Below are 56884 nucleotides of genomic sequence, written 5' to 3'. Positions count from 1 at the left end.
CTCCTGGACGGTGAGGACCTCCTGGTCCTGCGCCGCCTTGGCCAGGGAGCCGGCCGCCTCGGCCTCGGCCTGCGCGCGGTCGGTGTCGGCGCGGAAGCCGGCCTGGCGCAGGGCCAGGTCGCGCTCGGCCTCGGCGACGAGCTGCTGGGCCGCGGCCTCGCGCTGGGAGGACTCGCGCTGGGCGTCGGCCTCGGCGATGGCGGCGTTGCGGGCGGCCGCGGCGGCCTCGGGCCGGCCCAGGTCGCGCAGGTAGTTGCTGTCGTCCGAGACGTCCTGGATCTGGAACGTGTCGAGGACCAGGCCCTGGTTGTTGAGCGAGGACACCGACTCGTCGGCGACCTGGCGGGCGAAGGCGGCGCGGTCGCGGATGATCTCGTCGACCGTCAGCGTGCCGACGATCGAGCGCAGCGAGCCGGCGAGCACCTCCTGGGTGAAGGCCTCGATCTCGTCCTGCTGGTGCAGGAAGCGCTGCGCCGCGGCGCGCACGTTGTTCTCGGTGCCGCCCACCTTGACGATCGCGACGGCATCCAGGTTGAGCCGGATGCCCTGCTGGGAGACCGCCCCGCGGATCTGCACCCGGATGGAGCGGGAGGCCAGCGACAGCGCGTAGGCCTGCTCGACGAAGGGCTTGACGAAGACGCCGCCGCCCATGACCACGCGCTGGCCGGACAGGTCCATGGAGGACTCGCCGGTCTCGGGGTTGAGCACCGGCTTGCCGCCCTTGCGCCCGACCACGACGAGCGCCTCGGAGGGGTTGGCGATCTTGTAGCGGCGCACCGCCATGAGGAGCAGCACGAGGAGGACGACGACCGCGACCCCCCCGAGCACCAGGGTGGCGAGCAGTCCTGCGGCGATCTCCATGGGTGTCCCGCTCCTTCGTCGCTCCGGCCGCGCCGCCCCCCGGGCGCCCGCGCCGCACGCCGCCGTCGGCGCGCGGGCCACAGCATGGCGCACGGGGGCCGGGCGTCCGTGCCGCCTGTGGACGACCGGCACCGGACGGGTGGTCGACCTCCCCCGGCCGAGGGTGCGCCCCCGCGCGGGCCCGGCCACGCTGGACCGGTGGCAGCGCAGAGCGGGTTGAGGAGCCGGGCGGCGTCCAGGGCGGACCGGGCGCGGCAGTGGGCGGTGCTCGCCGGCGCGGTGGTCGCGGCCGTCGTGGCCTTCGTGGGGTCGGGCGCGCTCGGAGGGACGCCGATCGACGAGGCGGCGGGCGGGGCGCTGTCGGCGACGTCGACGCTCGTCGCCCCGGCCGGGCCGGCCTTCTCGATCTGGGGCGTCGTCTACGCGGGCCTGCTGGCCTGCGCGGTGTGGCAGCTCGCCGTCGCCCCGCCGTCGGACCCGCGGCAGCGCCAGGTCGGGTGGTGGCTGATCGCGTCACTGCTGCTCAACGCGCTGTGGATCGTCGTCGTGCGGGCCGGCTCGGTGCTCGCCTCGGTGCTCGTCATCGGCGCGCTCGTCGCCGTGCTGGCCGTCGCGCTGGCGCGCCTGGCCCGCACCGGCGCAGGGAGCGCGCGGCGAGGGCCGGGGCGCTGGGTCGAGGCGCTGCTCGTCGACGGCGTCACGGGCCTCTACCTGGGCTGGGTGCTCGTCGCGACGGTCGCGAACGTCGCCTCCTGGCTGGTCCAGGCCGGCGCCGGCGGCCTGGTGCTGGGCGAGGTCGCCTGGGCCGTGGTCGTCCTCGCCCTCGCGGCCGGGCTCGCGTCGTGGGTGTGCTGGCGCACCGGCCGGCTCGCGCCCGCGCTCTCGGCGTCCTGGGGGCTGGCGTGGATCGGCGTGGGGCGGGCCTCGGGCGAGCTGACGTCCGGCGTCGTCGCGGTCGTGGCGGCCCTGGCGGCGCTCGTCGTGCTCGGCGCCGGGGTCACCGCCCGGGTGCGCGCCGGCCGGGCGACGCCGGCCTGACGTCGGGCGCCGGCGCACGTCCTGGGCAGGCGCTGCCGTCGTCGCCTCCGCTCGAGCACGGGCTCACCCGAGCACGAGCGTCTCCACCAGCAGCCAGAGCCCGAGGAGCACGAACAGGGCGCCCGCGCCGAGGCGCACCGCCCGCTCGGGCAGGCGGGTGCCGACGTAGGCGCCGACGACGATCGCCAGGGCGCTCGCGACCACCATGCCGATGGTCGCCCCCAGCCAGGTCCCGGCCACCTGGGCGAGGCCGGCGTCGCGGGCGGCGAGCGTGATGGTCGCGAGCATGGTCTTGTCGCCCAGCTCGGCGAGGAGGAAGGAGACCAGCACGGTCACGAAGGCCGAGCGGCCCGCCCGTGCCGGGCCGTCCTCCTCCTGCGCCCCGCCCTCCTCGGCGCCGGGACGCAGCGTCCACACGCCGAAGCCGACGAACAGCAGGCCCGCGACGACGCCGACGGCCGTGGTCGGCAGCGCGCTCCCGACCGCCGCGCCCAGCAGGACCGACGCCAGGTTGAGCAGGGCCGTCGCGACGGCGACCGCGGCGAGCACGACGGCCGGGCGGTAGCGGGTCGCGAAGGTCAGCGCCATCAGCTGGGACTTGTCGCCCAGCTCGGCGGCCACGACGACGCCGGTGGCGATGGCGGTCGCGACGAAGAAGTCGTCCACGGGTGCTCGGTCCCCTCGGGTGGGGCGCGCCCGACCGGCAGCGGGGACGCCTCCGGCCGCGCGCACGGGTGCGCTGGCCGAAGGTCTCGCCCACCCGGGCGGCGCGAGCGGGCGCCGGGGCCGGGTCCGCGGTACCGGGTGCGCCCGTCGGGACGGACGCGGCCAGTGTGTCGACACCGCGGTTGGGGGCTACTCCCCTTCGTGGAACGGGAGGGAACCTACCCCAGGGGGCGCCGGGGGAGCACGGGCGGCCCAGGGGTGGGCCGCGGCCGCGCAGGGGGGCCCGCCGCCCGGCCACCTACCCTCGACGGTGTGCTGCCTCCCCGTGCCCTCCTGACGCTGCTGGTCGCGGCGCTGCTGGGCGTGCTGACGGCCGCGCCGGCCGCGGCGGCAGGCGGGGGAGCCGGTGGCGCGACGGACGCCTCGTCCGGTGCGGCGGCCTCGTCCAGCATCGGCGCCGTCCCCGGCCCGGTCGTCCTCGTGGGCGTCCCCGGCCTGCGGTGGAGCGACGTCACCCCGGTCGACGCGGGCGGCGGGGCGCTCGTCGACGACGTGCCGGTCGTGCAGGGCCCCGACGGCCGTCCCCGGGCCGCGGCGAGCACCCCGACGCTCGGCGCGCTGCTGCGCGACGGCGGCGTGGGCGACGTCGCCGTCCGCGGGGTCACCTCGAGCGCCTGCCCGGCGGACGGCTGGCTCGCCCTCTCCTCGGGCTCCCGCTCGCTCGACCCGCGCCCGGGGATGCCCGTCGCGGCCGCCGACGGCGAGGGCGCCGAGCCGGCGCCCGAGGAGGTGCAGACCCGCTGCACCCGGCTCCTGGAGCCGCAGGACGGGGCCGTCGGCCGCTGGTCGGTCTACGCGACCGCCCTCGCGGAGCAGGAGTACGACGCCCGGCCCGGGCTGCTGGGGGACACGCTGGCCGCCGCCGGCGTCCCCACCGCCTCGGTGGGACCGGGCGCGGCGGTGGCGCTCGCGACCTCCGGCGGCACGCTGGTGGGCCCGCACGCCGACCGGCCGGGCGACCCGGCAGAGCTGGGCGCCGCGGTGGCCGAGGCGCTCGGGGGCGGGGCGCGGCTCGTCGTCGTGGACGCCGGCAGCGTGCTGGCCGACGCGCGGCCCGACGGCGAGGGGTCTGCCGAGGTCCCCGAGGCCGGGGCCACCGCCGTCGTCGAGACCCTCGACGCCCGCGTGGGCGCCGTCCTCGCCGCCGTGCCGGAGGGCGCCACGGTCTACGTGGCCTCCCTCGCCGACGCGACGTCGACCGCGCACCTGGGCGCCTTCGCCGCGACCGGTCCGGCGCCCGCGGGCGTCGCGGCGCGCTACGACGGCACCCTCGTGGGCGCGCGGTCGACCCGCCAGGACGGCCTGCTGCAGACCACCGACCTCACGCCCGCCGTGCTCGCGGCGCTCGGCGTCGACGCGCCCGGGCGGCTCGTCGGCTCGCCGGTGCTCCCGGTCGAGGCCGGGCTGGACGCCGAGGAGCGGCGCGCCGTCGTGCTGGACCTCTCCCGGGCCGCGGTGGAGGTTCGCCCGGTCGTCGGGCCCTTCTTCTACGCGTTGTACGGCTCCCAGCTGCTCGTCTACGGGCTCGGGGTGGTGGCGCTGCGACGACGGTGGGGCGGCGCCGGCGGCCGGCGTCGGGTGCTCGCGTGGCTGCGGCGGGTCTCCGTCGTGTCCGCGTCGGTGCCCGTCTCGACCTTCCTCGCGAACCTCGTGCCGTGGTGGCGCGCGGAGGCCTCCGCGCTCGTGCTCGTGGTCGCGGTCGCCGGCTGGACGGCCGTCGTCGCGGCGGTCGCGCTGCTCGGGCCGTGGCGGCGGGGGGTGCTGGGGCCGCTCGGCGCGGTCGCGGGGACGACGGCGGCGGTGCTGGCGGTCGACGTCGTGCTCGGCTCGACGCTGCAGCTGTCCAGCCTCATGGGACCCAACCCCATCGTCGCGGGGCGCTTCTACGGCCTCGGCAACCCGCCCTTCGCGCTCTTCGCGACCGGGTGCCTGCTGCTCGCGACGGCGCTCGCGAGCCGGCTGCTGCAGCGCGGCCGCGGGAAGTGGGCGGTGGCGGTCGTCGTCGCGCTCGGGGTGGGTGCCGCCGTCCTCGACGGGGCCCCCGGGCTCGGCAGCGACTTCGGCGGGCCGCCAGCCATCGTGCCGGCCTTCGCGATCCTCGCGCTGCTCGTGGCGGGGGTGGCCATCACCTGGCGCCGGGTCGTGGTGATCGGCGGCGGGACGGTCGTCGTCATGGCCGGGCTCGCGACGCTCGACTGGCTGCGCGCGCCCGCCGACCGCACCCACCTGGGGCGCTTCGTCGAGACCGTGCTCGACGGCGGCGCCGCCGAGGTCGTCGGCCGCAAGGTCGCCGCCAACCTCTCGGTGCTGACGGGCAACCCGCAGGGCCTGCTCGTGCCGATCGCGGCGCTGTTCGTCGCGCTCGTGCTGCTGCGGCCGGGGGCCGCGGGGCCGCCCGCGCTGCGCCGGGCCTTCGACCGCAGCCCCGCCCTGCGCGCCGGCTTCGGCGCCTGGCTGGTGCTCATCCTCATCGGCTTCGCCGTCAACGACTCGGGGACCTCGATCCCCGCCGTCGCCGCGACCCTCATGGTGCCGCTGCTCACCGCCGCCGGCGCCCGCGCGCTGGAGGACGACCTGACGCCGTCGTCGCCCCTCGTGACGGCCTCCGCCGACCCCGCCGGCGAGCCCGCCGTCCGCTAGGCGCCGCCGCCCTCGGCGGGACGGGCCGTCGTCCGCTCGTCCTTCGGGACGACGGCGCCGAGCTGCCCGCGGGCGGCCAGGGCGCGGACGACGTCGCGGTACTGCCTCCCCCGGTGCAGCTGGGCGCGCAACCCGCGGCCCGAGACCCGGTGCTGCAGGGCGCAGGGCACCTCGACGACGCGCTGGCCGGCGCGGAGCAGGTCGATCGTCATCGCCGTCTCGACGCCCCACCCCGGCGCCAGCGGCCGGGCGCTCTCGAAGGCGTCGCGCGTCAGGCACCGCATGCCCGACAGCGGCTGGGTCGGCGTCCACCCCGTCGCGGCGACGATCCCCCGCCGGGCCAGGCCGACGACGAGCCCGCGACCTCCCCCGGGGGAGGACTGCCGCGGCAGGACCGCGACCGCGACGTCGGCCTCGCCGGCCAGCACGGGCACCGCCAGGGCGGCCGTGGCCGCGGCGGTCTCGCCGAGGTCGGCGTCCACGAGCAGCAGCGCGCGCGGCTCGTCGGTGGCCAGCGCCCGGCCCTCGGCGTCGTGGACGACCCCGTCCGGCGGCCGCTCGAGGTCGCGCAGCAGCGCCGCTCCGCTCTCCAGGGCCGCGGCCTTGCCGCGGTTGCGGTGGTGGCGGACGACGCGGGCCCCGGCAACGCGCGCGGTCAGCGCCGTCCGGTCGGTGCTGCCGTCGTCGACGACCACGACGACGTCGACGCCCTCGATGGTCCGAGCGGCACGCACGGTGGCGGCGACGCGCTCCTCCTCGTCCTTGGCGGGGATGACGACGGCGAGGCGCACGGGCGCACGCTACCCAGGGCGGGTGCGCCGCTGCGGCAGGCGCTGTCAGCGGGCCCGGGCAGCGAGGCGCCGCTCCTGCCACCTGAGCACCGCCCAGGCGAGACGGTGGCCCAGGGGCGAGCGCGTCCGCTGCAGCCGCTGCAGGAGCGCGAAGAGCCTGCGGTCACCCGGGTCGTCCTGGTCGAAGGCCACCATCGGCACACGGGTACCCATGCGTGACGGTACGTCTGGCTCCCGGGCCGGCGCAGGGCCGGCGGCCGAGGTGCCGGTCAGCCGCAGCCGACGCCCCCGGCGCCCAGCAGCAGGGCCAGGAGGAAGCCGGCCCCCCCCCGAGCCGTCGTCCGGTGCGTGCGCGCGGCAGCGGCGGGGTCGGCCCGGACAGGAGGCAGAAAGCGGGGATCCCGACCAGCGGGACGAGGAGCACGAGCCAGCCCCAGCCCCACCCGGTCATCCGCCAGGTGCGGGGGGCGGTGCTGACGGCCACCACCGCCGTCAGCCACGCCATGCCGCTGGCCACGAGCAGCCATCCCGGGACCGAGACGTCGAAGAGGGAGTACGCGGTGGTCGAGGCAGGCCCGCGCTCGACCTCCACGTCGGGGGCGAGCGCCCGGAGCTCGTCGGCGACGTCGCCCGTCACCGCCACGGCGCCCTCGGGGACGTAGGCCGCCTCGTCCACGTCCGCGAGCGACGTGCCCGGTGGCAGCGAGGTCACCGGGGCGGAGCGCTCCACCAGCCCGGACCGCCACCGCACCTCCTGGGTGCTCCAGCCACCGCGGTCCGCGCGGGCGTCGACCCCTTCCCCGAGCACCTCCACCGACGACGTCCGGCCGGCGGCCAGGTCGGCGCGCAGCCGCTCGAGGGAGGAGGGGTGCACCCCGAGGAGGACCACGAGCAGGGCGAGGAGCAGGGACGCCGCGAGCAGCCCCAGCCGTACCCGGCGCCAGCGCCGCGCCGTCGGCCAGGCCCGCAGCCGCCCGACCGCCGGTCCTGGGACCCCGGGCTCCGCGCTCATCCACCCAGGCTAGGTGGCCGGCCGGCCGACGAGGCGGACCACTGGGCCGACCACGACGCGGTCGTCGGGGGTCGCCGCAGGTCGGCCGGCTCTCGTCCGGGGGCGGCAGGACGCCGTCCTCCACGGCTGCTGGCGTCCTCGGCCGCAGCGGCTCACAGCCCGCCGCGCAGCGCGGCGATGGGCTCGAGGGTGGCCGCCTTGACCGCCGGGTAGGTCCCGGCGACGAGGCCGATGAGCCCGCCGAGCAGCGCGGCGCCGAACGACATGGGCAGGGACAGGACGGGCACCCACTGCTGCACGAGCGAGACGCCGACGACGGCCATGACGCCGACGGACGCGCCCACGACCCCGCCGAGGAGGCCGAGGACGACGGACTCGACGAGGAACTGCCCGGCCACCTGGCGGCGCGTCGCCCCGAGGGCCCGCCGCAGCCCGATCTCGCCGCGCCGCTCCAGCACCGACAGCAGCGTCACGTTGGCGATCCCGAGCCCGCCGACGAGCAGCGCGACGGCGCCGAGGGCGAGGAAGGTCGCGTTGAGGTCGCCCTGGACCGCCTCCCGGGCGCTCGACTGCTCCGGCGGCGTCTGGACGGCGAAGCCGTCGGGGTTGGCGGGGTCCAGCGCGATCGGCGCCTGGCGGGCCACGAGCGGCCCGGCGCCGACGTCGATGCGCACCTGCAGCTCCTGCGGCGCCAGCAGCCCCCAGTCCGCGCGCGCGGTGCCCAGCGGCATGACCACCGCCTGCAGCAGGTCGGTCCGCCGGACCATGCCGTCGACGACCCCGATGACGGTGTAGGGCTCCTCGCCGAGGAAGACCGTCGGCTGGCTGTCGACCCGGGTGACGCCGAGGCGCTCGGCGGCGCCCGCCCCCAGCACGACCACCCGGTCCCCGCGCTCGTCGTGCCCGGCGTCGAAGAACCGTCCGGTGACGACGCGGCCGCGCACGGCCTCGAGCAGGCCGGGCGAGGCGGCGACGACGGGCGGCGACACGGCCGCCGGCGCGGAGGGGTCGTTGACCGGGACGGCCGTGACCTCGGCGTCGCCCACGTCGACGGTCGCGAGCGCGCCCACCGCCTCCACCCCGGCGAGGCGCTCCACGCGCTCCTGGGCGTCGAAGGGCAGCCGACCCGTGGCCCGCTCCTGGCCGCCGCGTGTGGTGGCGCTGCCGGCCTGGACGACCACCTGCGTCGCGGCGACGGCGTCGAACTGGCGGCCCACCTGCCCCGCCGCGGTCTGGGCGAGCCCGATGGTCACGACGAGCGAGGCGATGCCGAGCACCGTGCCGAGCATCGTCAGGGCCAGCCGCCCGGGCCTCGCGCCGACGCTCGCGACGGCCTCGGACAGCAGGTCCCGCACGTCGAAGCCGTCGCCGCGCTGCCAGGGCGGCCGCCGTGGACCACCGTCGCCCGGGTCTCGCCGGCCACGCCGCAGCGCACCCAGCCGGCCTCCGAGCCGCGTGCCCGCCAGCCGGCCCCCCAGCCGGCCCCCGGCCGTGCGCAGGGCGCGCGCGGCCCGGCCGCGCCGCCGTCGAGAAGGGGCGAGCGCCGGGTCGTCGAGGACGTCGTCCAGCGTCGCCGAGGCCGCCCGCGCGTCCCTCACACCTCCGCCAGCAGGCCGTCGCTGATGCGTACCCGCCGCCGCGCCCGCGCCGAGACGACCGGGTCGTGCGTGATGACGACGAGCGTCAGCCCGCCCGCGTGCAGCTCGTCGAAGAGGTCGAGCACGGCCGCCGAGCTCACCGAGTCGAGGTTGCCCGTGGGCTCGTCGGCCAGCAGCAGGCTGGGGCCGGTGACGACGGCCCGGGCCACGGCCACCCGCTGGCGCTCGCCGCCGGACAGCGTGGTGGGCGCGGCGTGCAGCCGGTGCCCCATCCCGACCCGCTCCAGCGCGGCGCGGGCGCGCTCCTCCCGCTCGCCGCGCGGCACGCCGCTGTACAGCGTCGCCAGCAGCACGTTCTCCAGGACGGTGCGGTGCGGCAGCAGGTGGAACTGCTGGAACACGAAGCCGATGCGCCCGCCGCGCAGCTGCGCCCGACGCCCCTCGGACGTCGCCGAGGTCGGGACGCCGTCGAGCAGGTAGTCCCCGCCCGTCGGCCGGTCGAGCAGGCCGAGGACGTGCAGCAGCGTCGACTTGCCCGACCCCGAGGGCCCCACCACCGAGACGTACTCGCCCTCGCGCACGAGGAGGTCGACGCCGGCCAGCGCCTGCACGGGCGGTGACCCCGAAAAGCTGCGGGTGAGGCCGACGAGCTCGACGACGGGCGCCGCGCCCCCGGATGCCCCAGCCCCGGTCACCGCAGCCCCGGTCGCCACGGTCACGGTCGCACCTTCCCGGGGAGCGTCGGGGTCATCGGCCGACGACGACGAGGTCGCCCGCGGCCAGGTCCCCGCCCGTGATCTCGGCGTAGCCGTCGGCGGCGAGCCCGGTCGTCACCGTCACGAGCTCGGTCTCCCCGGCCTGGCCCGTGCTCACCTCGACCCGGGACTCCCCGCCGGCCCCGGCGGTCAGGGCGGCGAGCGGCACGGCGAGGACCTCACCGCTGGTCGAGCTGACCGGCACGGTGATCCGCACGTTCTGCCCCTGCAGCGCGGCCAGCTGGTCGTCGGTGAGGTCGCCGAGCGTGAAGCTGACCCGGGCGCGGTCGGTACCGCCGGACTCGCCCGACCCGGAGCCCTCGGACTCCTCGTCCTCCTCGCCCTCCTCGCCGGAGCCGGAGGCCGACCCGCCGTTGGAGCCCCCCGCCTCGACGGAGGAGACGCTGGCGTCCACCGTCTCGCCGTCCGGCACCTGCAGCACCGCGGCCATGCCCTCCTCGAGCAGCTGGGCGTCGCCCGTGGCGGCCGAGGCGACCACTTCCAGGGTCGCGCCCGAGACCTGCGCCACGGCGCCGGAGACCGTGCCGCCGCGCTCGACGAGCACCTCGTCGACCCGGCGGGGCAGCGACGGCAGGAACACGACCTCGGACGCGGGCAGCGGCGTGACCGTCTCGTCGCGGGCCGCGGCGAGGGCCTCCGTGGCGCTCGTCCTGGCCTGCTCCGCGGACGTGACGGCCTGCCGCTCCGCGCTCGGCGCCGGGACGGCGAGGGCCTCGTCGCGCTGGACCCGGGCGAGGGCCAGCGCGTCCGTGGCCGCGGCGACCTCCATCGGGTCGCCGCCCTCGCGCGCGGCGGCCAGCTGGCGCTCCTGCTCGCGGACGGCGTTGTCGGCCTCGACCCGCACCGACCGGGACGGGCCGGAGCGGGCCTCGTCGAGCGCGGCGCGGGCGGTCGCGAGGTCCGCCTCGGCCTGGGCGAGGGAGCGCTCGGCCTCGGTGGCCATCTCCGCGCTGCCCTCGGGCGGGGACGGCGCCGCGTACCCCGCCCGGTCGAACAGCTGCCGGACCGCGCCGGCGGTCGCCCCGTCGTAGACGTCGGACTCGACCTCGCCGGGGAGCAGGCCCAGGCCCGCCAGCGCCTGCTTGAGCTGGAGGACGTCCGGGCCGCGCAGGCCGAGCCGCAGGGTGCGGTAGACGGGCAGCTCCCCGGGCAGCACGAGCACCGGCCGCCCGGTCACCTCCAGCAGCACGTCCCCGGCCTCGAGGGTCGTGCCGACCTCCGGCACGCCGCCCGTGACGACGGCGGGGCCGCCCTCCTCGCGGTCGCCGGTCTCCACGGTCACGGGCGTCGGGTCGTCGTACTGGACGTCGCCGCGCAGGGTCACGTCGTCGGACAGCGTGCGCATCTCGGCGGGCACGGTGATCAGCCCCGCCGCCGGGGCCGCGGCCTCCGCCGCGGCCTCGGCCGGTGAGGTGACGAGCCGGCCGACGACCAGGCCGGCGACGAGCGCGACCGCCGCCGTGGCGGCGACCACCGCGACGGTGCGCCCGCCCTTCCCGAGGCGCGGCGTCAGCCGGTGCACGAACGCCGTCGCACGGGTCCGCCCCTCGACCTCCCTCACGACCCCGCGCCGGTCGCCTCGACCCAGGCCTCCAGCTCGGCGCGGTGGGAGTCGACGAAGGCCTGCTCGACCTGCCGGGAGATCTCGGCGTACCGGGTGTCGTAGTCGACCTCCTCGGCGCAGCGGAAGTCCGCCACCGCCGTGTCGATCTCCCGCTCCTGCAGCTCCTCGAGGGCCGCGGGGTCGACCTGCCAGTCGGTCTCCTCGCTCGTGGTCTCGTAGAGGGCCTGCATCTCCTCGTCGATCTCCTCCTGCGGGTCCGTCTGGCTGCTGTAGCCGGGGAAGCCGGCGTCGGCCATGCACTCCGACCACTCCGCGTCGAGGGCGAGCACGTCGGCGTTGGTGGTCATGGACTCCCACAGCGCGTCCATCTCCTCCTCGAGAGAGGCGAAGGCGGGGTCCGAGAAGGGGTCGCCGACACCGCCGTCGACCTCGTGCTGGGCCTCGCCGGAGCAGCCGGCGGTCGTCCAGTCCCAGTCCATCTCGGCGTCCGGGTCCTCCTCGTCGTACTCCACCGCAGGACCGTGGAGCGCCTCGTAGAAGGCCTCCTGCTCGCTCTCGGACATGGAGTCGAGGTAGGCCTGGTTCGGGTCCTCCCACTCCTGACCCTCCTCCACCTCGGGGGAGCTCTCCTCGTCGTCCCAGGTGGAGATGCCGTAGCCCTCCGTGGCGGCGTACTCCTCGGAGTCCCAGTCGATCTCCTCCTCCCCGTCGGGCACGACGACCTCGGTGTAGGAGCCTGAGACGTCCATGGGGACGTAGTCGAAGCCCTGCTCCTGCATGCAGGCGGCGGTCAGCTCCTCGACCTCGCGCTGCTGGGCCTCCCAGTCGACGTCCTCGGTGCCGGCGTAGGCGCGCTCGAAGTACTCGTCGAGGGGGCTCGGCACGTACTCCTCGCCTGCCTCGTCGTCCCCCGCCGCGCCGCCGCACCCGCCCAGCACCAGGGCGAGCCCCAGCGCGGCGACCACCGCGCGGCTGCTCGCCCGACCGGCCCGCGACGTCGTCCTCGACCTCATGACCCACCCTCACCCCCCGCGCGCGAGGAGCCAGCGGCAGCCCGTCGGAGGCGACCTCTGCCCGCGAGGCGAACACTAGGGAGATCGCCGGCCCGACGTCCGACATGTTGCCAAGATGTGACCAGCCGTACGCCGTCTCGGGTGGCGCGCAGCGCGGGCGTCGGCGACATTCCCCGCTCGGTCACCCGTGGTAGGCGACCAGCCGCCGTCCGCCGAGGTCGTGCACCTCGACCTCGGTGTCGTAGAGGTCGGAGAGCACCGCCGCGGTCATCACGTCGGCGGTGGGGCCGTCGGCCACCACCCGCCCCTCCCGCATGGCGACCACGTGGTCGGCGTGGGCGGCGGCGAAGCCGATGTCGTGGACGACGACGACGACGCTCGCCCCCCGCTCGGCGGCCCGGCGCCGCAGCAGCCGCATGATCGCGACGGAGTGCTTGACGTCGAGCGCCGCGAGCGGCTCGTCGAGCAGCAGGTGCTCACCGTCGCGCGGTCCACCGTCGGGGGCAGCGGAGACATCAGCGCCGGCGACCTGGCACAGCGCCATGGCCAGGTGCGCGCGCTGGCGCTGGCCGCCGGAGAGCTGGTCGAGGCGCCGGTCGGCGAGCTCGGCCAGGGCGACCTCCTCGATCGCCTCCTGCGCGAGCCGCCGGTCGTGCGGCGTCGGCCGCCCGCCGGTGTGGGGGAAGCGGCCGAGCATGACGAGCTCGCGGACGGACAGGCGGACCGCGAGGTGGGTGTCCTGGCGCAGCACCGCCATCCGCCGGGCGACGTGCTCGCCCTTCTGCGCGCGCACGTCCTGCCCGTCGAGCAGGACGACGCCCTCCTGGGGCTCCAGGAGCCGCGCCATGACGGCCAGCAGCGTCGACTTGCCGGCGCCGTTGGGGCCGATGAGCGCGGTGACGGCACCCGGCCGGACGTCGACGTCGACGTCGTGGAGCACGCGGGCACCGCCCTCGTGCGCGGCGCAGACGCCCCGGGCGGAGATCACAGCAGGGTCCCTCTCGAGGTGGGTCGCCCCTGCCGGACGAGCAGGAGCAGGAGGTACAGCCCGCCGACGACGTCGATGACGACGGCGACGGCCGTGCCCCAGCCGAGCAGGCGCTCGAGCACGAGCTGGGCGAGGACGAGCGCGAGCACCGCGACGAGGCAGGCCGTCGGCAGGGTCCAGCGGTGCCGGTGGGTCGCCAGCAGCTCGCGCGCGACGTTGGCGGCGAGCAGGCCGAGGAAGGTCAGCGGCCCGACGAGCGCCGTCGAGACGGCGACGAGCACGGCCACGAGCAGGAAGGCGCGGCGCATCTCCCGGGCGTGGTCGACGCCGAGCCCGACGGCCGGCTCACGGCCCAGCGCGATGACGTCGAGCACCGCGGCCCGGCGCAGGGCCAGGACGGTCCCGGCCGCGACGACCGCCGCCGCGACCGGCAGCAGCTGGCGGTCCGGGGACCCGAAGCTCGCGAAGAGCAGGTCCTGCAGCGTCAGGGCGTCATTCGGGTCGATGACGCGCGAGGCCAGCAGCGTCGCGCTCGTGAACATCGAGCCCAGCACGACGCCGACGAGGACGAGCACGAGGACGTCCCCCCTGCCGGCCGCCCGGCGCATGACGAGCGCGTGGAGCAGCAGCGCGAAGCCCATGAGGACGACCACCTCGACGGCGAAGCGCACGCGGACGTCCGCCGTCACGACCGCCGTGGCCCCGAGGTAGGCGACCGCGACCGTCTGCACGAGGACGTAGAGGTTGTCGAAGCCCATGATCCCCGGCGTGAGGATGCGGTTGGCCGTCACCGTCTGGAACAGGACGGTCGAGACGCCGACCGCCACGCCGGCGACGACGAGCGCGGCGAGCCGTCGCCCGCGCAGCTCCAGCACGAAGGCCAGGTCGCCGCGGATGCCGGCGAGGGTCAGGACGGCGGCGCCCGCGAGCAGCAGCACGGACAGCACGAGGACGACCCGCCACCGCCGGGCGGTCGCGCGGCGCTCGGCCGCCGAGGGGGCGAGGGCGACCTCGGCCTCCGGTCGGACAGGGGTCGTGGTCACGCCGTCGCCCCTCGCCGCAGCCGCAGCAGGACGACCACGAAGATCGCGCCGCCGGCGACCCCGGCGACCGTCCCGACCGGGATCTCGTAGGGGTGGATGAGCAGGCGCCCGACGACGTCGCAGAGCAGGACGAAGGCGGCGCCGACGACGGCCGTGACGGGCAGCGCACGGCGGATGTCGTCGCCGACGACGAGCGTGACGACGTTGGGCACCACGAGGCTGAGGAAGGGGATCGCCCCGACGACGACCACGACGACGGCCGTCACGACCGCCACGACGACGAGGCCGAGGCGCACGACGGCGCCGTGGTCGACCCCGAGGCTCACCGAGGCGCCCTCGCCCAGGCCGGCGATGGTGAAGCGGTCGGCCTGCCACCAGGCCACGACCAGGGCGCCGACCACGAGCCACAGCAGCTCGAAGCGGCCGGCGATGATCCCCGAGGCGTCCCCGGCGGTCCACGCGGACATCACCTGCAGCAGGTCGGCCTGGTAGGCGATGCCGGTCGCGACGCCGCTGACGACGGCGCCCAGCATGAGCCCGACGAGCGGCACGAGCAGGGCGTCGGCGAGCACGAGGCGGCGCAGCAGGCGCAGGAACAGCCACGTGCCGAGCAGGGCCGCGACGACGGCGACGAGCATCCGGCCGACGACCGAGCTCGCCCCGAGGAAGACCGTCGCGACGACGAGGCCCAGCTGCGCCCACTCGACCGTCCCGGCCGTGGCCGGGGAGACGAAGCGGTTGCGGGTGAGGTGCATCATCAGCAGCCCCGCGACCGACATGGCCGAGCCGGCGAGCAGCAGCGCGAGCAGCCGCGGCCCGCGGGAGACGAGCAGCAGCTCGACGGCACGGTCGTCGAGGCTGCGCACGGCCAGCAGGTCGGCCGGGGTGAGGCTCGCGGCCCCGACGAACAGCGACGCGAGCGCGCCGAGGACCACGAGCACCGCGCCCAGGGCGGCGGCCGGGCGGGAGGTCAGCGCCCGGCCCGGAGCATGACGAGGCCCCGCTGCGCCGGAGGGCGCAGCGGGGCTCGACCGGGTGGTGGCGTCGCTCACGTCACCGTGGCGTTGACCTCGGAGACCATGGTCTCCAGCGAGCCGAGGCCGCTGGGCGCCAGGTACCAGGCGAAGGGGTCGAGGTAGGCGACCTGGCCCTCCTGGACCGCGGTCGTGCCGTTGACCAGGGGGTTGTCGAGCACCTGCTCGGCCGAGGTGGCGCCGTCGCCGATGATCTGGTCGCGGTCCATGACGAAGAGGTGGTCGGGGTCGGTCTCGGCGATGTACTCGAAGGAGACGACGTCGCCGTGGCTGGCCTCGGGGATGTCCGGGTCGGCGGGGGTGTAGCCGAGCTCGTCGTAGAGCAGGTTGAAGCGCGAGCCCGCGCCGTAGACGCTCACCTCGCCGGCGATGGTCATCACGATGAGCGCCGTCCCGGCGTCCGCGGCGAGGTCGGAGGTCTCCTGCGCCATCGCGTCGAGGGCCTCGAAGCGCTCCTCCACCGCGGCCTCCTGGCCGAAGATCTCGCCCAGCGTCGTCACCCGCTCGCGGGCGCTGGGCAGGAAGTCGGTGCTGTCGACGCTCATGTCGATGGTCGTGGCGACCTCGGAGAGGGCGTCGTAGGAGGACGACGAGCGCGCCGCGACGATGATGAGGTCGGGGTCCAGCGCCGCCACGGCCTCGACGTCGGGCTCGTGCAGGGTGCCGACCGTCGCGACGTCGGCGTACTCGGGCAGCTGCTCGGCGAAGTCGAAGTCGGGGACGCCGACGACCTCGACGTCGAGCTGGGAGAGCGTGTCGAGGACCGACAGGTCGTGGACGACGACACGCTGGGGCTCCAGGGGCACCTCCTCCTCGCCCTGGGCGTGCGTGACGGTGATGGTCTCCGTCTCGGCGGCGACGTCGTCGCTGCTCTCGCTGCCGCAGGCGGCCAGCGCCAGCAGCGCGGCGGCCGAGGCGGCGGTGACGACGGCGGGGCGCCGGGTGCGGGCAGCGGCCGCGCGCGGGGCGGGCGCGGCCGAGGGGGCGCTCGGGGCGTGGGACATGGGTCTCCTGGAGGTCGCGGGCCGACGAGGTGCGTCAGGTGAGGGGAGCCTAACCACACCTGCGTGCGCGTGGTGACCTCGGGGTCGTGACCGCCCGCCGCCCGGGCTCGCGCGAGGGCACGGGCCAGCTCCGGTCAGCGCACTAGCCTCCGCGCATGCCCTCGTCGCCGTCCGCCGTCGCTGACTCCCCGCCGGTTGCCCCGCAGGGGGTCTCGAGCGAGGTCGGGCGGCTGCGCACCGTCGTCCTGCACCGCCCGGGCGCCGAGCTGGCGCGCCTGACGCCGCGCAACAACGACCGGCTGCTCTTCGACGGCATCCCGTGGGTGGCGCGCGCGCAGGAGGAGCACGACGCCTTCGCCGGGGCGCTGCGGGCACGGGACGTCGAGGTGCTCTACCTCGCCGACCTCGTGGCCCAGGCGCTGGAGGTCCCCCGCGCCCGCGAGGACTCCGTGGCCGCCGTCCTCGCCGACCCCTCGCTCGGCGGCGCCCTGGGCGAGCGGGTCGGGGCGCACCTGCACTCGCTCGGGCCGGCCGACCTGGCCGAGGCCCTGGTCGCGGGCCTGCGGCTCGACGAGCTCGACGTCGCCCGGCCCGAGCGCGAGCCCGGGCTCGTGGCGGCCCTGCGGGCTGCGGGGGACTTCGTCGTCGACCCGCTGCCCAACCTGCTGTTCACGCGGGACTCGGCGGCGTGGGTCGGCCCGTCCGTCGTCGTCTCCTCCCTCGCCATGCCGGCGCGGCGTCGGGAGACGTCCCTGACCCGCGCCGTCTACGCCCACCACCCGCGCTTCGCCGGCACCGACCTGCTGCACGAGCCGCACCTGGAGCACGTCGAGGGCGGCGACGTCCTGCTGCTCGCCGACGGCGTCCTCGCCGTCGGCACGGGGGAGCGGACCACGCCCGCCGGGGTGGAGCGTCTGGCGCGCAACGCCTTCCGCCGCGGCGTCGCGCGGTGCGTGCTCGCCGTCCCGGTCGCCCAGGAGCGGGCGACGATGCACCTGGACACCGTGTGCACGATGGTCGACGTCGACCGGGTGGTGATGTACCCCTCGATCGCCCACTCGCTGCAGGCGTACGCCCTCACGCCCGTCGACGCCGACGACCCGGGCGCCGGCGTCCACGTCGCCGCCGCCCGGCCCTTCCTCGCCGCGGCGGCCGACGCGATGGGCATCGACGAGCTGCGCGTCGTCGACACGGGCCTCGACGAGGTGACCGCCGAGCGCGAGCAGTGGGACGACGGCAACAACACCCTCGCGCTGGCGCCCGGCGTCGTCGTCGCCTACGAGCGCAACACGCGCACCAACGCCCGGCTGGAGAGCCACGGCGTCGAGGTCATCGCGCTGCGCGGCTCCGAGCTCGGCTCCGGCCGCGGTGGCCCCCGGTGCATGTCCTGCCCCGTCTCCCGCGACCCGCTGCCCGCCCCCTGAGCCCTCCTCGCCCTAGGCCCTCCCCCGACGGGGTGCCGGTCAGCCGCGGAGGGTGAGCTGGCGGGAGACGACGCCGGCGCGGGCCCGGCGCTCGTCGGCGGTCAGGGGGTCGGTGACGGCGAGCGCCTCGTCGAGGCGGGCGCGGAAGGCGGCGGCGGGCTCCTCGACGTCGTCGGCGACGGCACCGGGCGTCAGGTCCCAGACCGGCACGAGGAGGCCCTGGGTGCGGAAGGTGCCGAGCAGGCGCGTGCCGTCCCCGAGCCCGGCCTCGCCGGCGGCGGCGAGGCGGGCGAGGGCGTCGAGCAGCTGCTGCTCCTCCTCCACGAACGCCCAGCGCAGGTGCGTGCGCTCGCCGATCCGGCACCAGTAGGCGGCCTCCACGCCGGCGAGCCGCTCGGTCGGCACGACCGAGCCGTTGGCGGAGGCGAGGGCCTCGGCCGCCGGGCCCTGCGGGTCGACGCCGGGGTCGAGCCAGAAGTCGAAGCCCTCGTGGACGCGGACCTCCAGCGGCCGGCTCGGGTCGAGCACGTCCTGCAGGCGCGGCGTCGCCGCGGTGACCTCCGGCCGCCGCGCCAGGTCCTCGCCGGGCGCCAGGTCGAGGACGGCGAGCAGCGCCGCCGCCGCGTCCCGGCTCGGGTCACCGCTCGTGCCGAGGGTCTGCAGGCCCAGCAGGCGCTCGCCGTCCTGACGGCGCAGGCCAGGCCGGGCCAGCGGCAGCAGCGTGGCGAGCGTGACGTCGACGCCCCCGTGCTCGGGCGTCGTGCGCAGCGCGGCGGTGGCGGCGGGCACGACCTCGCGCAGGCAGACCCAGTCGCCCTCGCCCGGCAGACCCGCGAAGGGGCGGGCCGGCGCCGGCGCGGCGGCGGCGCGGGCGGCGCGCCCGTGGCACATCTTGTAGCGCCGGCCCGAGCCGCAGGGGCACGGCTCGCGCTGCCCGACGACCGGCACCTCCTCGGCGGTCGCCACCGCCCGGGCGGTCGCGGGGCTGCCGGGGTGTCGTGCGGACCTCTTCGCCATGCCGGGACCCTACGCAGCGCCGCCCCTGACGCAGGACCGCGCGGGCGCCGGGTCAGGCGACGGGGTGACGGCGCTTCGTCGGGCCGCCGAGGGCGGCCCAGACGGTGCGGCGGCCCTCCTCGTCCTCGGTGACGCCCCACTCGTGGGCGAGCGAGCGGACGATCCGCAGGCCGCGCCCGGACGTGGCCAGCGGGGACGGCCGCTGCGGGCGGACCTCGCTGGCCGAGCCGCCGTCGGTGACCTCGACGTCGACGACGTCGCCGCGCACCTGCCAGCGCAGCAGCACGCGCCCGGAGTCGTCCGGCCGTGCGTGCCGCAGGGCGTTGCCGAGCAGCTCGCTGACGACGACGCTGACCTCGTGCGCCAGCTCCTCGTCGACGCGGGAGGAGACGTCGGCGGTGATGGTGCGCCGCGCGACCGGCACGGCGGACGGCTGGTGGGCCACTGCCACCGCCCTGGCGTCACCCCGCTGGCGGGAGTCCAGGACGGGCGGGGCGGACGGCGTCGTGGTCACGTGCGGGTCCTCCAGAGCTCCGGCGCGCGCGGGGGCGCTCCCCGCCGAGGGCCTGCGGACCGCTGCGGCCGCGCCCTCCGGCGCACAGAGTGGACCCGTGGGGGCCCGATGGTCCAGACCTGCCCCGTGCCGCCCCCTCGGACGGCCGTCGCGTGACGCCGGGGCCAGCGGCCTCGCGGGGGCGGGGCCCGCTCAGAGCCGGAAGCGCGAGACCAGCTGGTCGAGCTCGCGGGAGGTGCGCGCCAGGTCGTCGGCGGTGCTCGTGGTCCGTGCGGCGCCGTCGGTCGTCTCGGCGGCGGCGTGCGCGACGCCGGTGATGCTGGCGCTGATCTCCCGGGCGCCCGAGGAGACCTCGTCGACGCTGCGGACCATCGCCGCCGTCGTGGAGGACTGCTGCTCGACGGCCGCGGCGACGGCCGACTGCAGGGCGTCGATGCGCCCGATGACGTCGTTGATCTGGGCGATCGCCTCGGAGGCGTCCGCGGCGTCGCGCTGGGCGGTGTGCACCCGCGCCACGATCTGCTCGGTGGCCTGCGACGTCTGCTGGGCCAGGTCCTTCACCTCGCCGGCGACCACCGCGAAGCCCTTGCCGGCCTCGCCGGCGCGGGCGGCCTCGATCGTCGCGTTGAGCGCGAGCAGGTTGGTCTGCTCGGCGATCGAGGTGATGAGCTGGACGACGTCGCCGATCTCCCGGCTGGAGACGGCGAGGCGGTCGAGCGTCGCCGCCGCGGCCACCGCGGTCTCCACCGCGTCGGCGGCCGTGCGGGAGGCCTGCGAGGTGGACTCGGCGATGTCGGTGATGGCCGAGGTCATCTGCTGGCCGGCCACGGCGATGGTGCCCATCGTCGCGGAGATCTCGCCCGTCGCGTCGGCCACCAGCCGGGCCTGGGTCGTGGACTCCCGCGCCCCCGTCGACAGCTGGGTCGAGACCTGCGTGAGCTGGTTCGAGGACGCCGACAGGGCCGCCGACCTCCCGGAGATCGACCGCAGCACCTCGGCCAGCCGCTCGACGGACGCGTCGGTCGTGGCCGCCAGCCGCCCGATCTCGTCCTTGCTCACCACCCCGGTGCGCTGGTCGAGGCGTCCGGCGGCCAGGTTCTCGTTGATCCGCAGCACCCGCTCCAGCGGCCGGCAGATGGACCGGGAGACGACCACGGCCAGGGCCACGGCGACCGCGAGGGCGGCCACCGTGATGGCGACGAGCAGGACCATGGTCATGACGAAGTCCTGCTGGCCCTCGGTGGCGGCGGCCGCCCCGTCCGCGAGCTCCTGGGCCAGCAGGTCGTCCATGGCGTCGCCGATCTGGTTGGACAGCGGCGTGACGAACTCGTCCCGGTGGGCCGTGAAGCCGGCGTTGTCCCCGGCCTCGGCGTAGGTGAAGAGCGCCTGCCGGGCCTCCCGCCACTGGCCGACGAGCGCCCAGGCGGCCGCGCGCTGGTCGGCCGGTGCGGCGGCCGTGTCGCGGTCGTAGGACGCCCAGCTCTGCAGGAGGCTGGCCTCGTGCTCCTGGTTCTCGGCGACGGCGCGCTCCAGCGACGGGGGGTCGATGAGGCCGACCTGGGCGCGCGTGGTGTCCTGGCGCATCTTCTGGATGTCCAGGCGGGCGGCCGAGACTGACGCCACGGACTGCAGGTTCTCCTCGTACATCGCGTCGAGCCGCTGCTGCGCGTGCTCCTGCTGCACGAGGGCGGTGCCGACGATGGTCAGCATCATCAGGGTCAGGACGCCGAAGGCCGCGAAGAGCTTGGTGGCGACCCGGAGGTCACGCACGCGAGCGAGCAGGGACGGCGTCTCGGGCGCGGTGGGTCGAGCCATGGCGGTCACATCGGCAGGACGTCCCGCCACTTGAGGCCCCGCGACTCGACGCCTGCCGCCGGCTGGCCTCAGTCGGGCGCGTGCTGGCGCAGGTACCGGCCGAAGTGGGGGACGGTGAAGGCGATGCGGCCGCGCTCGGCGCTCCAGACCAGGCCCTTCTTGAGCAGGGCGTCGCGGGCGGGGGACAGGGACTGCGGCTTGCGGCCCAGCCGGGTCGCGACCTCGGAGGTGGCGACGGCGCCGTCGCCCGCCTCGGCGCCGAGGTCGGCCATGGCGCGCATGTACTCCCGCTCGGCGGGCGTGGCCCGCTCGTAGCGGGAGCCGAAGAAGCCGACCGCCAGCTCGGCCTGCGCCTGCGGGGCGGCGACGGCGACGTCCTCGGCGCTGATCGGCGACGACGTCGCGACGTCCCACACGGCCTTGCCGTAGGCCTGCACGAAGTAGGGGTAGCCCTCGGTGGCCTCGTGCAGCGCGGCGAGGGCGTCGGGCGTGTAGTCCGCGTCCTCCTCCTGCGCGGGCGTGCGCAGGGCGCGGTCGGCCTGCTCGCGGTCCAGGGCCCCGATGCTGACGTAGCGGAACAGCCTCTCGCTGTAGCTCTTCGACGCCGACAGGACGGCGGGCAGGTGCGGAAGCCCCGCGCCGACGACCAGCAGCGGCAGGCCCTGCTGGCTCAGCTCGTGGCAGGCCGCGCACAGCGCGGAGACGTCCTCGGGCATGAGGTCCTGCATCTCGTCGACGCAGACGGCGATGCCGCGGCCGGTGCTCGCGGCCAGCCCGGCGACGTCGGTGAGCAGCTCGACGAGGTCGATCTCGACGTCGCCGGAGTCGGCGCGGCCCACGGCGGCGGGGACGTCGATGCCCGGCTGCCAGCGGTCGCGCAGCCTGGTGGCGCCCCGGGTGGACCGCGCGCCGGCGCCGGCGGGCGCGGGCTCGGAGGCCCGCAGCGCGAACGCCTTGACGACGCCGAGCACCTCTGCGGCCTCGTCGGGGTTGCGGCCCGAGAGCTCGCGCACGGCCTGGTGCAGCGCCGCGGCGAGGGGCCGGCGCAGGGGCTGGTCGGGGCGCGCCTCCAGCTTGCCGGTGCCCCAGCCGCGACGGACGGCGGCCGAGCGCAGGGCGCCCAGCAGCACGGTCTTGCCGACGCCCCGGAGGCCGGTCAGGACGACCGAGCGCTCGGGGCGCCCGCGCGCGAGGCGCTCGAGGACGACGTCGAAGGTCTGCCGCTCGCGGTCGCGGCCCGCGAGCTCGGGTGGGCGCTGCCCCGCCCCGGGGGCGTAGGGGTTGCGCACGGGGTCCACGGGCGGACGGTAGCCATGCGCACGTCGCCGGCCCGGGACCTCTGGGCCTCTCTAGGCGTGTCGCGAGACGAGGGCAGACGCCCGCCTGCGCGTCCCGCCGGCTACTTCACCCGCGGTGCGTCGCCGACCTCGCTGACCATCGGGCGCCCGGCCTCGAGCCAGGCGCCCATGCCGCCCGCGACGTCGACCGCGTCCACGCCGTTCTGCTGCAGCCAGGCCACGGCACGGGCCGAGCGTCCCCCGGACCGGCAGACGACGTGGGCGCCCTCCTCGGGCAGCTCGCCCAGGCGTGCGGGCAGGTCGCCGAGCGGGATGTGCAGCGCCCCGGGCGCGTGGCCGAGCTCCCACTCGTCGTCCTCGCGGACGTCGACGAGCACGGCGTCGTCGGGGACCTCGGCGGCGGGGGTGCGGGGGACGTCGGTCACGGGGGCTCCTGCTGGTGGTCCGGCGCTTCAGTGATTCGGCGTGCTGGTGCTCCGGCGACGGTACGGCGGGTGCCGGGCCGGCGCGACGGCGCTGGGCGGGAACCCGCCGGAGGTCTCGTGCGTCGCACGACCATGATGGCCGCAGCGGACCGCCGCCGACCCGTCACCGCCCGCCGAGGAGGCGCCATGCCCGTCCACGCCGACCCCGCACGCGTCGGGCCCGCACGCGTCGGGCCCCACGTCGACCTGGGCGCTGCGAGCCGGACACGCCGTCCCCGCCGCTCGTCCGTGGGGGCGCTCCTGCCGGGCCTGGCGCTCGTCGTCGCGCTCGGGGCCTGCGGCCAGGACGGTGACGACGTCGCCACCGGCGCGCCCTCCGCGGGCGACCCGGTGCCCAGCCTCGCCACCCCGACCGAGCCCAGCCCGACCGGCCCCAGCCCGACCGGCCCTGGCTCGACCGACCCTGGCCCGACCGACCCCGGGACGACCGACCCTGGGGACCCCGACGCGGGGGCGCTCGCGCCTCCGGTGGCGCTGGGGGACCTCGGCGCCGAGATCACCGTCCAGGTGGACGACGGCCAGGGCAACCTGCAGACCTACGACCTGGTCTGCGACGGCGAGCAGGGCGGCGGCACGGCCCCCAACCCGGCCGCCGCCTGCGAGGCCCTGGCCGCCGCGGGTGGCGCGCGGGCCCTCGGGCTCAGCGCCCCGAACCAGTCCTGCACGCAGGTCTTCGGCGGGCCGGAGACGGCCGTGGTCTCGGGCACCGTCAACGGTGAGGTGGTCTCGGCCGACCTCTCCCGCAGCGACGGCTGCGAGATCAGCCGCTGGGACGCCCTCGTGCCCCTGGTGCCTGCGGCCGGCGCCTGACGACGTCGGGCGGCGCGACCTCCTCGCCGCCACAGTGGTCGCATGAGGTCGCGCAGCAGCAGGTGGCGCAGCAGCAGGGCGGGCACCGCGCGGGCGGCCGGGGCGGGAGCCGGCGACCGGCTGCCCGGCGTCGTGCTCGTCACGGGCGCCTCCAGCGGCATCGGCCGCGCGACGGTGCTCGCGCTGGCCCGTCCCGGCGCGGTGCTCGCCGTCTGCGCGCGCGGACGTGAGGCCCTCGACGCCGTCGCCGCCGAGGCCCGGCTGCGCGGGGCCCGCGTGCACGTGCTGCCGCTCGACGTGGGGGACGACGCCGCCGTCGAGGACGCCGTCGCCGAGGTGGTGCGCCGCGAGGGGCGCCTCGACGCCGTCGTCCACTGCGCCGCCGTGGTCGCCTACGGCGACCTCACCGAGGTGCCCGCCGACGTGTACGAGCAGGTCGTGCGGACCGACGTCCTCGGCACCGCCAACGTCGCCCGGCACGCGCTGCGCCGCTTCCGTGCGCAGGAGGCGGGCACGCTCGTCCTGCTCGGCTCGGTCCTCGGGCACATCACGGCACCGTGGATGTCGGCGTACGGGCTCAGCAAGTGGGCCGTGCGCGGCCTGGGACGCACGCTGGTCGTGGAGAACCGGCCCTACCCCCGCATCCACGTCCGGCTGGTCTCGCCCGGCGGGGTCGAGACGCCGGTGTACCGGCGGGCCGCCACCTACCTCGGCCGGCACGGCAAGCCGCCCCTGCCGGTGTACCGCCCTGGCACGGTGGCGGCGCGCGTCGTCGCCGTCCTCGCCCGCCCCGCCGCCGCGCGCCGCGACACCCAGGTGGGCTGGGCCAACCCCGTCATGGTCGCCGGCTTCACCCTCCTGCCCGGCGTCTACGACGCACTCGTCGGGCCCGCCCTGCGCCTGCTCGGCCTCGACCGCCGCCAGGTCGCCGACACCAGCGGCAACGTCGACGACCTCTCCGCGGACTCCGACCCGACCGGTGACGACGCTCCCGCGCGCCGTCGCACGCGCGAGTCGCGCTGACCGGGGCGACCCACCAGTCGTGCGAGCACGAGGACGGGAAGCTCTCGGCGAGGCCCGGGGGGCGACCCGTGGCACGGTCACCTCCCACGCAGGCCACCCGGAGCAGGTGCCGGGCGGGGAGGGTCAGCGCAGGAGGCGCGACATCCGCCGGTCGGCGAGCTCCTTGCCGCCGGTCTGGCAGGTGGCGCAGTACTGCAGGGAGCGGTCGGCGAAGGAGACCTCGCGGACGACGTCGCCGCAGACGGGGCAGTCGGCGCCCGTGCGGCCGTGCACGCGCATCGCCGAGCGCTTGGCGTCCTTCAGCTCGGCCGCAGGCCGCCCGCGGGCCGCCGCGACGGCTCCCTCCAGGACGGCGTGCAGCGCGACGTGCAGCCGGTCCACCTGCTGCTCGTCCAGGCGCCCGGCGACGGCGAAGGGCGACAGGCGGGCGGCGTGCAGCACCTCGTCGCTGTAGGCGTTGCCGACGCCCGAGAGCAGGTGCTGGTCGCGCAGCAGCCCCTTGACCTGCTGCCGCGAGCCGGCGAGCAGCCGGACGAGCGCCGCCCGGTCGAACGCCGGGTCGAGGGGGTCCGGCCCCAGCGAGGCCACCTGCGGCACCTGCGCGGGGTCGGGGACGACGTGCACCGCCAGACGCTTGCGCGTGCCCGCCTCGGTGAGGTCGAAGCCGCTGCCGTCGTCCAGGCGGACCCGCAGCGCGACCGGCCCCTTCCCCGGCCGGGCCGGGCGCTCGGGGACGGCGTCGTACCAGCGCAGCCACCCGCCGCGGGAGAGGTGCCACACGAGGTGCAGCCCGTCGACGCCGAGGTCGAGCCACTTGCCGTGACGGTCGGCGGAGAGGACCTCGAGCCCGGCCAGGGCGGTCGGCGGCGGCGCGTAGGTCTTGAGCACGCTGATGGCGGCGACCTCGACGCCCGCGACGACGCGCCCGACCGCGCGCTCGCGCAGGAAGTCGGCGAGGGCCTCCACCTCGGGCAGCTCCGGCACCCTCCTACTGTGCACCTCCTCCTGGGGGCCGTGTCCTGGGCACCGCCGACGCGACCCCCGCCCGCGCCGACGGCACGCGCCGCACGCCGCCGGACGGGTCGAGGTGGGGCACACTTCATCCACGTGCTGACGTCCCGGCGCGGCGAACGGGCGACAGCACCCGTCCGCGCGGCCGAGGCGCTGCCGCCCGGCGTCACGGCTGCCGATGCCTGCACGACGGCGCCGGCCGGCACGCCGGCCGAGCTCGCCCCGGGGGGCGTCGAGGAGGAGGAGGCGCGGTGGCCGACGGCTCTTACCTGCCCCTGGCCCGGCAGTCGGTGGTGGACGCGACCGGACGCCGCGTCGGCTACGAGCTCCTCTTCCGTGGACCCGGTGGCGCCCTGCCCGGGGGAGAGGGCTGGGACCTCGCCGCCCAGGACAGGGCGACGTCGAGCGTCATCGCGACCGCCTTCGGCGGGGTCGCGGCGGACTCGCTCGCCGACGGCGGGCTGCTCTTCGTCAACCTCACCCGCACCTTCCTGGTCGGGGACGCCCCGCTGCCGCTCGACCCCGAGGGCGTCGTCCTGGAGGTCCTGGAGGACGTCCCCGTCGACGACCTCCTCCTCGCCGGGCTGGCCCGGCTGCGCGCGCAGGGCTACCAGCTGGCCCTGGACGACTACGCCGGCGACGACGAGCGGCTGGTCCTCGTGCCGCTGGTCGACGTCGTCAAGGTCGACCTCGCGGCCGTCCGGGCGCGGGAGAGGACCCCCGCCGAGGTCGCCCACCGCTGCCGCGAGCTGGCGCCGACGGTGCAGCTGCTCGCCGAGCGGGTCGAGGACGCCGCCGACCTCGCCGAGTGCGCCCTCGCCGGGTACACCCTCTTCCAGGGCTTCTGGTTCGACCGTCCCCGCGTCGTGGAGGGCGTCTCCCTCTCACCGTCCCAGCTCGTCTGCGTGCGCCTGCTGGGCCTGCTCAGCGACCCGCGCACCGACGCGGCCCAGGTGGAGCACCTCGTGCGGGAGGACCCCGCCCTGGCGTTGCGGGTCCTGCGGTGGGTGGGCTCGGCGGCCAGCGGCGTCCGCGGCGAGGTGACGTCGGTCGGCCAGGCCCTCACCCTGATGGGACCGCGCACGCTGTCCTCGTGGCTGGTGCTGGCCATGCTCGGCGAGCAGGCGCACCACGAGGTCGACGACGTCGTCCGCGTCCTCACGCGCGCCCGGACGTGCGAGATGCTCGCGCCGCACCGCGGCGTCGCCGACGAGCACCACACCGTGGGCCTGCTGTCGGCGGTCGCGGAGGTCCTCGGGTGCGACGTCTCCGAGCTGGTGCGCAGCACGGGCCTCAGCCCGGCCACCGCCTCGGCGCTGCTGGCGGGCGAGGGGTCGCTCGGCAGGCTCCTAGCCGCGGTCCGGGCCGTCGAGGGTGACGGCCTGTGGCCGGCGGACGCCCTCGCCCTCGACCCGGGCGCGGTCGCCGCGGCCCACCTGCGGGCGCGCGCCTCGGCCCTGCGGACCGCGCGCACGCTGGTCGGCGTGAGCCCCTGACGGGCTCGTGCGCCACGGTGCGCCCGCGACCGGTCTCGCCCTGCGGACGAGCGCTCCAGGTGCGGCGCCGGGCTGCCGATGGGGTGGCAGCAGGCACCTGGGGAGGTGCCGGAGCCCCCAGGAGGTCAGCGGTGCGCGTACTCGTCGTGGACGACAGCAGGGTCATGAGGCAGATCGTCATCCGGACGCTCCGCCAGGCAGGGCTCGGCGACCTCGAGGTGGTCGAGGCCGCCGACGGCGCCGCCGGTCTCGAGGCCGTCGCGGAGCATGCTCCCGCGATGGTGCTCTCGGACTGGAACATGCCTGGCACCAGCGGCATCGAGTTCCTCGAGCAGCTGCGGGCCAGCGGGGACACGACGCCGTTCGGCTTCGTCACCTCCGAGGCGAGCGCGGACGTCCACGCCCGCGCGGCGGCCGCCGGCGCCGCGTTCGTCGTCACCAAGCCGTTCACGCCCGAGATGCTCGGCGAGCAGCTGGAGAGCGCGCTCGCGGCGGCGGCGTCGTGAGCGCCGAGCGCGAGCTCCCCACCAACCTCGACATCCGCGAGGTGCTCGAGGGTCTCCTCGGCCGCGACGTCGTCCCCAGCCCCGGCAAGGGCGCGAACGGTGACGACGCCGCCGGCACCGTCGCCGTCTACTCCTCCGGCCCGACGCCCGCCGGCCTGCTGGCGATGGACCTCGCCACCTCGGCGATCCTCGGTGCGGCCATCGGCCTCGTCCCGAGGGGCGGCGCAGAGGCGGCGATGGAGGACGGCGAGCTGTCGCCGCTCCTCGCCGAGAACCTCGCCGAGCTCCTCAACGTCATGGCCCCGCTCGTCCCCGTCGACGACGGCCACCACGGGCGTCTCCACGAGGTCTACGGCAGCGGCACCGCGTGCCCGCCCGACGTGGCCGACGCCCTGCGCCGGCCGACCGGCCGCCTCGACCTCACCCTCGAGGTCGCCGGCTACGGCAGCGGCCAGCTCTCCCTGCTGCTCGTCTGACGCCGCGGCCAGACCCCGCGACCTCCAGCCCCTGACGAGCGCCAGACCTCTCACGAGCTCCGGACCCCTCATGAACAGCGGGCTCCCGCCGATGCAGGCGGGGGCTCACCGCGCCGCCGCGCGGCACGACAGACGACAAGGAAAGCAGGGCAGCCGTGGCCGACCAGTCGCTCGACGGCATGGACGACATCGTCGCGGACTTCCTCGTCGAGTCCGCCGAAGGTCTCGACGAGCTCGACCAGCAGCTGGTGGCGCTGGAGCGGGACCCCTCGTCCCGCTCCCTGCTGGCGGCGATCTTCCGCACGGTGCACACCGTCAAGGGCACGAGCGGGTTCCTCGCCTTCTCCGACCTGGAGCGGGTCGCGCACGTCGGCGAGACGCTGCTGGCCCGGCTGCGGGACGGGCGGGCCACCGCCACCCCGCACACGGTGACCGTGCTGCTGCACCTCGTGGACGCCCTCCGCGAGCTGCTCGACCGCATCGAGACGACGGGCACGGACGCCGGCGTCGACCTCGCCCCGGTGGTCGCGGAGATCCAGGCCGAGCTGCAGGCCGGCGACGGCGCACCCGCGCCGCCGGCCGAGCCGGGACCGGACGCCCCGGCGGGGCTGACCGTCGAGCCGGACGCCGGGCGCTCCGCGCCCGCCAAGGGTTCTGGCGCCCGCCCGAAGCCCGCAGCCGCCAAGGCCGCGCCCGCCAAGTCCCAGCCCGCCAAGTCCCAGCCCGCCAAGCCCGCGGCCGCCACGGCCGCGCCTCCCAAGCCCGCCGCCGCCACGGCCGCGCCCGCCAAGCCCCAGCTCGCCAAGCCCCAGCCCACCAGCTCCCAGCCCGCTCCCGAGCCCGCCCCCGCGCCCTCCGAGCCGGCGGCCCCTGCGCCGGCCGCCCCCGCGTCCAGCGCCCAGCGCCCAGCGCCGGTACCGGCGCCCGAGCCGGCGGCCCCGGCCGCTGCGCCCGCCGAGGCGTCGGGCGGGCGCCGCAGCAGCGACTCGACGGTGCGCGTCGACGTCGACCTGCTCGAGCAGCTCATGGCCATGGTCGGCGAGCTGGTCCTCACCCGTAACCAGGTGCTGGAGCGGGCGGCCGCCTCGGCGGACCCGCAGATGATCAAGGTGGCCCACCGCCTCGACCTCGTCGCCGCCGACCTGCAGGACGGCGTCATGCGCACCCGGATGCAGCCCATCGACCACGTGTGGTCCCGGCTGCCCCGCATCGTCCGCGACCTCGGCGCGCAGCTCGGCCGCCAGGTGCGCCTGGTCACCGAGGGGGCCGACACCGAGCTGGACCGGACGCTCCTGGAGGCGGTCAAGGACCCGCTGACCCACCTCGTGCGCAACGCCGTCGACCACGGCCTGGAGCCGGCGGCCGACCGCCGCGCGGCCGGGAAGGACCCGGTCGGCGTCGTCACGCTGCGCGCCCGGCACGAGGGCGGGCAGGTGCTCGTCGAGGTCTCCGACGACGGCCGCGGCATGGACCCCGCCGTCATCGGCGCCCGCGCGCTGGAACGGGGCCTCGTCGACGAGGCGGGCCTGGCGAAGCTCTCGACCGCCGAGGTCCTCGGTTTCGTCTTCGCCCCGGGCTTCTCGACGGCCGCAGCCGTCACGAGCGTCTCCGGCCGGGGTGTCGGCATGGACGTCGTCAAGACCAACATCGAGGGCATCGGCGGCTCGATCGAGCTGGAGTCCGTCCTCGGCCAGGGCAGCACCACCCGCCTGCGGGTGCCGCTGACCCTCGCGATCATCCCCGCCCTCGTCGTGGCCTGCGGCGAGCACCGTTTCGCCGTCCCGCAGGGCGGGCTGCGCGAGCTGGTGGGGCTGCCGTCCGGACCCGAGGGCACGAGCACCGAGCGCGTCGGCGAGGTCGAGGTGCTGCGCCTGCGCGGCCACCTGCTGCCGCTCGTCCGGCTCGACGACGCCCTGGGCCTGGAGCCGGTCGCCTCCGAGGACGAGCCGCACGACCGGGTGGTCGCCGTCCTGGAGACGGTGGGCCGCCGCTTCGGCCTCGTCGTGGACAGCGTCGTCGGCACCCAGGACATCGTCGTCAAGCCGCTCGGCGGCGCCCTCGCCGGCCTGGAGCACTTCTCCGGCGCCACGATCCTGGGCGACGGCGGGCTCGCGCTCATCCTCGACCTGCAGGCGCTCTCGCGGTCCGCCCGCGAGCAGGACCTCACCTCGCGCGCCGAGGAGGTCACCGAGTCCCAGCAGGAGGTGACCCAGCTGCTGCTGGCCGAGGTGGGCTCGCGGCACGTCGCCGTCCCGCTGGAGATCGTGGCCCGCCTGGAGGTCGTCGCCGCCGGCGGGCTTGAGCGCATCGGCACCCGCTGGGCCATGCAGCAGCACGGCGTCGTCATGCCGGTGCTCGACGTCGCCGAGCACCTCGGCGAGCACGTCGGCCCGCGCGAGGACGTCGCCCTCATCGTCCACTCGGTCGGGAGCCGATCGGTGGCCCTCGCCGTCGACGGCATCCTCGACATCGCCCCGGCGGTGCCGGCCGGCATCAGCAACCTCGGGGCGCCGGGCCTGTCCGGCTCGGTCGTCATCGACGGGCGCATCGTCGAGCTGCTCGACGTCCGCCAGGCGCTGCTGGCGGCCGACCCGCGCTTCTACGACGAGGTCGACGGGCCCACCCGGGGCTCCACCTACAAGGTGCCGCGCCCGAGGGCGCTGGCCGCGACCGAAGGAGCCGGACGATGAGGAGCGAGAAGGGCCAGAGCGCCAAGGGCACCAGGGGCGCGAGGGGCCCGGGCGAGGGCCGGCGGACCGGGTACGTGACGTTCGAGCTGGCCGGTGGCCTCTACGGCATCGCCGTCCTCGACGTGCAGGAGGTGCTCACCGAGCAGCGGCGCACCCGTGTGCCGACGGCGCCGCCCGAGGTCGCCGGCCTGGTCAACCTCCGCGGCCAGGTCGTCACGGCCATCGACCTGCGGCTGCGCCTCGGCCTGCCGCCGCGCCCCCAGGGCGCCCGCTCCACCGACGTGGTCGTCCGCATCGGCGACGAGGCCGTCTCCCTGCTCGTCGACGGCATCGGCGACGTCGTCGAGGTCGAGGACGACGACCTGGAGCCGCCGCCGGACGGGCTGTCCGGCCCCATGGCCGACCTCGTCCTCGGCGCCCACCAGCTGCCCGACCGCCTGCTGCTGCCGCTGGACGCCGTCCGCGCGGCCTCGCTCGACGTCTCCGTCTGAGCCGGCCCCCGCCTGGCCGGCGGCGCCAGCCCGCACCTCCTCGTCGCCCCTGGAGCACGCGATGTCCGTCACCTCCCGCCCCGCCACCGCCTCGCCGGCCGGTCACCCGCGCCCCGACCTCACCAGCCTCACCGGACTCGTCGCGCTGGCCGTGGGCGCGCCGTGCGTCGCCCTGCTCGTCGGCAGCGTGCTGGCAGGCCTCGTCGTCGCCGGGATCGGCTCCGCGGTGCTCGTCGCCGCGGTGGCCGGCGTCATCGCCCTCGGGGGCGTCGCCGTCGCCACCAGCCTCGCCCTCCTCGTCCGCCGCCGCCTCACCGAGGGGGTCTCCGCGCTGGGGAGCGTCATCGAGGCCATGGGCCGCGGTGACCTGACCGTGGGCTACGCCGCCGTCGGCGTGGCCGAGGTCGACGAGGTCGGGCGGTCGCTGGCGCAGGCGCAGGCCTCGCTGGCCGCCTCCGTCCGCACGGTGAGCCGCGACTCCGCCGCCCTCGTCCGGTCCGCGCGGGACATGGCGGTGGCCGCCGACGGCATCGCCCAGTCGGCCCGCGAGACGGCGAGCGAGTCCGAGGGGGTCTCCACCACGGCCGAGCAGGTCGCCGACAGCGTCCGCCGTGCCCTCGCCGGCGCCCAGGAGATGGGCGCCTCCATCGACGAGGTCTCCAGCAACGCCTTCGGCGCCGTCGAGGTGAGCGGCCGCGCGGTCGACGTCGCGCACCGCACGACCACGCTCGTCGAGCGGCTCGGGGACTCCTCCCGCGAGATCGGCAAGGTCGTCAAGGTCATCACGAGCATCGCCGAGCAGACGCACCTGCTGGCCCTGAACGCCACCATCGAGGCCGCCCGCGCGGGGGAGGCCGGCCGGGGCTTCGCCGTCGTCGCCAACGAGGTCAAGGAGCTCGCCGGGGAGACGGCGCGCGCCACCGGCGACATCTCCACGCGCGTCGCGGCCATCCAGGGCGACACCGAGGCCGCCGTCGCCGCCATCGCCGAGATCGGCAGCGTCATCGACCAGGTCAACGGCTACCAGGGCACCATCGCCTCGGCCGTCGAGCAGCAGACGAGCAGCACCGGCGGCGTCAGCCGCAGCGTCGAGGAGGTGGCCGCCGGCTCGGGGCGGATCGCCTCGACGATCACCCGGCTCTCCGGCGCCGCGGCCCGCGCCGACCAGGGCGCGGCGCGCGCCCAGACGACGGCGCGCGACCTCGGCGCCCTGGCCGCGAGCCTGCAGTCCTCCCTGCGCCACCTGCGGACCTGAGCCCGTGGCCTACGGCCTCGCCAGCTCGCCCGTCCTCGGCTTCGACCTGGTCCGCCAGCCGGCGGGGGTCCAGGTGGCCCGGGTGCTGCGCTACGCCGTGGGCGCCGGCGCCGAGCACGTGGCGGCGCTCGCGCACCTGTGGGGGCCCGGCGCCGCCGAGCGAGCCGACGAGCTGGCCCGGCGCCAGCAGGCCCGCGGCCCGCGGCGCGGCGGCGCGCCCTCGCTGGGGCTGGCCCGGGTCCTGCTCGAGGCCGGCGCCGCCGACGAGGCCCGGCAGCTGCTCGAGACCAGCCCCGTGCTGCCCGTCGAGGACCTGCGCGGGCTCGTCGCCGACGTCGTCGTACCGCAGTGCTGGGCCGTCCCGACCGCGCTGCACCCGCGCGGCGACGGCGCCGACGTCCTGCCGCCCGCGGTGCGCGAGGACGCCGCCAGCGCCGTCGCGCTGGCCCTCCTCGAGGCGACGACGGGCGGGGCACCAGGTGGTGAGGGCGGCCGTGAGGGGGGCGTGCTCGCGGCCGCCACCCGGCTCGCCCCGCCGGCGAGTGGCCGGGTGACGGCGGCCGCCGCCGGCGCACCCGCCGCGGCGGCGCTGCTGGGGCGGCTGTCGCGGGCGACGCGCCCAGAGCTCGAGCGGCTCTGCGGGGCGGTGCTCGCACCCTCCGACGCCTCCCCGGCCCGCGGCACGCCGGCGCCCCCCGGCGCGTGGGCCGAGCAGGTGCACCGGGCCTCGTGGCGGCTCGAGGAGCTCGGTCGCACCGAGGCCGCGGCGTGCCTGCAGCTGGACGCCGTCGGGCTGGCCCGCGACGCCGGGCTCGACGCGGCCCTCGCCGCCCGGGGGGCCTGGCAGGCCCTGAGCGGCGCGCTGCACGCCGTCCTCGCCGACGCGGAGCCCGGGCTCGTGGCGGCGTGGTCGGCCGTCATGGGCGCGCCCACGTCGGCGCCCGGCCTGCCTCGCCCCCGGCGTGCGCCGTGACCGACCCGCCGTCGGTGCTGCTCGCGGTCTCCTGACGCAGCCGGTCCGCGGACGCGGCCAGCCTGCTGATGCAGCCGGGCTGCGGCCGCCGCCAGGCTTCAGTCGAGGCGCCGACGCGCCGACCAACAGGTGTGCAACCAGTCCGGGTCCTCCTCGTGGACGACTCCTCCGTGCTGCGCAGGCTCGCGGCCCGAGCCCTCGACGTCGAGGGCCTGGAGATCGCCGGGGCCGCCGCCGACGGCGAGGAGGCGCTCGCGCTGGTGGAGCAGCACGCCCCCGACATCGTGCTCATGGACGTCGAGATGCCCACCATGGACGGCGTCGAGGCGCTCGTGCAGCTGCGCCGGCTGGGCCACAACGTGCCCGTCGTCCTCATGGGTGCCGGGCGGGAGGACCAGGACAGCGCCGCGGCCGCCTGGCGGGACGCCGGTGCGGCGGCCGTCGTCGTCAAGCCCTCTGGCACCGGGTCGGCGGCCGAGGCGATCGAGCTCGTGCGCCGCGAGGTGGTCCCCGTGCTGCGGGCGCTCGTCCCGCGCGGGCGCCCGCGCCCCCTCGGGGCCCCGGCGGCGCCGGTCGGCGCCGACGAGACCCTCGGGCTGCTCCCCGACGAGCCCGGGCCGGCCGGTCCAGCGGCACCGGCGGTGCCAGCTGTGCTGGCGGCGTCGCCCGGGCCGGCTGCGCCAGCGCAGCGCGACGCCTCCGGCGTCAGGGTCGTGACGAGCTCGCGCGTGCCCACCGCCGTCGTCGCGGCGCCGCCCGCACCGCCTCGCCGCCCGGCCCCGTCGGTCCGGGCCGTCGTCCGGCAGGCCGCTGCGCCCGTGGTCCCGCCGCGGCCCCGGGTACCCGGGGCCGCCTCCCTGCTCGCGGTCGGCGCCTCGACGGGAGGCCCCGACGTCCTGATGCGCCTGCTGCGCGAGCTGCCCGCCGACCTGCCCGCGCCCGTCGTCGTCACCCAGCACATGCCGCCCGGCTTCACCCGCCAGCTCGCCGAGCGGCTGGACCGGGTCAGCCGGCTGCACGTGCGTGAGGCCCAGGACGGCGACCACCTCGTCGCCGGTCTCGTGCTGCTCGCCCCGGGAGGCCTCCACCTGGAGCTGCACCGCGGCGAGGGGGGCCTCGTCGTGGCGCTCACGGACGGGCCCCCGGTGCAGCACTGCAAGCCGTCCGTCGACGTCATGCTCACCTCGGCCGCCGAGGTCAGCGGTGGCGTCGTCGCCCTCGTCCTCACGGGCATGGGCTCCGACGGCCGCAGCGGCTGCTCCGCGGTGCGCCGCGCCGGGGGCACGGTGCTCGTGCAGGACGAGGCCACGTCCGTGGTCTGGGGCATGCCGGGGTCGGTGGCCCAGGCCGGGCTGGCCCACGCCCTCGTCGCGGCCGGCGACCTGGCCGCGGTCGTCGGCGCCGTCGTCCGTCGCGGCCGTGCGGCCCTGCCCGTGGCGGAGGTCGGCGCATGAGCATCGCGCGGCCCGAGACGCGGACGAGCGGGGGCGGCGAGATCGCGCCGGACTCCTTGGCGTGGGTCTGCGCCGTCGTCCGCGAGGAGTGCGGCGTCGTGCTGGACGCCTCGAAGGACTACCTCGTGCTCTCCCGGCTGCGCCCGCTGGCCACCCGCGAGGGCGTCACGGTCCAGCAGCTCGTCGACCGGCTGCGCCGCAGCGGCCGGGGAGAGCAGCGCCAGCTCGTCGAGGCCATGACGACGAACGAGACGTCGTGGTTCCGCGACGGCGAGCCCTTCCACCATCTGCGGGACGTCGCCCTCCCCACGCTCGCCGAGGCGCGGCGCGGCGTTCGGCAGCTGCGGGTGTGGTCGGCGGCGTGCTCCACGGGCCAGGAGCCCTACGGCCTCGCGATGCTGATGGCGGACGCGCCGGCGCTGGCCGACTTCCGGGTGGAGGTCGTGGCCACCGACGTCGACCGCACGGCGCTGGCGACCGCCCGGGAGGCCACCTACTCCCAGACCGAGGTCGGCCGCGGGCTGCCGGCGGACATGGTGGCGCGGTACCTGGAGCGCGTCGGGCTGCGCTGGCGGGTCAAGGAGGACGTCCGGCGTCGGGTCCGCCTCGGCGAGGGCAACCTGCTCGCCCCCGCGGGGGCGGACCCGCGACCCTTCGACATCATCTTCTGCCGCAACGTCCTCATCTACTTCGACCCGGCCGACCGGCGCGCCGTCCTGGAGCGCCTGCACCGCAGCCTCGCCCCGGACGGCCTGCTGGTGCTGGGCGCCGGCGAGAACGCCGTGACCCCGGGGGACACGCGCTGGGCCCGGATCGGCAGCCCGCGCTCGGCCCTCTTCCGCCCCATCGGCGAAGGCGGCGGCCCTGGGGTGGGCCCGGGGTCGGGCCCTGGGTCGGGCACCGGGCGCGTCCTCGCTGCCCCGGCCCCCGAGCGGCGCCCGGCGCCCCTGGCCCGGCCCGGCGTGCGCGTCCCCCCGACCGGTGGCCAGCCGACCGGTGGCCGTCCAGCTGGCGCCCCCTCGACCGGTGCCCCTGCGGCGGCTCCCGCGGGCGCTTCCTCCGCGGTGAGGCGTCCGTCCCTGGAGCGTCCGGCTCCGCCGTCGCGCCCGTCGCCGGCAGGTGGTGCGCCGTCGCAGGCACGCACCTCGCCGGTGAGCGGTCCGTCGTCGGCCGCACCGGCGCTCGCGCGGCCCCTGCCCCCGGCACGGGTCGCGCGCACCGGCCTGGCGCAGAGGCTCTCGGGGCTGGGGGCGGCGCGGGCAGAGCTCGAGGCGGCGTCCGAGCGTGCGCCGCTGGCCCGTCCGCAGACCCGGTGGGCGGGGGCATCACCACTCCCGGCGGCGTCCTCGGCGCGGGCACCCCTCGCGCGACCGGTGGCCCGCCGCCCCGGTGCGCCCCCCGAACGCCCCACCGCCCGACCACCCCGACCCACCACCCCCATCTCCGGAGGAGAGCCATGATCGGTCTTGTCGTGGACGACTCCCGGGCGATGCGACGCATCGTCCGCGGCAGTCTCGAGCGCGCCGGGATGGAGGTGCTCGAGGGCGCGGACGGCCAGCAGGCGCTCGACGTGCTCGACGCACACCTCGCGGGAGGCGGCGAGGTGCCTGCCATCGCCACCATCGACTGGAACATGCCGGTGATGGACGGCCTCGCCCTCGTCGTCGCCCTCCGGCGGCGCCGCGAGCTGCGCTCGATGGCACTCATGATGGTGACGAGCGAGTCCGAGCAGGCCCAGGTCGTCCGGGCGCTCGCCGCCGGCGCCCACGAGTACCTCTTCAAGCCCTTCACCGAGGACGCGCTGTTCGACAAGCTCGAGCTGCTCGGCCTCATGGAGCCCGCGACCGCGGGGGAGACCTGGTGACCACCATGGACGCTGCAGCAGCCGTCTCGACCGGGGACATGGTGGCGCTGGTCGGTGACCTCTGGACCTCCGTCGTGCCTTTCCCCGAGGAGGGGGCGGCTCCCGTCGAGGCGACCTGGCCCTCGCCGGCGCAGGCCGTCGTACGGGGCACCGTCGACGTCGAGGGCGCCGCCGACGTCGAGGGCGCCTGGTCCGGCTCCGTCGTCGTCTCCTGCGACGAGGAGTCCGGGCTGCGCTGGGCGCGGGCGATGCTCGCCCTGGAGGAGGACGCCACGGCCGCCGACGTCGAGGACACCGTCGCCGAGATCGCCAACGTCCTCGGCGGGGCCGTCAAGGCCCAGTGCGCCGGTGGGGGGCGGCTCCTGCTGCCCGTCGTCGACCACGGCGAGGTCGGGGTCGGCCCGTCGGACCCGCGTGCGTCGCTCGCCGTCAGCCTCAGCTGGCCCGACGCGCCCGACGCCGTCTTCACCGTCTCGCTCCTCGACGCCTGAGGCGACCGACCGGCCGACACTCCGGTCTTGGGTCGAGCGCCCCGAGCCGGCACCGCGTGCGCAGCAGCCCCGACCGAAGCCCGGTCGGGGGCTGCTGCGCGTCCGGCCGCCGTGCTCCTGCGTCGCCATGCACCCTGAGTCGCCCCGCCGCTGCGGGGCTCGCCGCGCCACTGCGGCGCCTGGGCGGGCGATGACGTCGGCCCGGCTCGGCCCTGGTGGCGGCGGGTCGGCCACGGGCTCCCGGTGCTCAGGCGCGCCTGGCTGAGCCCACCCGCGCGGACGCCGACGACCCCGCCCCGACGAGGACGTCGGTGGCGGGGTCGCGTGGAGCAGGGGTCGGGCGAGCGCTACCAGATCTTCCGGGGCGAGCCGTGGCGGGCGACGTAGGCGCCGTCGTCGGGGGTGAGCGCGTCGACCGTGGCCTCGCGCCGGACCTGGGCCGGCACCTGCAGCCGGGCCGGCACCTGGGCCCGCTCCCGGACCTGCTCGTGGGCGCGCTGCTGGACCTGCTGCGGGACCTGCTCCTCGGCCAGGGCCAGGGCGCGAGCTGCAGAGGCGCTGCGGTCGAGCTGGAGGCTGCTCTGCACCTGCGTCGTGACGATGCCGGTGTCGAGGCTGTAGACGGCGGCCACGACCGAGCACCGGCCGCCGTCGATCGCCGCGAGCAGGGGAGAGGCGCTGCCCTGCAGCTGCTCCGCGGTGGCGACGGCGTGGTAGCGCACCAGGTCCTCGAGGCCGGCGACGCCGGCGCGCTGGGCCCGGTGCAGGCAGGGCAGGACCTTGTCGACGACGTCGCCGATGGCACCGTCGGGGCGGGCGGCGCCGCCGAGCACCTGGGCGGCGGCGTCCACGGCGCCGCACCGGTCGTGGCCCAGCACGACCACGAGGTTCACGTGCAGCGCGTCGACGGCGTACTGCACCGAGCCGAGGACGGCGTCGTCGACGACGTGGCCGGCGGTGCGCACGACGAACAGGTCGCCGATGCCCTGGTCGAAGAGGATCTCCGCAGGCACGCGGGAGTCCGAGCAGCCGAGGATGACGGCCCGCGGCTCCTGGCCGTCCACGAGCGCGGTGCGGCGGGGGCCCCCGCGAGCGTCGGCGGCGGTGCTGACCTCGCCGACCCAGCGGGCGTTGCCCTGCAGGAGCGAGGCCCAGATGTCGCTGGGCCGACCGTGCTCCGGCCGAGAGGACGAATTGCTGGCGGCCACGGCCGTCTCCTTGCTGTCGCGGTGGTGCGGGACCAGGGGTGCTGGGGTGGTGCTGTCGGGGTGGACCTGCTGAGGGGCGCAGGTCAGGACGAGCGGGACGGGCCGGCCGGAGACGACGACGGCCGCACGAGGCGCCTGGGGCGCTCCGGTGCGGCCGTCGGGCGGGGACGTCGGTCCGAGCCAGGGTCGGTCCGAGCCAGGGTCGGTCGGGCGAGGATCAGTCGAGGATCGCGCGCGTGACGGCCAGCTGCTCCGTCAGGACCCCGCTGATGAGGGTCTGCGTGCGGTTGACCTCCTCGACGGCCGTGTGGATCTCCGCGAGGGAGGAGGTGACGGCGTCCACGCGGGTCTGGATGGTCGCGACCTTCGTGCTGACGTCGCTCGTGGCGCGCTCGGTCTCGCTGGAGAGCTCCTTGACCTCCTCGGCGACGACGGCGAAGCCCTTGCCGGCCTCCCCGGCGCGCGCCGCCTCGATCGTGGCGTTGAGCGCGAGCAGCTTGGTCTGCGCGGCGATCGACTGGATGGCGCTGACGACGGCGTTGATCTCCGCGCTCGCCTGGCCCAGGGCCGCGACCTGGTCGTTGGCCTCCTCCGTGAGGTTCTCCCCGCGGAGGGCGACGTCGCTGGCCGAGACGACGTTCCGCTCGACCTCGCCGATGGAGGCCAGCAGCTCCTGGCCGGCGAGCTGCAGCTGGTCGCTGGCGCCGATGCGCTCCAGCGCCTGCGCCACGAGGAACGCCGTGTTGCGCAGGGCGCTCTCGCGGCCCGGGTACATGATCAGCGTGCGGGTGGCGAAGAAGTCCATCGTCCCGATGAGCTCGCCGTGGACCGTGATCGGCAGGCAGACACCGGACTTCACGCCCGCGCGCTGGGCCGCGGGGGCGCGCACGCAGTCGGTGAGGTCGCCGAGGTTCTCGACGAAGACGAGGTCGCCGCGCGCCCAGGCCCGGCCCGACAGGCCCACGCCCTTGGCGAAGGAGGCGGCGAGCGTCACCTGGCGGAACTCCGAGCCGGCGTCGCCGGACTCCTGCGCGAAGCGGAGGACCTGCGCCTCCTCGTCGAGCTGCCAGAACGAGCCGTACTGCCAGTCGAAGTCCCGGCGGATGGTCTCCAGGGCGACCTTGAGGGCCTGCTCGCGGTTGGAGCACGTGGTGAGCTGGCGGATGACGGTGGAGACCGCCTCGACGTCCTGCGCGGCCTTCTCGGTGCGCACCTTCTCGTGCAGGCGCTGCATGGTGCCGGAGACCAGGACGCCGACGGCCCGCAGCACGTCGAGGCGCCCGCTGGTCGGGTGCAGCTGCTCGGTCGTGAAGAAGTCCATGGTGCCGACGACGTCGTCGTGCTCGGTGATGGGGAAGCAGACGCCGCTGTGGATGCCCGCGCGCTGCGCCACGGGCGCGCGCTGGCAGTCCGAGAGCTGGGAGAGGTCCTCGATGAACACGAGGTCGCGCTGGCGCCACGCCCGGCCGGAGAGGCCGATGCCCTCGGCGAAGGAGGCCTCCAGGGTCACGCGGCGGAAGTCGGGGCCGGCGTCGCCGCTCTCCTGCGAGAAGCGCAGGACGCGGGCGGGCGCGTCGAGCGCCCAGTACGAGCCGTACGCCCAGCCGAAGCGTGCGCGGATGGTCTCCAGCACCGTGCGCACGGCCTCCTCGGGGGTCGCCGCGCGTCCGAGGACCGCGACGACCTCGGTCAGCGCGTCGACGTCGGCGCGGCTCTCCTCGGCCTCGTTGGTCGGGACCGGTCGTCCGGCCTCGGAGGCGCGCTTCTTGAACATGGGCTTCCCCTCGTCGTGGTGCTCCTAGGCAGGTGTATCGCCCGTCCTGGCGCCGACTTGAGGAGTTCGGACGTCGACGTCGCCGGGTGCTCGCGGCTGCGCGGGGCGACCTGCCCGCCGGGTCGCGCGGGGAGCCCGCCCAGCGCCCGTCGGGCCAGAGCTCAGCGCTCGTCGGGCCAGACGATGCCGACCTTGCCGCCGGCCCCGGCGTCGGCGTCGGCGTAGGCCGCGGCGGCCTCGGCCAGCGGGTAGGTGGCGGTGACCAGACGCTGCGGGTGCAGGTCCCATCGGGCCAGGGCGGCCAGCAGCTCGCCCATCCGCACGGTCGAGGTGACCCACGAGCCGTGGACGGTGAGCTGGCGGTGGATGAGCACCTCGCTGACGTCGACCTCCAGGTGCCCGCCCTCCCCGACGAGCGCGGCCCGGCCCCACCGGCGGGTCCACCGCAGCGCGGTGAGCTGACCGCGGCCGGAGCCGGAGCAGTCGACGGCGACCTCGGCGCCCTCGCCGTCACGGTCGACCAGCAGGTCGGCCAGGTCGGCGTCGCTCCCGGCGACGGCCGCGTCGACGGCGCCCAGCTCCAGGGCCAGCGCACGCCGCCCGGGGCTCGGGTCGGTGCCGACGACGAGCGGGGACCCCAGGGCCCTGGCGAGCATCCCGGCGGCGAGGCCGACCGGTCCCAGACCGGTGACGAGCACCCGGTCGGCGCCGCTCACGTCGGTGCGGCGCAGCGCCTCGTACGCCGTGCCGAAGCCGCAGGCGACGACGGCGCCGTCGAGGAAGGACAGCTCCTCCGGCAGGGCCAGCAGGTCGCGCTCCTGCGCGAGCAGCAGGTCGGCGTGCCCGCCGTCGCGCTGCCAGCCGTAGGCGGCGCGACCCGGTGCGGTGCAGGAGATCTGGTAGCCGCGGCGGCACTCGGCGCACTGCCCGCAGCCGCTGATGTGGTAGACGACGACGCGGTCGCCGACGCCGACGCGCTCGACCCCGGGACCGGTCGCGACGACGCGGCCGGCGGGCTCGTGCCCGCCCACGACTCCCTGGTATGCCTCCGGCCCCTCGCCGAGGTGCTCCCGGTAGATGGCCCGCAGGTCGCTGCCGCAGATGGTGGAGGCGCGCATGGCGACCAGCACCTGGCCGGGGCCTGCTACCGGGTCGGGCGCCTCCCGCAGCTCGACGACGCTCCCGCCGGGCAGGTACGCAGCACGCACGGCACTCCTCCTCGAGCTCCTCCCGGCCCGTGGCCGGCCGTGCCCGGCAGTCTGCCTCGCGGCGTCGTCGGCGTGCCCCGGCCCGACGACGCTGGTACGACGGCCAGATGACCTCGAAGGGCAAGACGGAGCAGCAGCGTGCCGTGCTCGACGCGCTGCTCGAGCGGCACGGGCAGTCCTACGCGCACGAGTCCGGGCTGCGGCTGAAGGACACACCCGCGCCGCTGTTCGAGCTGCTCGTGCTCTCGGCGCTGCTGTCGGCCAACCTGCAGGCGGACCTGGGCGTGCGGACCGCCCGGGCGCTGCGCGAGGCGGGGCTGACCACGGCGGACAAGCTGGCCGGCGCGAGCGACGAGGAGCGCTGGCAGGTGCTCTCGCAGGCGAAGTACCTGCGCAAGGAGCAGACGGCCCGCCAGCTGGGCCAGCTCGCCGAGCGGGCGCAGCAGGAGTACGCCGGCGACCTGCGGCGGATGCGGGACGCCGCCTTCGCCGGCGAGGGCGGCGAGGGCGAGGGCGGCGAGGGCGACGGCGACGGGCAGGGGGGCGTCGACGCCCTGCGCGAGCACGTCCAGGCCTTCACCGGCGTCGGGCCCCTCGGGGTCGACATCTTCTGCCGCGAGGTCCAGGCCGTCTGGCCGCAGCTGCGCCCCTTCCTCGACGAGCGGGCCGCCGGCCCGGCCCGGGCCCTGGGGCTCCCGCCCGACGCCGCCGGTCTCGCGGACCTCGCCGGCACCGACGACCTCTCGCGCGTCGGCGCGGCGCTCGTGCGCTGCGGCATCGCCGACGACGCCGACGAGGTCCGCGCCGCCGCCGGCTGAGTCCGGCTGCTGAGCCTGACCACCGGACCCGACCGCTGGGGCCCCGCGCGCGAGCGGCTCCGGCGGGCGGGGGCGCGCTCCTCGTGCTCCACTTCGGCCGCAGGTACCGACCGGTCCGGCTGGCCCGGTCCCCGACGACGAGAGGTCCTCCATGCCGCTAGTGCGGATCGACGTGACGCAGGGCCGCAGCCCGCAGGAGCTCCGCCAGCTGGCGGACGTGGTGCAGGAGGTCATGGAGGACGTCTTCGCCGCCCCGCCCCGCGACCGCTACCAGGTCGTCACCGAGCACCCTGCGGGCCAGGTGATCTGCCAGGACACCGGTCTCGGCCTCGAGCGGACCGACGACCTGGTCGTCCTGCAGGTCTTCCAGCAGGGGCGCACGCAGGAGCAGAAGAAGGCCCTCTACGCCACCCTCGCCCAGCGGCTGCAGGAGCGCTGCGGCCTCGCGCCCTCGGACCTCGTGGTCAGTCTCACCGCCAACGACCCGGAGGACTGGTCCTTCGGGATGGGCCGGGCCCAGTTCCTCGAGGGCGACCTCTAGCCGTCCTGCCGGGGCAGCGGTGGCGCCGGCGGGGCCTCATGCACTTGCATGGCGTCATGCACCCGCGCGCGGGCCAGCCCGCCCAGCCCGAGGACCTCGTCGACGTCGACGCTCTCCTTCACGCCTACGCCGAGCGGGTCCCAGACCCCGCTGACCCCGGCCAGCGGGTCGTCTTCGGCACGTCCGGCCACCGTGGGTCGGCGCTCGACGGCGCCTTCAACGAGGCGCACATCCTCGCGATCACCCAGGCCATCTGCTCCTACCGCGCCGAGCAGGGCACCACGGGGCCGCTCCTGCTCGCCCGCGACACCCACGGGCTCTCGCTGCCGGCCTGGCGCACGGCGCTGGAGGTCCTCGTGGCCAACGGCGTCGACGTCCTCGTCGACAGCCGCGACGGGTTCACGCCGACCCCGGCGCTCTCGCACGCCGTCCTGCGGCTCAACGGGCGTGGCACCGCGACGGCGTCGGAGATCCCCGACGGGGACGCGGACGGCATCGTCGTCACGCCCTCGCACAACCCGCCGCGCGACGGCGGCTTCAAGTACAACCCCCCGCACGGCGGACCGGCCGGGTCGGAGGCGACCGGGTGGATCGCCGACCGCGCCAACGCCCTGATGGAGGCGGGCCTCGACGGCGTGCAGCGGGTGCCCTTCGAGCAGGCCCGGGCGGCAGTCGGGGACTACGACTTCCTGCGCCACTACGTCGACGACCTCGCCACGGTGCTCGACCTGGACGCGGTCCGGGAGGCCGGCGTCCGGATCGGCGCGCACCCGCTCGGCGGCGCGGCGGTCGCCTACTGGGGCGAGATCGCGAGCACCTACGGCCTCGACCTCACCGTCGTCGACGACACCGTGGACCCGCAGTGGGCCTTCATGACCCTCGACGGCGACGGCAAGATCCGGATGGACTGCTCCTCGCCGAACGCGATGGCCTCGATGGTGGCGCAGAAGGACCGTTTCGACGTCGCGACCGGCAACGACGCCGACGCCGACCGGCACGGCGTCGTCACGCCCGATGCGGGCCTCATGAACCCCAACCACTACCTGGCCGTGGCGATCTCCTACCTGCTGGAGCACCGCGACTGGACGGGCGAGCCGGCCGTCGGCAAGACGCTCGTGTCGTCCTCGCTCATCGACCGGGTGGTCGACGGCGCAGGCCGCCGGTTGCTGGAGGTGCCCGTGGGGTTCAAGTACTTCGTCGACGGGCTGCTCGACGGCTCGGTCGTCTTCGGCGGCGAGGAGAGCGCGGGCGCCTCGTTCCTGCGCAAGGACGGCTCCGTGTGGACCACGGACAAGGACGGCATCCTCCTGGCGCTGCTGGCCGCCGAGATCCGCGCCGTCACGGGACGCTCGCCGAGCCAGCTGCACGCCGACCTCGTGGAGAAGTACGGCGCGTCGGCGTACAGGCGCGTCGACGCCCCCGCCGGCCGCGAGGAGAAGGCGCGGCTGGCGAAGCTGTCGCCCGAGGCGGTGACGGCGTCGGAGGTCGGCGGCGAGCCGATCACGGCCAAGCTGACGGAGGCGCCCGGCAACGGCGCGGCCATCGGCGGGCTCAAGGTGACGACGCAGAGCGCCTGGTTCGCCGCGCGCCCCTCCGGCACGGAGGACGTCTACAAGATCTACGCGGAGTCCTTCCGCGGCGCCGACCACCTCGACCAGGTCCTCGAGGAGGCCCGCGGCGTCGTCGACGCCGCGCTGGCGGGGTGAGCGAGGGTCCGACCGGCGGGCTCCGGGACGTCGAGCGCGACGCCCTCGCGCGTGCCGTCGTCCTCGCCGCCCGCGGGCTCGGCGGCACGAGTCCCAACCCCAGCGTCGGCTGCGTCGTCCTGGACACCGGCGGCGCCGTCGTCGGGGAGGGCCGGACCGCCCCCGCCGGTGGCCCCCACGCCGAGGTCGTGGCGCTGCGGCAGTCCGGGGGCCGGGCCCGCGGCGGCACCGCCGTCGTCACGTTGGAGCCGTGCGACCACACCGGGCGGACGGGGCCGTGCTCGCGGGCGCTGCTCGAGGCCGGGGTCGCGCGCGTCGTCCTCGCCACCGCCGACCCGGACCCGCGGGCGGCCGGTGGGGCCGACACCCTCGCCGCGGCCGGGGTCGACGTCGTGCGCGCGACGCCCGACGAGGCGCGAGCCTCCCTGCGCGTCCACGAGTCGTGGCTCACGGCCGAGCGGCTCGGGCGCCCGCACGTCACGTGGAAGTACGCCGCGAGCCTCGACGGGCGCAGCGCCGCCGCCGACGGCTCCAGCCGGTGGATCACCTCGCCGGCCTCCCGCGCCGACGCGCACCTGCTGCGCGCCCGCAGCGACGCCGTGGTCGTCGGCGTGGGCACGGTGCTCGCCGACGACCCCTCGCTCACCGTGCGCGACCTGCCCCCCACGGGTGACGACGTCGCCGACGCCGAGCTCGCGACGCGGGCGCCGCTGCGCGTGGTGCTCGACGCCGACGGCCGGACGCCAGCCGCCGCCGCGGTGCGCCGGGGACGCGGCGCGGGCGCGGGGGAGTGCCTGGTGCTCACCGCGTCCGACGTCGGCCGCGGTGCCCGCGGCGGCGTCGACCTCGCGGCGGCCCTGGCGCTCCTGCACGCGCGGGGCGTCCGCTCGGTCATGCTCGAGGGCGGCCCCCGCCTGGCCGGCGCCTTCCTCGACGCCGGGCTCGTCGACCGGGTGCGCGCCTACCTCGCCCCGGCGCTGCTGGGGCAGGGGACGGCGGCGCTGGTCAGCACGGTGACCGGCGCCTCGATGGACGCGGTGGCGCGCCTCGTCCTCGACGACGTCGCCCGGGTCGGGCCAGACCTGCGGGTCGACCTCCTCCCGGGTCCCTGACCCGCGTCGACGCCCCTCGCGCGACGGGTGGGCGAGGCCGGGTGGTGGGCGCCGCGGACGTGGCCATGATGGGCGGCGACCGCTGTCCTCCACCCCCCTAGGAGCTCCCATGGGCACCTCCCGTGACGCCGCGACGCACGACGACCCCGCGCGAGGTGGGGTCGAGGTCCTCCAGGACCCGCTGCGCAACCGGGGGACCGCGTTCACCGAGGCCGAGCGCGACGCGCTGTCCCTGCGGGGGCTGCTCCCGCCGCACGTGGAGGACCTGGAGGACCAGGCCCGCCGGGCCTGGAGCTCGGTGCAGGACGTCCAGGGCGGGGACGACACCTCGCGCGACCTCGCCCGGCACATCACGCTGCGGGCGCTCCAGGACACCAACGAGACGGTCTTCTACAAGGTCCTGGCCGACCACGTCGAGGAGGCGTTGCCGCTGGTCTACACCCCCACCGTCGGAGCGGCGTGCCAGCGCTTCAGCCAGATCTACCGCCGCCCGCGGGGGATGTTCGTCTCCTACCCCGACCGCCACCGGCTGCGCGAGGTGCTGCGCAACCGTCCCCAGGGCGCCGTGGACGTCATCGTGGTGACCGACGGCCAACGGATCCTCGGCCTGGGCGACCAAGGTGTGGGGGGCCTGGGCATCCCCATCGGCAAGCTCTCCCTGTACACCGCGATCGGGGGCATCGACCCCGCGCGCACGCTGCCCGTCGTCCTGGACGTCGGCACCGACGACGAGGACCTGCGCGCGGACCCCGCCTACCTCGGCTGGCGTCACGAGCGCATCACCGGCGACGACTACGACGACTTCGTCGCCGCGTTCGTCGACGCCGTGCGCGCCGAGCTCCCGCACGTCCTGCTGCAGTGGGAGGACTTCGCCAGCACCCACGCCCTGCCGATCCTGGACCGCTACCGCGACCGGCTGCTGACCTTCAACGACGACATCCAGGGCACCGCGGCCGTCGTGGCCGGCGCCATGGCCGGCGCCGCGGCCGTCAGCGGCACCCGGCTGCGGGACCAGCGCGTCGTGATGCTGGGGGCCGGGTCGGCCGGCATCGGGGTCCTCGAGAGCCTCGTGCAGGCCATGGTGGCCGACGGCGCCGAGGAGGGGGAGGCGCTGTCCAACGTCTACGTCCTGGACGTCGGCGGCCTGCTGCTGACCAGTCAGGACGGGCTCGTGCCGGCCCAGGCCCGGTTCGCCAAGGACCCCGCCGCGGTCTCGGGCTGGGGCGTCGACGTCGACGACCGGGCCAGCCTCGACCTGGCTACCGTGGTGGCGAACGTGCACCCGACGACGCTCGTCGGCCTGTCCACCGCCCACGGCGCCTTCACGAGAGACGTCGTCACCGACATGGCTGCGCACGTGGAGCGGCCGATCATCCTGCCGCTGTCCAACCCCACCTCACGCGCCGAGGCGGACCCGCAGGACCTCTCGGACTGGACCGACGGCAAGGCCCTGGTGGCCACCGGGAGCCCGTTCCCACCGGTGCGTCACGGGCAGCACCACCGACGGGTGGCGCAGTGCAACAACGTCTACGTCTTCCCCGCGGTCGGCCTGGGCGTCGTGGCGGTGGGGGCGACGAGGGTGACCGACGCCATGATGCTGGCGGCCGCGCTGGAGCTGGGCCGACGCTCCCCCGTCCACGACGACCCCGACGGTGCGCTGCTGCCCGAGGTGGTCGACATGCCCGGGACAGCCGTCCACATCGCCGTCGCCGTGGCGCGGCAGGCGGTGGCCGACGGGGTCGCCCCGCGCCTCGACGACGACGAGGTCGTCCGCGCCGTGCACGCCGCACGCTGGACCCCCGCCTACCGCGACTGAGCCGGGACCGGGCGCCGTCCTGGTCGCGCTCCCCGTCCCGTGGTGCTCACCGGCTCCGTCGACCCCGCCGCCCCTGCCCACGAGGAGGCGGGCCCCCCAGGACCTCCCCCAGGACATCGCCAGGGAGCAGCGCGCACACTGCTGGCATGAGGACGCGCAGCCGCTGGACCCTGGCCGCAGCCACCACGGGCGTCGTCGTCGCGGGCGCCGTCGTGGTGCCGGGTGTCGCGAGCGCCGACCCGGACCTGCCGCCGACCACGGCGCAGGAGCTGCTGGAGGACGTCGCCTCGGCGCAGCCGCTGCCCTTCTCCGGCACCGTGGTGCACACCTCCGACCTCGGGCTGCCCGAGCTGCCGCAGCAGACGGGCTCGGCCGGCAGCGACCTGACCGGGCTGCTCACCGGCTCGACCACCCTGCGGGTGTGGAGCGACGGCGAGCAGCGCCAGCGCCTGTCCGTGCTCGGGGACTTCGCCGAGACCAGCGTCGTCCGCGACGGGAGCGACGTGTGGGTCTGGCGCAGCGACGACCGCACGGCCGTCCACGCCGAGCTGCCCTCGGCGCAGCAGCTGGAGGCGGCGCGCGGCTCCGCCGCGGAGGGCGCCGACGCGTCGCCGGAGGCGTGGGGCCCTGCGGGCGGTGCGACGCCGGCCGAGGCGGCCCAGCGGGCGCTGGCCGCGCTCGACCCGAGCACCGAGGTCAGCCTCGACGGCACGGGCACCGTCGCCGGCCGCGACGCCTACGAGCTCGTGCTGGCCCCCCGCAGCACCACGTCGCTCGTCGGGCGGGTGCGGCTCGCCGTCGACGCCGCGACCTCCTACCCCCTGCGGGTGCAGGTGCTGGCCCGCAGGGCGAGCAGCCCTGCGCTGGAGACGGCCTTCACCGACATCTCCTACGCCGCGCCGGACGACGACGTCTTCGCCTTCACACCTCCCGAGGGGGCCGAGGTGAGCGAGGCGCCGTCGCCGGGCGCGGCGCTGGCCCGGCGGCCCACCGGTGGGCACGGCGGCACCCCCGGCGGCGGGGGCGGCCCCTCGGCGGAGGGCTCCTCGGGCAGCGACCCCGCGGCCGACCGTGCGCGCCCGACGGTGGTCGGCGACGGCTGGGACGCCGTCGCGGTGCTCCGCGGTGCGGCTGGCGGGCTGACGGACCCGACGGGGAGCCCCGCGGGCGGTGCCGGGCAGGCGCTGCTCGACGCCGCCCAGCCGGTCTCCGGCGCGTACGGCACCGGCCGGGTGCTGGCGACCGCGCTGGTCAGCGTCCTCGCGCTCGACGACGGCCGCGTGCTCGTCGGGGCCGTGCCGCCCTCGGTGCTCGAGCAGGCGGCGCTGGACCCGGCCGCCGCGCCGTGAGCGCGGCCGCGGGCGCCCCCGCGGCCCCGCGGCGGAGCAGCCCGGCCGCCGACGAGGCCGCCGCCGCGGACCTCGACGAGGCCGCCGACCACGAGGAGCCGGCGACCGACCTCGCCGTCGCCACGCGCGGGCTGACCAAGCGGTTCCGCGGCGGCCAGGTCGCCGTCGACCACCTCGACCTCGAGGTCCCCCGCGGCGCCGTCTACGGCTTCCTCGGCCCCAACGGCTCCGGCAAGACGACGACCATCCGGATGCTGCTCGGGCTCGTCGCGCCGACGTCCGGCGACGTCCGGCTGCTGGGGGAGGCCATGCCGGGCGCCCGTGCGCGCGTCCTGCCCCGGGTCGGGGCGCTCGTCGAGGGCCCGGCCTTCCACCCCTACCTCACCGGCGCCGCGAACCTCGCCCGGGCGGACGCCGCCGACCGCACGGTCGACCCACGGACGGCGCGGCGTCGCATCGCCGACGCCCTCGAGCGGGTCGGCCTCACCGCGGCGGCCGGCAAGCGCTTCCGCGTGTACAGCCTCGGCATGAAGCAGCGGCTCGGCCTGGCGGCCGCGCTGCTGCGGCCGCGGGAGCTGCTCGTGCTCGACGAGCCGACCAACGGGCTCGACCCGCAGGGCACCCGGGAGGTCCGCACCCTCGTGCGCGAGCTGGCCGCCGACGGGACGACCGTCCTGGTCTCCACCCACCTGCTCACCGAGGTCGAGCAGCTCTGCAGCCACGTCGGCGTCATGAGCGCCGGTCACCTCGTGGCGCAGGGGACGCTCGCCGGCGTGACGGCCGGCACGACCACGCGCGTCGTCGTCGAGGCCCGCGACGCCGAGGCCGCCGCCGGGGTGCTGCGGGCCGAGGGCGTGGCCGCGGTGGGCGTGTCGGGCGAGGAGGTGCGCGGCGACCTCGTGGCCGGAGGGCCCGACCCCGAGCGGCTGCTCGTCGCCCTCGTCGGGGCCGGTGCCGGCGTGCGCCAGCTGCGCCTGGAGCGCGCGACGCTCGAGGACCTCTTCGTCGACCTCACCGGGGAGGGCTTCGATGTCCGCGCCTGAGGCCGCCGTGGGGCGGCCCGACCCCACGGGACGAGGGGCCCGGCGCCGTCCCTCCGGGGCCGCGGCGGACCTGCGGCTGCTGCGCTCGGAGCTGGCGCTCGTGCTCCGCCGCCGCCGCAACGTCGTCATGCTGGGCGTCCTCGCCCTGCTGACGGCGCTCGTCGGCGTCGGCATCCGGCTTGCCTCCGGTGGGGGCGGCGGGACCGGCGGCGGCCCGCCCCTGCTCGCGACGGTCACCGAGAACGGCCTCTTCCTGGCCTTCGCCTCGCTCACGGCGTCGCTGCCCGTCTTCCTGCCGCTCGTCGTCTCGGTCGTGGCGGGGGAGTCGGTGGCGGGCGAGGCCTCCAGCGGCACGCTGCGCTACCTGCTCCTCACGCCCGTCGACCGCACGAGGCTGCTCGCCGTCAAGCTCCTCGCGACCGTGCTGTACGGCGCGCTCGCGGTGCTGACCATCGCGCTGACGGGCGTCCTGGTCGGGCTGGTCCTCTTCCCCGTCGGTGACGTCGTGCTGCTCAGCGGCACCACCGCCTCCTACGGCGAGGGCCTGCTCCGCCTGGCGGCCGTGAGCGCCTACGCGGCCGCGATGCTCACGACCGTCGCGGCGCTGGGGCTGCTCGTCTCCACGCTGACGGAGGTGCCCGTCGCCGCCATGTCGGCGACGGCGATCGTCGTCGTCCTCGTGCAGATCATGGGCCAGGTGCCCCAGCTCTCGTGGCTGCACCCGTGGCTGTTCACCGACGGCTGGCTGCGCTTCGCCGACCTGCTGCGCGACCCCGTCCTGCTCACCGGTGCCCGCGACGGGCTGCTGCTGCAGGCCGGGTGGGTGGTCGTCCTGGTCGCCGCGGCGTGGGCGCGGTTGACGAGCAAGGACGTGACGAGCTGAGCGCCCCGCCCGACCCCTTCCCGGCCTGGTTCTTCGACCGCGACGACCCCACGCCCGACGACCGGTTCTACGCACCCCCGCGCCTCGTCACCCACGTCGACGAGGGAGCGGTGGCCGCCGTCGGGGACCTCTACGCCGAGCTGGGCGTCGACGGCGGCCAGGCGGGGGCCGCGGCGGCGGGGGAGCGGCCGCGCCGCGTGCTCGACCTCATGTCCTCGTGGGTCTCGCACCTGCGCAGCGCGCCCGACGAGCTCGTCGTGCTCGGGATGAACGCGGCCGAGCTGGCCGCCAACCCCATGGCGACGTCCCGGGTCGTCCACGACCTCAACGTCGACGCGCGACTGCCGTTCGAGGACGGGACCTTCGACGCCGTCCTGTGCTGCGTCTCGGTCGACTACCTCGTGCGCCCCGTCGAGGTGCTGGCCGAGGTGGCCCGGGTGCTGCGCCGGGGCGCGCCGGTGGTGCTGACCTTCTCGAACCGGTGCTTCCCGACCAAGGCGGTCCACGGCTGGCTCGCGACCGACGACGACGGCCGCTGCACGCTCGTGGCGGAGTACCTGCGTCGCGCCGGCGGCTTCTTCGAGCCAGAGGTGTCGCTGCGGACGCCGCCCGGACCGGAGCGCGGCGGCACGTACCGCGGCGACCCGCTCTACGCCGTGCTCGCGCGCCGGGCTTGACTGCTGGCGCGCGCGACCGGGGACGTGCCGCCGGGTGATCAGCGCCAGATCACCCGGCGGCGCGTCCCCGATCAGCGCCCGGCTGGCCGCTCACGCGCCGTCGGCGTCGTCGAGCCGGCGCAGCACCCGGGCCGGGTTGCCGACGGCGACGACGCGGGGCGGGAGGTCCTTCGTGACGACGGCACCGGCCCCGACCACGGTGCCCGCGCCGACGGTGACGCCGGGGCAGACGACGACGCCCCCGCCCAGCCACACGCCGTCCTCGACCGTGATGGGCGCGGCGGCCTCCCACCCGGCCTTCCGCAGGTCGGGGTCGAGCGGGTGGGTGGGGGTGAGCAGCTGGACGTGCGGGCCGATCTGGACGTCGTCGCCGATGGTCACGTCGGCGACGTCGAGCACCGTCAGGCCGAAGTTGGCGAAGCAGCGCGCCCCGACGCGCAGGTGGGTGCCGTAGTCGACGTGCAGCGGCGGGCGGATCGTCGTCCCCTCGCCGACCGCGCCGAGCAGCTCGCGCAGGAGGTGCTCCCGCAGCGCCTGCTGCCGGGGGCTCGTGGCGTTGTACGCGTCGGCGAGCTCCATGCCGCGGTGGGCGGCCTCGACGATGCTCGGGTCGTCCACGGCGCGGTACCAGTCGCCGTCGCGCATCCGCTGGTGCATCGAGCGGGGGTCACCGGCGAGGGGGTCGGCCCCGGCGTCGGGTGCGGCGTCGTCCTCCATGAGGGCGACCGTACGCACGTCAGGCGGCGACGGCCTCCAGCAGCGGGGCGCGCAGCGGGTGGTCGGTGCCGGCGAGGACGACCTGGGCCGCCCGGCCGCTGGTGGCGTGGACGACGATCGGTGCCATGAGGTTGGCCGTCGAGTCCGCCAGGGACCGGCCGGGCGTGACGACGACGAGCAGCAGCGCGTCCTCGGCGCTCTCCAGCCCCAGGCCGTCGACGTCGTCCTCCTCGACCTCCGGCGCGTAGGAGGGGAACAACGCACCCGGGGCGAGGACGACGAGCCGCACGCCCTCGGCCTCCAGGGACTGCAGCGAGAACAGCGTCCCCGTCTCGTCGAGGCGCACGAGCGCGAAGCGCGTGAGCTCCTCCAGACCCGGCAGCGGGGCGACGAAACGGACCTCGGGCAGCGGCGACGTCGGGGAGGTCACCGCAGGAAGTCCATGATCGTCGGGGTCACGACCTTGGCGGCGGCGCCCAGGGCCGCCTGGTAGGCCTTCTCGTGCGTCGCGAGGTTCATCAGGGCCTCCGCCAGGTCGACGTCCTCGACCTCCCGCTGCGACGAGGTCAGCGAGAGGGTCCGCTGGGTCCCGATGCTCTGCAGGGACTCGGTGCGAGCGTAGCGAGTGCCCACGTCCGCGAGCGTCGTCGTCATCCGCCCCAGCGCGGCGGTCATGTCCCCGAGCTGGGCGGAGGACTCGGCCGCCCCCGCGAGGACGGCGGTCTCCAGCCGGCTCAGGACGGCGAAGACCGAGTCGTCACCGGCTCCGAACGCCGCCGTGCCGGCGGTGTCGACGCGGACGTCGACGCCGGGGGCCAGGGTGCGCTCGACCACGTTGCCCATCCCCGCCGACGGCGTCACCACGCCGCCGGCGTCCTCGGCGAAGGCCACCGAGGCGGCCGTGGTGCCGCCGAACACGGGCCGGCCGAGGTAGGTCGTGTTGGCGGTGGCCAGCATGTCCTCGCGGATCCCGCGGATCTGGGTGGCGATGGCCGCCCGCCCCTCGGGCGACTGGGAGTCCGCGCCCGCCTGCACGGCGAGGCCGCGGGCGGTGTGCAGCAGGGCCACGCTGCGCTGCAGCGCCGTGTCCGTCGTGCCCAACCAGCTCTTCGCGTCGTTCGAGGCGGCGGCGAAGCGCTCCTCGGCGGCCAGCGCCCGGCGCAGCTCGAGCGCCTTGTCGGTGCCGACGACGTCGTCCGACGGGCGCTGGATCCGCTTGCCGCTGGAGACCTCGGCGGTCGCCCGCGCCAGCCTCTGCGCGGCCTCGGCGATGGCGGTCTGCGCGGCGCCGTTGGACCCGCGCAGGGTCGCGCGGCCGCCGGCGTAGCCGCCGGTCAGGCTCCCGGAGACCCCGGAGACGCTCATCGTCCGACCACGCCGGTGCGGTTGATGAGGGTGTCGAGCATCTGGTCGACGGCGGTCATGACGCGTGCGGCTCCTTCGTAGGCGCGCTGGAAGGTGAGCAGGTCGACCATCTCGCTGTCGATGTCCACGCCCGTGGCCGAGGTGAGCACGGCCTGCGCGCTGTCGCGGGCGGAGGCGGTCGCGGTCGCCCGGACCTCCGCGGCCGAGACCGCACCGGCGGTGGCGACGACGAAGGTGCGCCAGGTCGCGTCGGGCCCGCCGGCGCTCTCGGACAGCGAGGGCATGCCCTTGGCGATGGAGACGTCCCGGTCGCCCGTGCCCGCCTTGATGCTCGCCGCGGGGATCGACGCGGTGATGGTCGCGGCGGTGAGGGGGCCCGCGAGGGAGGTGAAGACGGCGGGGTCGCCGTGCCGGGCGTTGACCTGGGTGGCCAGGGCGCCCGCGACGCCGTCGTAGCCGGCCATGACGCCGGGAAGGGTCGTCGTCAGCGCCTCCGTGAGCCCGGCGGCCGTGCCGCCGACGGCGAGGGCAGCCCCGTCGAGGGTGAGGGAGGTCGGCCCGGTGCCGGCGCCGGCCATCGCCGTCGGCCCGACGACGGCCAGGGTCGCGACGGCCGAGCCGTCGACGAGCTTCTGCCCGCCCACCACGACGTCGACCACCCCGCTGCCCGCCCGGGGCGCGCTCGTCGCGCCCACGAGGCCCGCCAGCCGCCGCACGAGCTCGTCGCGCTGGTCGGCCAGCTCGTGCGCGGGGGCGCCGGAGCCCTCGGTCGTGGCGATGAGGCGGTTGAGGCCGGCCACCGACGTCGCGATGCTGGAGACCTCGGTCGTGAGGGTGCCCAGCTCGGAGCGGACGTCGTCCCAGGTGGCGCTGGTGCGGGCGGCGCCCTCCCGCAGGAGCGAGGCGACCTCCTCGCTGCGGCCGGCGACGGTGACGCGCGCGGCGTCACCGCTGGGTCCGAGGGGGTCCGGGGCCGAGGCGAGGCCGCCCCAGGCGCCCCACATCTTGCCCATCGCGTCGGTCACCGTCCCGAGGTCGCCGAAGGCGCCCTCGACCGTCGTGAGGACGCCGGAGCGGGCCGCGGCCAGGGCGGCGTCGCCCGTCGTCACCTCGACGCGGCTGGAGGCCAGGCGGTCGGCGAGGCGGGCGACGCCGGTGACCTGGACGCCGTTGCCGGTGGTCCAGCCCCGTACGCCCTCGGACAGCGGGTTCTGCGTCGCCTGGAGGGGGGAGGTCTCGACGCGCTGGCGGGTGTAGCCGGGGGTCGCCGCGTTGGCGACGTTCTGCCCGGCGACGTCCATCGCCCGGCGCTGCGTCTGCAGCGCGGTCAGGGCGACAGAGAGTCCCTGGAACGTGCTCATGGTGTCCTCGCAGACGGTGTGCGTGGGAGTCGGTCACTGCTCCTATCGGCAGGTCTGCCGATGGTCTGAGCGGGTGACGCCGGCGTGTCGTGGGGGCGCTCCCGCCGGACCGGGCTCCAGTCCCGCGGCGCGGTGGCGGGCCTCGGGCGGGAGGACCTGGCGATGGAGCGGCCCAGGGGGCGGAGCGGCTCAGAGGCTCTCGTCGACCAGCCGGGCCGGGCGGGCGCCCGGGTCGCTCGCGCCGGAGCGTCGTCCGCCGCGCGGCCCGTAGGTCTGCACGGGCACGAGGGGCTGCTCGCGCGGCTCGCCCACGGAGGCGAGGGCGACGTCGAGCGCCCGGCTGCCGGCGGACAGGACGTCGCGGTTGGCCTGGGCGGTCGCGCCGATCTCGGTGGTGAGCACGAGGAAGGCGTCGCGGTGGGAGCCGAGCACCTCGTCCCAGGGGGAGGGGACGACGTCGGCGAGCTGGCGCAGCCCGGCGCCCGCGGGGGCCCCGTGCTCGGCGGCGACGGCGTCGACGTGCAGGGCCCGCTCCAGCTCGGCGGCACGCACCTGCTCCAGGACGACCTCGACCTCACGGGTGGCGTGGGCCAGCCAGCGCGTGCGCCCGCTGGTGAGGACGAGCTGCTCCTCCTCCAGCTTGAACAGCAGCAGCTCGAGCACCTCCCGCTCGCGCCACAGCACGTTCGACAGCTCCGCCAGGCCCATCGCCGGTCCCCTTCCCTCGACGCGACCCTCGCGGCCGTCGTCACCGACCCATCGGCGCCATCGTCCGCGTGCTGAGACGTCGCCCGCGGCAACCGCTCCGGCGCGTCGCCCGTCGTGTCCGCCCCGAGCGTGTGGCGGTCGAGTGGTCGACGACGCGCCCTGCGCAGGGTGAGCTCGCTCCCGGCTGAGGGGTCGTGCGTCCGAACAGGTGCCGGCGGGAGGGGATCTCACCTACTCGGGCTCAAGGTGGCGAGGCGGCGGGACGAGGCCTCCGGCGTGATGATCCCGACCCAGCGCACGGCCGCCCCCTGCGGCGCCGCCGTCTCCGCGCTCCCCCGCAGCAGCTCCCGCCGTGACGCCGCCGCCGTCGAGGCCCTCGTCACCGCCCACCTCCCCCTCGTGGGGCACGTCGTGCGCGAGGTCGCGATGCGGCTGCCCTCGCACGTCGACGCCACCGACCTCTCGGGTGCCGGCGCGGCCGGTCTGCTCCAGGCCGCCCGCGGCTACGACGAGGAGACGGGCGTCCCCTTCGCCCGCTACGCCAGCACCCGCATCCGCGGTGCCGTGCTCGACGAGCTCCGCAGCATGGACCTCATGAGCCGGGGGGTGCGCTCCCGCGGCCGCGAGCTGCACGTCGTCGAGGACGGCCTCACCGCCGCGCTGGGCCGCCGTCCGAGCCGCGCCGAGCTCGCCGCGGCCCTCGGGGTCGACGTCGCCGAGGTCGACCGTCGCCGCACCGAGTCGGGCGTCACCGTGTCGAGCCTGGACGCCCCGGTCACCGGGGGCACGGGCGGCGAGGACGCCCTCGTGCGGACCTGGGCCGAGGGCCTGTCCGACGAGCGCCCCGGCCCCGAGGAGCTCGCCCTGCGCGCCGAGCGGATGACGGTCCTCGGTGCGAGCGTCGCCGCGCTGCCCGAGCGGCTGCGCGCCGTCGTCGTCGCCACCTTCCTCGAGCAGCGGCCGCTCTGCGAGGTCGCGGAGGAGCTGGGCGTCACTGAGTCCCGCGTCAGCCAGCTGCGCACCGAGGCCCTCGGCCTGCTGCGGGCGGCCATGGACACCGTCCTGGAGCCGCGCGGGCCCGCCCCGGCCCCCACGGGCGTTGCCGCCCGACGCCGTGAGGCCTTCTACGCCGAGGCCGCCCTGCACGCCGCCGCCGCAGGGGTGGGCTCGCGCGCACGCTCGGCTCAGGCCCGCGAGCAGCTCGCCGCGCGCAGCGGCGCCAGCCCCGCCCCGGGTCCCGCACGGCCGGTCACCGCCGCCGTCGTCCCCGCCCAGCGGACCGCCGCCCAGCGGCAGCCGCTGCTGGCCTGAGCGCACCGGTGGGGCCGTCACCCGGACGGCCCGCCCGCGGTCTCCTGCTCAAGTCCCGGCTCGGGACGCCGATGAGCAGGTGGGTCCCCATGGACGGGGGCCCTTC

Annotated in this window: 52 protein-coding genes (1 of these 52 cut by a window edge); 26 read left to right on the top strand and 26 right to left on the bottom strand. The window is 76.7% G+C overall.

Annotated elements, in window-relative coordinates:
• Positions 1–861: the 5' portion of a flotillin family protein gene (locus WDV86_RS07690; RefSeq protein ID WP_339567027.1), read on the bottom strand. Its footprint begins 756 nt before the window's first position; 861 of the gene's 1617 nt are visible here — the first part of the coding sequence; the start codon lies at positions 859–861; its stop codon lies beyond the left edge, outside the window.
• A gap of 198 nt (positions 862–1059) precedes the next feature.
• On the opposite strand from WDV86_RS07690, the gene WDV86_RS07685 reads away from it, so the two are divergent.
• Positions 1060–1899 (top strand): tryptophan-rich sensory protein, encoded by an 840-nt coding sequence (locus tag WDV86_RS07685; RefSeq protein ID WP_339567026.1) that lies wholly within the window; start codon positions 1060–1062, stop codon positions 1897–1899.
• A 63-nt stretch (positions 1900–1962) separates the two neighbouring features.
• Here WDV86_RS07685 and WDV86_RS07680 read toward each other — a convergent pair whose 3' ends face one another.
• Positions 1963–2565 carry a TMEM165/GDT1 family protein gene (locus WDV86_RS07680; RefSeq protein WP_339567025.1) on the bottom strand — a complete coding sequence of 201 codons (603 nt, stop codon included), beginning with the start codon at positions 2563–2565 and terminating at the stop codon, positions 1963–1965.
• 312 nt (positions 2566–2877) lie between these two features.
• Between WDV86_RS07680 and WDV86_RS07675 the strand changes: the two genes are divergently transcribed.
• Positions 2878–5265 carry a hypothetical protein gene (locus tag WDV86_RS07675; RefSeq protein ID WP_339567024.1) on the top strand — a complete coding sequence of 796 codons (2388 nt, stop codon included), beginning with the start codon at positions 2878–2880 and terminating at the stop codon, positions 5263–5265.
• Here WDV86_RS07675 and WDV86_RS07670 read toward each other — a convergent pair.
• The 10 genes from WDV86_RS07670 to WDV86_RS07625 form a co-directional block, all read right to left on the bottom strand.
• Complete coding sequence (locus WDV86_RS07670) at positions 5262–6056, bottom strand: glycosyltransferase (RefSeq protein WP_339567023.1); 795 nt, start codon at positions 6054–6056, stop codon at positions 5262–5264. The genes WDV86_RS07675 and WDV86_RS07670 overlap by 4 nt on opposite strands.
• 163 nt (positions 6057–6219) lie before the next feature.
• Positions 6220–7068, bottom strand: coding sequence for a hypothetical protein (locus tag WDV86_RS07665; RefSeq protein WP_339567022.1), 849 nt, complete (start codon positions 7066–7068; stop codon positions 6220–6222).
• A gap of 152 nt (positions 7069–7220) precedes the next feature.
• The gene (locus tag WDV86_RS07660; protein WP_445262991.1) at positions 7221–8498 is read right to left on the bottom strand and encodes an ABC transporter permease; all 1278 of its coding nucleotides are present in this window, start codon (positions 8496–8498) and stop codon (positions 7221–7223) included.
• Between the two features lie 164 nt (positions 8499–8662).
• Positions 8663–9385 carry an ABC transporter ATP-binding protein gene (locus WDV86_RS07655; protein ID WP_339567020.1) on the bottom strand — a complete coding sequence of 241 codons (723 nt, stop codon included), beginning with the start codon at positions 9383–9385 and terminating at the stop codon, positions 8663–8665.
• A 28-nt stretch (positions 9386–9413) separates the two neighbouring features.
• Positions 9414–11003, bottom strand: coding sequence for a hypothetical protein (locus WDV86_RS07650; protein WP_339567019.1), 1590 nt, complete (start codon positions 11001–11003; stop codon positions 9414–9416).
• Positions 11000–12019: a hypothetical protein gene (locus WDV86_RS07645; protein WP_339567018.1), complete on the bottom strand. Its 1020-nt coding sequence runs from the start codon at positions 12017–12019 to the stop codon at positions 11000–11002. The genes WDV86_RS07650 and WDV86_RS07645 overlap by 4 nt, the downstream gene beginning before the upstream one ends.
• A gap of 181 nt (positions 12020–12200) precedes the next feature.
• Entirely contained in the window at positions 12201–13007 is an 807-nt protein-coding gene (locus WDV86_RS07640) for an ATP-binding cassette domain-containing protein (RefSeq protein WP_339567017.1), read from the bottom strand.
• Positions 13004–14050 carry an iron chelate uptake ABC transporter family permease subunit gene (locus WDV86_RS07635; RefSeq protein ID WP_339567016.1) on the bottom strand — a complete coding sequence of 349 codons (1047 nt, stop codon included), beginning with the start codon at positions 14048–14050 and terminating at the stop codon, positions 13004–13006. The genes WDV86_RS07640 and WDV86_RS07635 overlap by 4 nt, the downstream gene beginning before the upstream one ends.
• Positions 14047–15102 (bottom strand): iron chelate uptake ABC transporter family permease subunit, encoded by a 1056-nt coding sequence (locus WDV86_RS07630; protein ID WP_339567015.1) that lies wholly within the window; start codon positions 15100–15102, stop codon positions 14047–14049. Before WDV86_RS07630 ends, WDV86_RS07635 begins: the two co-directional genes overlap by 4 nt.
• Positions 15099–16088 carry a siderophore ABC transporter substrate-binding protein gene (locus tag WDV86_RS07625; RefSeq protein ID WP_339567014.1) on the bottom strand — a complete coding sequence of 330 codons (990 nt, stop codon included), beginning with the start codon at positions 16086–16088 and terminating at the stop codon, positions 15099–15101. The genes WDV86_RS07630 and WDV86_RS07625 overlap by 4 nt, the downstream gene beginning before the upstream one ends.
• A gap of 155 nt (positions 16089–16243) precedes the next feature.
• Here WDV86_RS07625 and WDV86_RS07620 point away from each other — a divergent pair, with 155 nt between their 5' ends.
• On the top strand, positions 16244–17512 hold the full coding sequence (locus WDV86_RS07620; protein WP_339567013.1) for an arginine deiminase: 1269 nt from the start codon (positions 16244–16246) through the stop codon (positions 17510–17512).
• A gap of 39 nt (positions 17513–17551) precedes the next feature.
• On the opposite strand, the gene WDV86_RS07615 is transcribed toward WDV86_RS07620, so the two are convergent.
• From WDV86_RS07615 to WDV86_RS07595, 5 genes are all read right to left on the bottom strand, one after another.
• Positions 17552–18529, bottom strand: a complete 978-nt coding sequence (locus WDV86_RS07615; RefSeq protein WP_339567012.1) for a DUF5926 family protein — start codon at positions 18527–18529, stop codon at positions 17552–17554.
• A gap of 52 nt (positions 18530–18581) precedes the next feature.
• On the bottom strand, positions 18582–19043 hold the full coding sequence (locus WDV86_RS07610) for an ATP-binding protein (protein ID WP_339567011.1): 462 nt from the start codon (positions 19041–19043) through the stop codon (positions 18582–18584).
• Positions 19044–19235: 192 nt separating this feature from the next.
• Positions 19236–20858 carry a methyl-accepting chemotaxis protein gene (locus tag WDV86_RS07605; protein WP_339567010.1) on the bottom strand — a complete coding sequence of 541 codons (1623 nt, stop codon included), beginning with the start codon at positions 20856–20858 and terminating at the stop codon, positions 19236–19238.
• 68 nt (positions 20859–20926) lie between these two features.
• Positions 20927–22156: an ATP-binding protein gene (locus tag WDV86_RS07600; RefSeq protein WP_339567009.1), complete on the bottom strand. Its 1230-nt coding sequence runs from the start codon at positions 22154–22156 to the stop codon at positions 20927–20929.
• A gap of 101 nt (positions 22157–22257) precedes the next feature.
• Complete coding sequence (locus tag WDV86_RS07595) at positions 22258–22581, bottom strand: rhodanese-like domain-containing protein (protein WP_339567008.1); 324 nt, start codon at positions 22579–22581, stop codon at positions 22258–22260.
• Between the two features lie 186 nt (positions 22582–22767).
• Between WDV86_RS07595 and WDV86_RS07590 the strand changes: the two genes are divergently transcribed.
• Both WDV86_RS07590 and WDV86_RS07585 read left to right on the top strand, forming a co-directional pair.
• Positions 22768–23451 carry an SSI family serine proteinase inhibitor gene (locus tag WDV86_RS07590; protein ID WP_339567007.1) on the top strand — a complete coding sequence of 228 codons (684 nt, stop codon included), beginning with the start codon at positions 22768–22770 and terminating at the stop codon, positions 23449–23451.
• A gap of 42 nt (positions 23452–23493) precedes the next feature.
• Positions 23494–24474: an SDR family NAD(P)-dependent oxidoreductase gene (locus WDV86_RS07585; RefSeq protein WP_339567006.1), complete on the top strand. Its 981-nt coding sequence runs from the start codon at positions 23494–23496 to the stop codon at positions 24472–24474.
• Positions 24475–24597: 123 nt separating this feature from the next.
• Here WDV86_RS07585 and WDV86_RS07580 read toward each other — a convergent pair whose 3' ends face one another.
• Positions 24598–25458 carry an Fpg/Nei family DNA glycosylase gene (locus WDV86_RS07580; protein ID WP_339567005.1) on the bottom strand — a complete coding sequence of 287 codons (861 nt, stop codon included), beginning with the start codon at positions 25456–25458 and terminating at the stop codon, positions 24598–24600.
• Between the two features lie 278 nt (positions 25459–25736).
• Between WDV86_RS07580 and WDV86_RS07575 the strand changes: the two genes are divergently transcribed.
• The 11 genes from WDV86_RS07575 (at position 25737) to WDV86_RS07525 (ending at position 37181) form a co-directional block, all read left to right on the top strand.
• Complete coding sequence (locus tag WDV86_RS07575) at positions 25737–26981, top strand: EAL and HDOD domain-containing protein (RefSeq protein ID WP_339567004.1); 1245 nt, start codon at positions 25737–25739, stop codon at positions 26979–26981.
• Positions 26982–27064: 83 nt separating this feature from the next.
• Entirely contained in the window at positions 27065–27487 is a 423-nt protein-coding gene (locus WDV86_RS07570; RefSeq protein ID WP_445262984.1) for a response regulator, read from the top strand.
• Positions 27484–27963, top strand: a complete 480-nt coding sequence (locus WDV86_RS07565) for a hypothetical protein (protein WP_339567002.1) — start codon at positions 27484–27486, stop codon at positions 27961–27963. The genes WDV86_RS07570 and WDV86_RS07565 overlap by 4 nt, the downstream gene beginning before the upstream one ends.
• Positions 27964–28118: 155 nt before the next feature.
• Complete coding sequence (locus WDV86_RS07560; RefSeq protein ID WP_339567001.1) at positions 28119–30653, top strand: chemotaxis protein CheW; 2535 nt, start codon at positions 28119–28121, stop codon at positions 30651–30653.
• Positions 30650–31144, top strand: coding sequence for a chemotaxis protein CheW (locus tag WDV86_RS07555; RefSeq protein ID WP_339567000.1), 495 nt, complete (start codon positions 30650–30652; stop codon positions 31142–31144). The genes WDV86_RS07560 and WDV86_RS07555 overlap by 4 nt, the downstream gene beginning before the upstream one ends.
• Before the next feature lie 61 nt (positions 31145–31205).
• Entirely contained in the window at positions 31206–32399 is a 1194-nt protein-coding gene (locus WDV86_RS07550; protein ID WP_339566999.1) for a methyl-accepting chemotaxis protein, read from the top strand.
• 4 nt (positions 32400–32403) lie between these two features.
• Positions 32404–33372, top strand: a complete 969-nt coding sequence (locus tag WDV86_RS07545) for a hypothetical protein (RefSeq protein ID WP_339566998.1) — start codon at positions 32404–32406, stop codon at positions 33370–33372.
• A gap of 68 nt (positions 33373–33440) precedes the next feature.
• Positions 33441–34826 (top strand): chemotaxis-specific protein-glutamate methyltransferase CheB, encoded by a 1386-nt coding sequence (gene cheB, locus WDV86_RS07540; RefSeq protein WP_339566997.1) that lies wholly within the window; start codon positions 33441–33443, stop codon positions 34824–34826.
• A complete protein-coding gene (locus tag WDV86_RS07535; RefSeq protein ID WP_339566996.1) occupies positions 34823–36286 on the top strand; it encodes a CheR family methyltransferase in 1464 nt (487 codons plus the stop codon). Before cheB ends, WDV86_RS07535 begins: the two co-directional genes overlap by 4 nt.
• Positions 36283–36690 (top strand): response regulator, encoded by a 408-nt coding sequence (locus tag WDV86_RS07530; protein WP_339566995.1) that lies wholly within the window; start codon positions 36283–36285, stop codon positions 36688–36690. The genes WDV86_RS07535 and WDV86_RS07530 overlap by 4 nt, the downstream gene beginning before the upstream one ends.
• A 5-nt stretch (positions 36691–36695) precedes the next feature.
• Positions 36696–37181 (top strand): chemotaxis protein CheX, encoded by a 486-nt coding sequence (locus WDV86_RS07525; RefSeq protein WP_339566994.1) that lies wholly within the window; start codon positions 36696–36698, stop codon positions 37179–37181.
• 347 nt (positions 37182–37528) lie between these two features.
• Here the strand turns inward: WDV86_RS07525 and WDV86_RS07520 are convergent, their stop codons facing one another.
• The 3 genes from WDV86_RS07520 to WDV86_RS07510 all read right to left on the bottom strand — a co-directional run bounded on the left by WDV86_RS07520 (position 37529) and on the right by WDV86_RS07510 (position 41371).
• Complete coding sequence (locus tag WDV86_RS07520; protein ID WP_339566993.1) at positions 37529–38389, bottom strand: carbonic anhydrase; 861 nt, start codon at positions 38387–38389, stop codon at positions 37529–37531.
• A 217-nt stretch (positions 38390–38606) separates the two neighbouring features.
• Positions 38607–40163 carry a GAF domain-containing protein gene (locus WDV86_RS07515; protein WP_339566992.1) on the bottom strand — a complete coding sequence of 519 codons (1557 nt, stop codon included), beginning with the start codon at positions 40161–40163 and terminating at the stop codon, positions 38607–38609.
• Positions 40164–40324: 161 nt separating this feature from the next.
• Positions 40325–41371 (bottom strand): alcohol dehydrogenase catalytic domain-containing protein, encoded by a 1047-nt coding sequence (locus tag WDV86_RS07510; RefSeq protein WP_339566991.1) that lies wholly within the window; start codon positions 41369–41371, stop codon positions 40325–40327.
• A 107-nt stretch (positions 41372–41478) separates the two neighbouring features.
• On the opposite strand from WDV86_RS07510, the gene WDV86_RS07505 reads away from it, so the two are divergent.
• The 9 genes from WDV86_RS07505 to WDV86_RS07465 all read left to right on the top strand — a co-directional run bounded on the left by WDV86_RS07505 (position 41479) and on the right by WDV86_RS07465 (position 51316).
• Complete coding sequence (locus WDV86_RS07505) at positions 41479–42189, top strand: endonuclease (RefSeq protein WP_339566990.1); 711 nt, start codon at positions 41479–41481, stop codon at positions 42187–42189.
• Positions 42190–42340: 151 nt separating this feature from the next.
• Positions 42341–42730, top strand: coding sequence for a tautomerase family protein (locus WDV86_RS07500; RefSeq protein ID WP_339566989.1), 390 nt, complete (start codon positions 42341–42343; stop codon positions 42728–42730).
• A gap of 56 nt (positions 42731–42786) precedes the next feature.
• Positions 42787–44436 (top strand): phosphoglucomutase (alpha-D-glucose-1,6-bisphosphate-dependent), encoded by a 1650-nt coding sequence (gene pgm, locus WDV86_RS07495; protein ID WP_339566988.1) that lies wholly within the window; start codon positions 42787–42789, stop codon positions 44434–44436.
• Positions 44433–45548 carry a bifunctional diaminohydroxyphosphoribosylaminopyrimidine deaminase/5-amino-6-(5-phosphoribosylamino)uracil reductase RibD gene (ribD, locus tag WDV86_RS07490; RefSeq protein ID WP_339566987.1) on the top strand — a complete coding sequence of 372 codons (1116 nt, stop codon included), beginning with the start codon at positions 44433–44435 and terminating at the stop codon, positions 45546–45548. Before pgm ends, ribD begins: the two co-directional genes overlap by 4 nt.
• Positions 45549–45657: 109 nt before the next feature.
• Positions 45658–47364 carry an NAD-dependent malic enzyme gene (locus WDV86_RS07485; protein ID WP_339566986.1) on the top strand — a complete coding sequence of 569 codons (1707 nt, stop codon included), beginning with the start codon at positions 45658–45660 and terminating at the stop codon, positions 47362–47364.
• A gap of 146 nt (positions 47365–47510) precedes the next feature.
• Positions 47511–48713 carry a LolA family protein gene (locus WDV86_RS07480; RefSeq protein WP_339566985.1) on the top strand — a complete coding sequence of 401 codons (1203 nt, stop codon included), beginning with the start codon at positions 47511–47513 and terminating at the stop codon, positions 48711–48713.
• The gene (locus WDV86_RS07475; RefSeq protein WP_339566984.1) at positions 48710–49756 is read left to right on the top strand and encodes an ABC transporter ATP-binding protein; all 1047 of its coding nucleotides are present in this window, start codon (positions 48710–48712) and stop codon (positions 49754–49756) included. Before WDV86_RS07480 ends, WDV86_RS07475 begins: the two co-directional genes overlap by 4 nt.
• The gene (locus WDV86_RS07470) at positions 49743–50639 is read left to right on the top strand and encodes an ABC transporter permease (RefSeq protein ID WP_339566983.1); all 897 of its coding nucleotides are present in this window, start codon (positions 49743–49745) and stop codon (positions 50637–50639) included. The genes WDV86_RS07475 and WDV86_RS07470 overlap by 14 nt, the downstream gene beginning before the upstream one ends.
• On the top strand, positions 50603–51316 hold the full coding sequence (locus WDV86_RS07465) for a class I SAM-dependent methyltransferase (protein WP_339566982.1): 714 nt from the start codon (positions 50603–50605) through the stop codon (positions 51314–51316). The genes WDV86_RS07470 and WDV86_RS07465 overlap by 37 nt, the downstream gene beginning before the upstream one ends.
• A 90-nt stretch (positions 51317–51406) precedes the next feature.
• Here WDV86_RS07465 and WDV86_RS07460 read toward each other — a convergent pair whose 3' ends face one another.
• The 5 genes from WDV86_RS07460 to flgN form a co-directional block, all read right to left on the bottom strand.
• Complete coding sequence (locus WDV86_RS07460; RefSeq protein ID WP_339566981.1) at positions 51407–52033, bottom strand: sugar O-acetyltransferase; 627 nt, start codon at positions 52031–52033, stop codon at positions 51407–51409.
• Positions 52034–52052: 19 nt separating this feature from the next.
• A complete protein-coding gene (fliW, locus tag WDV86_RS07455) occupies positions 52053–52463 on the bottom strand; it encodes a flagellar assembly protein FliW (protein WP_339566980.1) in 411 nt (136 codons plus the stop codon).
• Positions 52460–53398 carry a flagellin N-terminal helical domain-containing protein gene (locus WDV86_RS07450; RefSeq protein ID WP_339566979.1) on the bottom strand — a complete coding sequence of 313 codons (939 nt, stop codon included), beginning with the start codon at positions 53396–53398 and terminating at the stop codon, positions 52460–52462. The genes fliW and WDV86_RS07450 overlap by 4 nt, the downstream gene beginning before the upstream one ends.
• A complete protein-coding gene (gene flgK, locus WDV86_RS07445) occupies positions 53395–54759 on the bottom strand; it encodes a flagellar hook-associated protein FlgK (protein WP_339566978.1) in 1365 nt (454 codons plus the stop codon). The genes WDV86_RS07450 and flgK overlap by 4 nt, the downstream gene beginning before the upstream one ends.
• A gap of 189 nt (positions 54760–54948) precedes the next feature.
• Entirely contained in the window at positions 54949–55467 is a 519-nt protein-coding gene (gene flgN / locus WDV86_RS07440; RefSeq protein ID WP_339566977.1) for a flagellar export chaperone FlgN, read from the bottom strand.
• Between the two features lie 279 nt (positions 55468–55746).
• Between flgN and WDV86_RS07435 the strand changes: the two genes are divergently transcribed.
• On the top strand, positions 55747–56778 hold the full coding sequence (locus tag WDV86_RS07435) for a sigma-70 family RNA polymerase sigma factor (RefSeq protein ID WP_339567479.1): 1032 nt from the start codon (positions 55747–55749) through the stop codon (positions 56776–56778).
• The last annotated feature ends 106 nt before the right edge of the window (positions 56779–56884 follow it).

It is taken from the genome of Pseudokineococcus sp. 1T1Z-3 (assembly GCF_037482365.1).
Classification (GTDB): domain Bacteria; phylum Actinomycetota; class Actinomycetes; order Actinomycetales; family Quadrisphaeraceae; genus Pseudokineococcus.
Note: the sequence above shows the minus strand (reverse complement) of the source record. Positions and strands in the feature narration are given on the sequence as shown.

Coding starts and splice junctions, on each gene's coding strand:
- WDV86_RS07665 (WP_339567022.1), bottom strand. CDS start 7,068: ATGAGCGCGGAGCCCGGGGTCCCAGGACCGGCGGTCGGGCGGCTGCGG.
- WDV86_RS07645 (WP_339567018.1), bottom strand. CDS start 12,019: ATGAGGTCGAGGACGACGTCGCGGGCCGGTCGGGCGAGCAGCCGCGCG.
- WDV86_RS07625 (WP_339567014.1), bottom strand. CDS start 16,088: ATGTCCCACGCCCCGAGCGCCCCCTCGGCCGCGCCCGCCCCGCGCGCG.
- WDV86_RS07620 (WP_339567013.1), top strand. CDS start 16,244: ATGCCCTCGTCGCCGTCCGCCGTCGCTGACTCCCCGCCGGTTGCCCCG.
- WDV86_RS07615 (WP_339567012.1), bottom strand. CDS start 18,529: ATGGCGAAGAGGTCCGCACGACACCCCGGCAGCCCCGCGACCGCCCGG.
- WDV86_RS07605 (WP_339567010.1), bottom strand. CDS start 20,858: ATGGCTCGACCCACCGCGCCCGAGACGCCGTCCCTGCTCGCTCGCGTG.
- WDV86_RS07590 (WP_339567007.1), top strand. CDS start 22,768: ATGCCCGTCCACGCCGACCCCGCACGCGTCGGGCCCGCACGCGTCGGG.
- WDV86_RS07585 (WP_339567006.1), top strand. CDS start 23,494: ATGAGGTCGCGCAGCAGCAGGTGGCGCAGCAGCAGGGCGGGCACCGCG.
- WDV86_RS07555 (WP_339567000.1), top strand. CDS start 30,650: ATGAGGAGCGAGAAGGGCCAGAGCGCCAAGGGCACCAGGGGCGCGAGG.
- WDV86_RS07550 (WP_339566999.1), top strand. CDS start 31,206: ATGTCCGTCACCTCCCGCCCCGCCACCGCCTCGCCGGCCGGTCACCCG.
- cheB (WP_339566997.1), top strand. CDS start 33,441: ATGCAGCCGGGCTGCGGCCGCCGCCAGGCTTCAGTCGAGGCGCCGACG.
- WDV86_RS07535 (WP_339566996.1), top strand. CDS start 34,823: ATGAGCATCGCGCGGCCCGAGACGCGGACGAGCGGGGGCGGCGAGATC.
- WDV86_RS07530 (WP_339566995.1), top strand. CDS start 36,283: ATGATCGGTCTTGTCGTGGACGACTCCCGGGCGATGCGACGCATCGTC.
- WDV86_RS07525 (WP_339566994.1), top strand. CDS start 36,696: ATGGACGCTGCAGCAGCCGTCTCGACCGGGGACATGGTGGCGCTGGTC.
- WDV86_RS07515 (WP_339566992.1), bottom strand. CDS start 40,163: ATGTTCAAGAAGCGCGCCTCCGAGGCCGGACGACCGGTCCCGACCAAC.
- WDV86_RS07505 (WP_339566990.1), top strand. CDS start 41,479: ATGACCTCGAAGGGCAAGACGGAGCAGCAGCGTGCCGTGCTCGACGCG.
- WDV86_RS07500 (WP_339566989.1), top strand. CDS start 42,341: ATGCCGCTAGTGCGGATCGACGTGACGCAGGGCCGCAGCCCGCAGGAG.
- pgm (WP_339566988.1), top strand. CDS start 42,787: ATGCACCCGCGCGCGGGCCAGCCCGCCCAGCCCGAGGACCTCGTCGAC.
- WDV86_RS07485 (WP_339566986.1), top strand. CDS start 45,658: ATGGGCACCTCCCGTGACGCCGCGACGCACGACGACCCCGCGCGAGGT.
- WDV86_RS07480 (WP_339566985.1), top strand. CDS start 47,511: ATGAGGACGCGCAGCCGCTGGACCCTGGCCGCAGCCACCACGGGCGTC.
- WDV86_RS07470 (WP_339566983.1), top strand. CDS start 49,743: ATGTCCGCGCCTGAGGCCGCCGTGGGGCGGCCCGACCCCACGGGACGA.
- WDV86_RS07460 (WP_339566981.1), bottom strand. CDS start 52,033: ATGGAGGACGACGCCGCACCCGACGCCGGGGCCGACCCCCTCGCCGGT.
- WDV86_RS07450 (WP_339566979.1), bottom strand. CDS start 53,398: ATGAGCGTCTCCGGGGTCTCCGGGAGCCTGACCGGCGGCTACGCCGGC.
- flgK (WP_339566978.1), bottom strand. CDS start 54,759: ATGAGCACGTTCCAGGGACTCTCTGTCGCCCTGACCGCGCTGCAGACG.
- flgN (WP_339566977.1), bottom strand. CDS start 55,467: ATGGGCCTGGCGGAGCTGTCGAACGTGCTGTGGCGCGAGCGGGAGGTG.
- WDV86_RS07435 (WP_339567479.1), top strand. CDS start 55,747: ATGATCCCGACCCAGCGCACGGCCGCCCCCTGCGGCGCCGCCGTCTCC.